Consider the following 55,574-nt stretch of genomic DNA (forward strand, 5'->3'; position numbering starts at 1 on the left):
GGACTGCATGGCAGTCCGCCCTTTTTTTTGCGCCCTGTTAATGGCCTAGGCCGGCGTCAGGCACTCAGGCGCATCGAGCTTGGGATCATTGATCAGGTTGGCCAACACCCGCTCGCGCAGCGCCAGCGGCGGACTCGCCAGTAAAGCCTGCAAGTCGGCCGCAGGGGTGTCGGCAGCTAACCAGGCGGCCTGCCCGGCTTCATCGAGGATCAGTGGCCGACGCTGACTGGCCGCCGCCTGAGTCACCACCGCCGCGCTCAGGTAGACGCAACCCTCAACCGGATAGGCTTCCCACAAAGCGGCGAAAAACAGCGGTGTGCTCTCGCCGGTGAGCCAGTACGGGCGCTTGCGCGCCGTGCCCCGCCACTCATAGAAACCGTTGGCGGGCAGCAGGCCGCGACGCAGGCGAAACGCCTCACGAAACATCGGCTGCTCGGCCAGGGTTTCCGCCCGCGCCTGGGCCGGGGTTTTGGTCAGATCAGTCAACCAAGGCGGGGTCAGCCCCCAACGCGCACGCGTCAACTGACGCTCGCCCTCGACGTTGCGCAGTAGCAACACCTGGCTATTGGGCGAAATGCTCCAGTGCGGTAACTGATCAGCAGGAAAACCGGGAATCGCCGCAAATGCAGGCGTCCAACGGAACAGGGCATAACGTCCACACATGGGAAACTCGATAACACTTGAAGTAAGGCAGCAGGGCCGACGCGCAGCAGACCGTAACAGGCTCTTAGCAGAGCAACGTACCTTGGAAATTATCCGGCTCATCGCCGGGCAGCGGTAGCGCGGCATTGTACGCGGCGATCAGCTGTTGTGCGCTGTGTGCCTGAGCATCCTCAACCATCACCCCGAGCAAACCGCAGGCCGGTAGCTCACCCACAGCGCCAGCCAGATGCCGCCCAGTGAGATAAGCCTCGATGCCCTCGCTGGCCAGCATAGCCAGCAGCAGCTCGCCCTCCATCAGGTCCTGCGGCTCGTAGATTCGCTGCATCAGTCATTCTCCCCGCGCACATCCAGGCTCCAGTCATCGCCATCGGTCTGCAGCGAAAACACGATGGGCCGGCAGCACACCGGACAGTCTTCGATGTACTGCTGATCGCCGGCCGAAAGATCAAGCAGCGCCTCAACCTGCTCGCCGCAATAAGGGCATTGGTAGTCCTGGCTTTCCAGCATCGCTGTCTCCTTGTGACTTGGGCGTATAATCGCCGGTCTATAGCTGGCCCTGCAGTCGCGCAACAAGCATTGTCGTGCGACGACCAGCGCAGTGAGCATCTCCACAGCCAACCACAACAAGAGAACATGATGGGCGAATTCGATGCCATCCGACCTTACGCCGACGCCGAAGTCCCTGCCGTGCTGGCGCGCCTGCTGGCCGACGATGCGTTTCTCGGCATCCTCACTCAGTTCCGCTTCCCGCGCCTGGCGTCTTCGCTAGGCTGGCTGCTTAAACCACTTATAGCCTATCGCCTGCGTCTTGAGTTTCGCGACGTGAGTTCGGTGGCGCAATTGCAGACGCGCATCGAGAGCTATGTCGACCGCACCATTGAGCAGGCAACCGATGGCGTGAGCTATTCCGGCATCGAACATCTGCAAGCCGGCAACGCCTATCTGTTTCTGGCCAACCACCGCGATATCGTCATGGACCCGGCGTTCGTCAATTACGCGGTGTACCACGCCGGCCTGCCGACGCCGCGTATCGCCATAGGCGACAACCTGCTGCAGAAGCCCTTCGTCAGCGACCTGATGCGCCTGAACAAGAGCTTTATCGTGCACCGCTCGATTAGCGGGCGGCGCGAGAAGCTGGCGGCCTATCAGCTGCTGTCAGCCTATATCAATCACTCGATCCGCAATGATGGCGAGTCGATCTGGATCGCCCAGGCCGAAGGCCGCGCCAAGGATGGTGATGACCGCACCGATTCGGCGATCCTCAAGATGTTCCATATGAGCCGCAAGGGCGAGCCGTTCGCCGAAGTGATCAACGCCCTGCGCCTGACCCCTGTATCGATCAGCTACGAGTACGACCCCTGCGACCAGGCCAAAGCCCGCGAGCTGTTTATCCGCGCCAGCACTGGCAGCTACACCAAGGCGGCGGGCGAGGATGACCAGAGCATAGCCCTGGGCATCACCGGCTACAAAGGCCGCGTGCATGTGCACTTCGGCGCGCCTGTCAGCCAAGGCCTGGAAGACAGCAAACTACTGGCGGCGGAGATGGACCGGCAGATTCTCAGCGGCTATCGGCTGTTTCCCGTGCATTACCTGGCCTATGCCATGTGGGCTGACCGCGACCCGGAACTGGCCGTGCCTAGCGCCGCCCAGTTATTCCCCGCAGCAGAGCTCAGCGCCGCCAAGAGCGAATGGCAGCGGCGCCTGGCCAACTGCCCGAGCGAGCAGCAGCCCTACCTGATCCTGCAATACGCCAACCCGGTGCGTAACCAGTACCGGATCAAGGCTGGCCTGCCGCTGTAGGCAAAGCGCAGCCAGAAAAAACGGCAGCCAATGGCTGCCGTTTTTATTGCCTGAGGAACCGAGTTACAGCTGGGTGCTAAGCCAGGACAGCAGCAAGGCCGCCGCCAGGCAGACATGGCCAAAGCGATAAAAGAAGCGGTTCAGGCGCAACGTCGGCTCATCAAAGGCATAGGCCTCGTCCGCCAGTTCATTCAACTGATTGCCGGCCAGCAACCGCGCCTGGGCACGCTGCTCGCGCATGCGAGTGGCCAGCAACAGCCAGGCGCCGGCCAGTGCAAAGAACAGCGCCAGCCCATTAAGCCACTGCCCAGGCTGACCTTCGATCAGCAACCAGAGCGCTTGCAACGACATGCTCGACCTCTACTTCTATAAGGCATGCGATCAACGTCGCGCCTGATTATCAGCACACCCGAAGCAGTATCGGGCAGTCCAAATACGGCCGCGGAGTCTACCGAAGGTTGCCGCACTCGCGGTTCGATTCCGACGAATCGCAGCCACTATGACCAAGCGGTCTAAACACTGTCATCTGCATGAGCTATGGTCTAACACTCGTCCCCACGCCTTGGCCATAAAGGCTTTGTGCAGAGAGACAGGCCTTAATATCCATGGAGGATCACACCATGCTGCATGCCCAACCCCAAGACCGCGACTACCTGATCGATTCGCTGGATGACGTGGAAGCCGTCATCGACGGGCTGTCTTTCAACGTGCAGGACGACCACTGGCTGGTGTACTGCGCCATGGGCGGCCATGAGCATTACGCCCTGCCTGATGTCGATACGCTGACCGGCATGAGCATGCCGGAGTTTTACAGCGAGGCGGCCTGAGGCCAGGGTTATCGTTTAAGGCGCACAAAGCGCAGATGTAAAAAAGCCCGGATCAATCCGGGCTTTTTCATTACAGCGATAAGGCTTACTGCCCGAGCATCTGGCCGATGGTCGGGTCCTTGAAGGCGCGGGTCAGGGCGTCGCTCAACACATCGCCAACCAGCTTGGTATTGGTCGCCTGATTCGGCGCCATGCCGAAACGCTGGTTCAGCGAGGCGCCGTAACGGCCGCTGTAGCGCCGGCTGCTGTTTTGCACATCAACGCGGAAGGTCGCGGTCATGTCAGCTTCGGTTACGTACATCCCTTCTTTCGGCGACTGGTACTTCAGTTCGGCCAGGGTCAGGGTCAGCTGTGGCGCGTTGTAGGCATTCGCGCTTGGGGTAAAGCCGAGCAGACGTACGGCAGCTTCAGCCTGGGCCTGCAGCTTGGGCAGGATGTCCTGGCCCGTCACGCTGATAGCGCTGGTTTCCGGGTAGAGACCACCACGGGTACCCAGCACGGGCGAAGGACGACCATCGGCCACCCGCACCACTACCGGCTGGCCCTGGCCAACGGCGGTCAGCGGGCTATTGAGTTTGGGTTGTGGGCTGAGTTGTTGCGGGCTGTGGGCGCAACCCACCAGAGTAAGGCTGGCAACAGCCACCAGACCAAACAGCAGACGATGCAGCATGCTCAACTCTCCATAAATAAGGGGGTAGAAGTGGCGCGCAGTATAACCAGCGCGGTAAATGCCTGACAGCGCTGCTTGCTAGGACGTTTATCGCGCCAACAGGTTCCCGTAACGCCCTTGTCATGCGCATCAGGCATAAGACTTTAGTCTTCTCTGTTCGTGAGTGATCCGCCATGTTCTCACTGCGCAACCTGCTCGCCCCACGTCGCCCGATGCGCTCATTTGCCCTGGTCGATGCGCAAGGCACCTGCCGCGCCCTGCGCCAGTCAGCCCAGGCGCCACAAGGCTCCGGCTGGATTGAGGTGCAACAAAGCTGCTTAAGCTGGCTCAATCGACCGCTGCCAGCCGGCGTCAGAACCGTGCAGGTCACGCCATGCCTGCGCATGCAGCAAACGCTGGCAGCCTGACCAGCGGAAGAAGAAAAGTCACGCCAGGCGATCAATTTTCCTGCTTTGCCCTTATAATCGCGCCCCGATTATAAGGACGCCTCCTGTTCGGGCCCTGCCGTCACGCTGATGCACCATTCATCGGCCGCGCCCCAGAGAGTCGCCCACTTCGCGCTGCCTTCCGGCTGCCGCTTTTTCCCACTGTGAAACGCCATGCAGTTGCTGCAATGGTCGCTTTACGTCGTGGAAAAGTCGGCCCAGGCAGACGTGTTTTGAGGTTCACGACTCCAAAAGAGCGTGAAAAAAACGGTTTGGAAAACTTCACAAGAGTGTGGCGAAAATGAACGATCTCGCGGTTGGCATCTGCACCCAGAAGCCTGCTTCCTTCAACCCTGAGCGTCTCGCCGACTGCTGATTGGCTGTGTGCATACACAAGCTGACTAACGTCTATTGAGTGCTGGTTTGCGGAGAAGTGGTAATGGCGCAAAACGATTACGAAACAATGGATGTGGTGCTGGTTGGTGCCGGCATCATGAGTGCGACCCTGTCCGTACTGCTGAAAGAGCTCGACCCGGCGATCAAGCTGGAAGTGCTCGAGATGATGGCCTCCGGAGCGATTGAAAGCTCCAACCCGTGGAACAACGCGGGCACCGGCCACGCTGGCCTGTGCGAGCTGAACTACACGCCGGAGTCGGCGGACGGTTCGATCGACATCAAGAAATCGGTGACCATCAACACCCAGTTCGAAGAGTCCAAGCAGTTCTGGGCCTACCTGGTTGAGAAAGGCCGCTTTGGTTCGCCCAAGTCGTTTATCAACCCGGTTCCGCACCTGAGTTTCGTCCGCGGCCAGAAAGGTATCGACTACCTGAAGAAGCGCTTCGACGCGCTGACCGCCCACCACGCCTTCGCGGAAATGGAATACACCGAAGACCGCGCCACCATGGCCGAGTGGATGCCACTGATGCTGCCGGGTCGTGACCCGAACGAGCCGATTGCCGCCACCCGCGTAATGGCCGGTACCGACGTCAACTTCGGCACCCTGACCAAGCACCTGCTCGACCACCTCGGCCAGCAGGCAGACGCCAAAGTCACCTGCAGTCAGAAGGTCGTCGGTCTCAAGCGTAATGCCGATGGCTGGCGCGTCAGCGTCAAGGATCAGCAGAACGGCAGCAGCCGTGAAATTCAGGCCAAGTTCGTCTTCCTCGGCGCCGGTGGCGCGGCCCTGCCGCTGCTGCAGATGTCCGGCATTCCGGAAGGCAAAGGCTTTGGCGGCTTCCCGGTCAGTGGCCAGTGGCTGCGTTGCGACAACCCGGAAGTGGTCAAGCAGCACCAGGCCAAGGTCTACAGCCAGGCAGCAGTCGGCTCGCCGCCGATGTCGGTACCGCACCTGGATACCCGCGTGGTGGATGGCAAAACCTCGCTGCTGTTCGGCCCTTACGCCGGCTTCTCGACCAAGTTCCTGCGTCACGGCTCGTTCCTCGACCTGCCGCTGTCGGTACGTCCAAACAACATCGGCCCGATGCTGGCGGTGGCGCGCGACAACTTCGACCTGACCCGCTACCTGGTCAAGGAAGTGCTGCAGTCCGAAGAGCAGCGTCTGGAAACCCTGCGCGGCTTCTACCCAGAAGCCAAAGCCGAAGACTGGCGCCTGGAGATGGCTGGTCAACGCGTGCAGATCATCAAGAAAGATGCAAAGAACGGCGGCATCCTGCAGTTCGGTACCGAACTGGTGGCTGCCGAGGATGGCTCCATCGCCGCCCTGCTCGGCGCCTCGCCAGGTGCTTCGGTTACCGTGTCGATCATGCTCGACCTGATCCAGCGCTGCTTCGGCGCCCAGGTTAAATCAGATCAGTGGAGCAGCAAGCTGAACGAGATCTTCCCAGCCATGGGCGCCGTTCTCGCCAACGATGCCGAGCGTTACCGCGAAGTGCAGTCGCGCTCCGACGCGTTGCTGCAGCTGGAACAGACCGTCAGCGCCTAAACCGCGCTGCAAATAAAAAACCGCCTCTCGGGGCGGTTTTTTATTGCCTGGCAAATCGATCAAAACGAGTCAGGCGGATGCAGCCATTGACCGGAAGCTGAAGTAATGACGCAGAGCATCGACCATTTCGACATAGTCGCCGGGCGGGGCGACCAGGGCGAAGCCGGAGTCATAGCAGCCAGGAGTGACATCCTCGCGGGACCATTGGCAGGTGGCGGAGAAATCGATGTAGTGCGGCGCATCGTGCCCAGGAATCTTCAGGCGCATGTCAAAACGCGCGCCCACCAGCAGCGGCAGCTGGCTGATCAGCATCAGACCGTCCAAGGAGACGTTACCGATATAGCCCATGGGCTTGTCGGTGATGCGATTGAACACCTTCAGGTAGTAGGGCAACTGATGGCGTTCGATGCTGCGCTGGATATGCTTGGGCATAGTGGCAAATCGCTATAGATGGCCATTGAGTATGGCCCCACTACTGCGCTTAAACCAGTTTCAGGAACAGCGTTCAGACACCCGGCTCTGGAGTTGCTGACGAGCGGTATCGACCTGCTCGTCGCTGTAAAAGCTACGCTGGCCATCCGCTTCGGTACGGTAATAGCTGCGCCCTTCAGGGATAGAGGCCAGTTGCTTGCGCAGCTCGCGACACTCCTCGGCACGCTTGGCCTGGTTTTCCGCAGCCACCGCCGATGCCTGCGCCTGCTCCTCGCGGCGTGCGTCATAGAAGCGATTGGTGCGTTCTTCGCGCTCACGGGTGAGCTGGTCACGCTCGACCACCTGCGGCTTGACCTCGACCTTCTCAGCCCCAGCTGCCGCGGGGCGCTGGCCGAAATGCAGCTGGCCATTGGCATCGGTCCAGCGATAGATTTCCGCAGCCGCCAGCCCCGGCAATAACAACAGGCACAACAAGACGCGCATGGATTCCCTCCCGTAAAACCTCAGCTTACTGCCGAGAATAGCCTTCTATGGCCTGTGACGACCAGCGGTCAGGGCTTGACCGGGGTGACCTTGACCGCCGCATCGACACCCTCATGCCCCAGTTGGCGCAGGGTATCCATGCGCGCGCGGGCACGGTATGCGTACTCGCTGGCGGGGTAATGGGTGGCAATGAACTGATAGGTCTGCATGGCATCGACAAATAGCGCCTGACGCTCCAGGCACTGGCCGCGCAGCAGCGAGATTTCCGGCTGCACATAGCTGCGCGAGCGACTGCTGCGCTCTGCCCTGGACAGCGAAAGGATCGCCGCCTCACATTCACCACGGTCATAAGCCTCGTAGGCATTGTTCAAATGTCTGTCCAGACTGTGCCGGCTACACCCTGCCACGCTCAGTGTCAGCAGTAAAAAAATAAGTACTCGCATAAGCCTCTCCTCCGATGAGCAGTGTATCGACTGCTGGGGAAAATTCTGCAGCAACATATCCTCTGATGGGTAATGCCGCCAGCCACTTGGCCGGCACCCGCACGCCTGACTAGACTGGCGCGCAACGGCCATTGCGCCCAGGAGCTGTCATGTCGTCTTCCTCTCGCCTGCTAGTGCTGCTGTGTACCGCCCTCTTGAGCGCCTGCTCGCCCACCACGCCACTGTTTATTGCGCAGATCACCACCAATGAAGTGGTCGAATACAAGACCCTGAAGAACAACCGCATGCTCGCGGCCATTGAGGATGAAGGCGACCTGCTGACCTACAGCGCCCAGGCCATCCGCGACGCCAAAAGCGAGCAGGCCGAGCAGCTGTACCTCACCGGTTACCGTGACGAGAAGCTCAGCGATGAGGTGCGTGCGATCTCGCTGTACCAGATCGGCCTGCTCTATATGAATCGCTTCAACGAGCAGCGCGATGACAACAAGGCACTCAACTACTTTTATCAGGTGCTCAACCAGTTCCCCGCCAGCCGCGCTGCCGAACGGGCCGAGGCGCGCATCGTGATGATCCGCGAACTGGCAGATGAGCCAGTACACAAGACCTCGCGCGAACTGCTCGCGCACTGGAAGCCCAATCAACAGCTCGATCTGTACAAGCCCAGCCTCGACCCGGACATGACCCTGCTGTCACGCCGCGCCGTGCTGAAAAACCGCGTCGGTGAGGCCGAAGAACTATACCTGCTGGCCTTGAGCGACCCCGGCATTACTGCCGATATCAAGGAAAAAGCTCTGTACCAGCTCGGCCTGATGTACCTGGCCCCGGACAACCCGCAGGCCAGCCGCGACAAGGCCATCACCTACCTGCGTCGCCTGCTGGTGCAATACCCCGGCAGCGAGCTGAACAACAAAGCCGCCCGCCATCTGGACCAGGCGCTCAATCGCTAGCAGGCCGGGCAAGGTAGTGCAGAGGAACAATGACTACAGAGTTGCGGCATAGTAGCCTCGTGCTCAGATGCAACTCAGGAGTCTGTGCATGACCTTTCGCCGCACCAAAATCGTCGCAACCCTCGGCCCATCCAGCAACAGCCCCGAAGTGCTTGAACAGCTGATCATCGCTGGCCTGGATGTCGCCCGCCTGAACTTCTCCCACGGCTCGCCGGACGAGCACAAAGCCCGCGCCAAGCTGGTGCGTGAGCTGGCCGCCAAGCATGGCCGCCACGTTGCCCTGCTCGGCGACCTGCAAGGCCCGAAAATCCGCATCGCCAAATTCGCCAACAAACGCATCGAACTCAAACTCGGTGACCGCTTTACCTTCTCCACCAGCCACCCGCTGACTGCCGGTACCCAGGATATCGTCGGCATCGACTACCCGGATCTGGTCAAGGATTGCGGCGTCGGTGACGAGCTGCTGCTCGACGACGGCCGCGTGGTGATGCGCGTCGTCAGCGCTACCAGCGATGCCCTGCACTGCGAAGTGATCATCGGCGGCCCGCTGTCCGACCATAAAGGTATCAACCGCCGTGGCGGCGGCCTGACCGCGCCAGCACTGACCGAGAAAGACAAAGCCGACATCAAACTGGCTGCCGAGATGGAGCTGGATTACCTGGCCGTGTCTTTCCCGCGCGATGCCGACGATATGCATTACGCGCGCAAGTTGCGCGACGAAGCCGGCGGCACTGCCTGGCTGGTGGCCAAGATCGAACGCGCCGAAGCCGTAGCCGACGACGAAACCCTCGACGGTCTGATCCGCGCCAGTGATGCGGTGATGGTTGCCCGTGGCGACCTGGGTGTGGAAATCGGCGATGCCGAGCTGTGCGGCATCCAGAAGAAAATCATTCTGCACGCCCGTCGCCACAACAAGGCGGTGATCACGGCCACGCAGATGATGGAGTCGATGATCCAGAACCCGATGCCGACCCGCGCGGAAGTATCCGACGTGGCCAACGCCGTGCTCGACTACACCGATGCGGTGATGCTCTCGGCGGAAAGCGCCGCCGGCGCCTACCCGCTGGAAGCGGTGCAGGCCATGGCACGCATCTGCCTGGGCGCGGAAAAGCACCCGACCAGCAAGACCTCCAGCCACCGCATGGGCACCGAGTTCGAGCGCTGCGACGAAAGCATCGCCCTGGCGGCCATGTACACGGCCAACCACTTCCCCGGTGTGAAAGCGATTATCGCGCTGACCGAAAGTGGCTACACCCCACTGATCATGTCGCGCATCCGTTCTTCGGTGCCGATCTTCGCATTCTCTCCGCACCGCGAAACCCAGGCCCGCGCGGCCATGTTCCGCGGCGTCTACACCGTGCCGTTCGATCCAGCCGCCTTGCAACCGGCGGAAGTCAGCCAGGCCGCGGTGGACGAACTGCTCAAGCGCGGCGTGGTGCAGACTGGTGATTGGGTAATCCTGACCAAGGGCGACAGCTACCACACCATCGGTGGCACCAACACCATGAAGCTGCTGCATGTAGGTGAAGCGCTGGTGTAACACCGCGCTGCAACGCAAACGGCCGCTCAATCGAGCGGCCTTTTTGTTTGCCTCAAGGCATCAGGCGAACTTGCTGAAGTCCGGCGTGCGCCGCTGCATAAAGGCAGTCAGCGCTTCGATAGCTTCTGGCGAGCGCAAACGCTGGCCGAACAAGGCGCCCTCCTCCTCGATAACCCTACGCAGTTGCTCGCGATCCGGTGCGCGCATCAGGCGTTTGCTGTCCGCCACTGCAGCCGGTGCCAACTGCTGAAAGCGCAGGGCCATTTCGCGAGCCTTGGCCAGGGTTGCCGCGCCGCTATCCAGCACCTGATTGGCGATGCCCCAGGTTGCAGCCTGCTCACCGGTAAAGCTCTGCCCGAGCAACAGCAGTTCGGCAGCGCGGGCGTGGCCGAGCAGGCGCGGCAGGATAAGGCTGGAGCCGTATTCGGGACAAAGGCCAAGGTTGACGAAGGGCATCTTCAGCGTGGCATCACGGCTGACATACACCAGGTCGCAGTGCAGCAGCATGGTCGTGCCGATGCCCACCGCCGGGCCGTTGACTGCGGCAACCACTGGTTTGCTGAACTCGAACAGCGCCTGCATAAACTGGAACACTTCGCTGTTCAGCCCGGTGGGCGGCGCCTTGATAAAGTCGGCGACATCATTGCCGCTGGTAAAACAGCTCTCGCCGCCGCTGATCAGCACGGCGCGCACGCTTTTATCCTGATCGGCCTGCACCAGCACTTCGGCCATGCCGCTGTACATGGCGCGGGTCAGGGCATTCTTCTTGTCGGGGCGGTGCATGCGCAGGGTCAGCAACCCTTGCTCACGCTCAACCAGCAGGTGCTCGCTCATCATCAATCCTCACGGCAGGCCACCCGCGAGCTGAGAACCTGAACGGCTAGCGCGCGTGGGGCAAAAAGACGTCAGCGAAAACCTGGCTACGCGGTAAACCCGCCAGATACAGGCGGCGCGCGAAGGTTTCGACGCTGTCGGGTTGGCCGCAGAGTAAGGCGATGGTTTGCCGTGAAACAAGGCGCAGTTCGGCCAAAGCAGCCGGCAACTCGGCCGCGACAAGCAGCTCGACCTGCAGCTGCGGATGGCTAGCCGCCAGCGTCCGCAAGGGCTCGGCCAGGTAATGCGCGGACGCATCATGGGCCAGGTGAATAACTCGGATAGCGCCCTGATGCTCCTGGCGTAGCGCTTCGCGCAGCACCCCATACAAGGGCGCAAGGCCGGTGCCGGCGGCCATCAGCCAGAGCGGCCGGGTTTGCCAGTCCGGGTCATAGTGCAGCGCCGCACCGCGCAATTCGCCCAGGCGTAGGCTATCGCCTGGCTGAAACGTCCGCGCCGCCGTGGCAAACGCACCGCCCTGGCGGCAATCGATATGAAACTCCAGCCAAGGATCATCGCCCGGCACGCTAGCCAAGGAATATGGCCGGGCAATGCCGCCCTCTGTCCAGAGTTGCAGGTGCTGGCCGGCGCTGTAACGCAGCGGCCGCTGTGGGGTCAGGCGCAGGCGCAGCACATCGCTGCTGAGCCAGTCGCAATTGTGAATAACGGCTGGAGACGCATCACGCAGCGGGTCGAATACCTCAATCTGCACGTCCTCGACCACCCGGCACTGGCAGGCCAAGCGCCAGCCCTGTTCGCGCCGCGTATCGTCCAGGGCTTCCGGTTTGCCATCGAGCAATTCACCGCCCACGCAACGCACCAGGCAGGCATGGCAGCTGCCGGCGCGGCAGCTGTAGGGCACGGCGATGCCGGCAGCCAGCAGGCTGTCCAGCAGATTACTGGCGGGGGCGACCTCAAGGCAGCGATCAGCGGCCCGTAACTCAGGCATCCACATCCTCCCAGGTCGCCGCGCAACGGTTACGCCCGTCGCGTTTGGCCTGGTACAGCGCCTGATCGGCACGTTGCAGGGCTTCGTCGAGATCATCGTGCACGGTCAGCAGCGTCATGCCGATGGACACGCTCAGGCTGGCCACTTTCACGCCCAGCGGCTCGGCGCGGCTGAAAGCCTCACGCAGGCGCTCGCAGCAGGCGGTGAACTGATCGGCTTCGGTATTGGGTAACAACAACACAAATTCCTCACCGCCGTAGCGGGCTACCACATCACCATCGCGCAAGCAGGCGCGGGCGACAGCGGCGAACGTCTGCAGAACCCGGTCCCCGGCGGCATGGCCGTGGATATCGTTGATCCGCTTGAAATGATCCAGATCGAGCAACGCCAGGCCATGCTGACGCCCGTTGCGCAGCCCTTCCAGCTCACGGCTGGCCAGGCGCAGGAAGTGCCGACGGTTGCACAGGCCGGTCAACTCATCGGTGGCGGCCAGATCTTCGAGCTGACGCATCATGCCACGCAGCGTGTCCTGATGCGCCTGCAGGGCAAAACGCCGTTGGCGCATACGCTGACGCATGGCCTGGGCGTAACTGGCAAACAGACACAGCCAGACCAGCACCACCGCCAGCACGCACGCCTGCATCAGCGCCACACGCGGCTCACTCAGCTGCAGGGTATAGGCTTCATACAGGTTCAGGCCGGCAAAGCCGAAGAAGGCAAACAGCGCGCAACGAGCGAAGACCCGCGGCGGCAACTGGAACACGCCGAACAGCAGAATCAGCATATAGATCACCAGCATGCTGCCGCGCCCTTCGCTGAACAGCGACAACAGCACCGTCAGCCAGGCCAACGCCACCAGCACCTGAGGTTCGGTCAGGCTGGGGTCGGCTAAACGCAGATTGAAGTGAGACAGAAACAGCCCGAGAAACACCAGCTGGCTCAGTGCGGCCAGGGCTGTAATGGTCAGAGCGGTCAAGGGCGATGCATGAAACAGCCCGGCAAATACGCCGATCCAGCACAACAGCCCGGTCAGCGCATAGGTTGCCACTGCCATGCCGAAACGCTTCAGCAGCAGGCTTTGCAGAGATCGCTGGGTTACCCGCTGGCTACTTAGGCTCATGGGTTTATGGGCTCCGTCCCATGCTGGCATCTAGCCGCCACTGTACCCCTGTGCTCAGACAATGCCTAGGCCGCGCCCAGGTCATTAGTCGGCTCAAATGGCCGATCAGCGACCATGGTCTGGGGCCGTACAGGTGTCCGCCTGACGGTGCGCGCGGTATACTGCCGCGCCTTTTTATCTTGTGCTTTGGCCTTGTCCTTTGACCTTGATAGCCCTGCGCCGGGACGTGACCCAGCGCTGTTCGAAGTTCCTGCCCTACTCCTACCTTTACAAAAAGGAGCGCCAAGCATGACCGTGATCAAGCAAGACGACCTGATCCAGAGCGTCGCCGACGCCCTGCAGTTCATCTCCTATTACCACCCCGTGGATTTTATCCAGGCCATGCATGAGGCCTATCTGCGCGAAGAGTCCCCCGCCGCGCGCGACTCCATGGCGCAGATCCTGATCAACTCGCGCATGTGCGCCACCGGTCACCGGCCGATCTGCCAGGACACCGGCATCGTCACCGTATTTATCCGCGTCGGCATGGACGTGCGCTGGACCGGCGCCACCATGAGCGTCGACGACATGATCAACGAAGGCGTACGCCGCGCTTACAACCTGCCGGAAAACGTCCTGCGCGCCTCGATCCTCGCCGACCCAGCTGGCGCGCGGAAGAACACCAAGGACAACACCCCGGCAGTGATCCACTACTCCATCGTCCCTGGCGACAAGGTGGAAGTGGACGTCGCCGCCAAAGGCGGCGGCTCCGAGAACAAATCGAAGATGGCCATGCTCAATCCGTCCGACTCGATCGTCGACTGGGTGCTGAAAACCGTCCCGGAAATGGGCGCCGGCTGGTGCCCGCCAGGCATGCTCGGCATCGGCATCGGCGGCACCGCCGAAAAAGCTGCGGTAATGGCCAAGGAAGTGCTGATGGAGCACATCGACATCCATGAGCTGAAAGCCCGCGGCCCGCAGAACAAGATCGAAGAGATGCGTCTGGAGCTGTTCGACAAGGTCAACCAGCTGGGCATCGGCGCCCAAGGCCTGGGCGGCCTGACCACCGTGCTCGACGTCAAGATCATGGATTACCCGACCCACGCAGCCAGCCTGCCGGTGTGCATGATCCCCAACTGCGCCGCCACCCGTCACGCCCACTTCGTGCTCGACGGCACTGGCCCGGCCGAGCTGGAAGCACCGGACCTGTCCGCCTATCCGGAAATCGTCTGGGAGGCCGGCCCGAGCGCCCGCCGCGTTGATCTCGACACCCTGACCCCGGAAGACGTGCAGAGCTGGAAACCGGGCGAAACCGTGCTGCTCAACGGCAAGATGCTCACCGGCCGCGACGCGGCGCACAAGCGCATGGTCGACATGCTGAACAAAGGCGAAGAGCTGCCGGTCGATCTGAAAGGCCGCTTTATCTATTACGTCGGCCCGGTCGATCCGGTGCGCGAAGAAGTCGTCGGCCCAGCTGGCCCAACCACTGCCACGCGGATGGATAAGTTCACCCGGCAGATCCTCGAAAGCACTGGCCTGCTGGGCATGATCGGCAAATCCGAGCGCGGCCCGATTGCCATCGAAGCGATCAAGGACAACAAGGCCGTGTACCTGATGGCCGTCGGCGGCGCCGCTTATCTGGTCGCCCAGGCGATCAAGAAATCGCGCGTGGTGGCCTTCGCCGAGCTGGGCATGGAAGCCATCTACGAGTTCGACGTGAAAGACATGCCCGTCACCGTGGCGGTCGACACCAAGGGCGAGTCGGTGCATATCACCGGTCCAGCGATCTGGAACAAAAAGATCCACGACAGCCTGGCCGTCGAGATCAAGTAAGTCCTGCTGCAACCCCCAACAAACCCGGCCACGTGCCGGGTTTGTTGTTTTTAGCGCTAGCCAATCCAGCGCCAGGTTAAGCAGCCCGCACGCCCAGAACGTTGGGCAAAATTGCCGACCATCCATCCCGCAACCCGCCGCCGAGTGAACTCCCCGTGCTCGCCGAGTGTCTGTCTGCTGTCGGCCCGCCGGGTGGATTGCATGGCCATTTGCCCAGCGAGCAGCTGCATAGCGCCACTCCATCCCGATCGCCTAACTGCTCACGGCAATGCGCCTGGCCGGCATTTATCGCGCCCGCCTGCAGGGTTTCGTTCAATCGCCATGTGAAGATTGCCCCATGTCCCTATCTCGCCATCTCCCCGCCAGTTTTAGCCCTTTGCACACCCTCGCCTTCACTACCTGCCTGCTGGCAAGTGTGAGCACACAAGCCGAAGAAAAGGCCAGCAGCAACCGCTGGGTCAGCGACAGCCTGAATACCTATGTACGCAGCGGCCCAACCGACGGCTACCGCATCGTCGGCACCCTGGTCTCCGGGCAAAAGGTCACCCTGCTGCGCACCGACGGCGATTACAGCCAGGTGCGCGGTGAAAGCGGCAGTGCGGTATGGATTGCCAACCGCGACCTGCAAGACGTGCCCGGCCAAGCCGAGCGCCTGCCGCAGCTGGAACAGAAAGTGGCCGAACTGAGCGCCGAACTGGAAGGCATCAACGACACCTGGAAAACCCGCGTGCAAGGCATGCAGGAAACCCTGGACTCACGCAAAACCCTGATCGACGAACTACAAACCGCGCGCTCGGCGCTGGACAGTGAGCTAAGCCAGGCCAACTCCGAACTACGCGCACTGCAAGCGCAACTGGGCGAGGAAAACCAGCAAGTGCTGATGCGCTATATGGCCTACGGCGGCGGCATCGCCGGTGGCGGGCTGCTCGCCGGGCTGATCCTGCCGACCATGCTGCGGGTAAGACGCAAGCGCAATGATCAGTGGGTTTGAGTATTGGCTAGATAAATGTCCCGGCCCTTGAGATCAAGTAAGCATCGATACAAACCCGGCCTAGTGCCGAGTTTGTAGCTTTTGGGAGATAGGGAAAGCTGCATACAGCTAGGGATAGTTTTAACCCCAAAGCTGCCATAGGGCTAAAAGACTTCTCGGTGGTCTCCATGCACCAGTGTGGGAAAGATCAGTCGTGGATTCGTCGCGGCGTGGTCGATACCGAATCCAAAACTGACACTCAAAAGATCAACGAAACTCGCGGTGATCCTATTGGTGGAATGGAGTACCTCTAATAAGCTGCACCGTAATTTCTACAAGGACGTATTGATGAACCAGACCTGTTTGAAGTGCGGACACATGCATCAATTTGACCAGATGCAGCCTGACACCGCCTGCCCCAGTTGCGGGGCCATCTATGCCAAGGTCGAACGAGCTGCGGAAAACGCCAGGCAGTTTCAGGCAAACATTCAACATGTAACCTCGCCTCAAGCGAAAATGCCTAGTCCAAATACAATGCCTCCCCTGCAACGGGTGCTTTTGGGCGGCTGCGTATTACTGGCACTTTCGACGGCGGCCCTTGCAGCTATGTACTACCAGGAGTTACGCCTTAACCGCGTTTTACTCAGTCAGCGAGACATTGAGCCGGAAGTACCCATCGTCAATCCGGCTCCAGCGATTGCTGCTGCGTCAGTGCTTACCAGCCCTAAATCTGAGCCCCCAAGCACTGCAAGGCCGCCGGTAAATCTGGCCGAAGGTGCCGAGGTTATAGTCGTCTCTGGATATGAGGCTGATAACCAAGCAACTAACGGCACTGTGGTGAAGGTTTTGATTGATCGGCCCGGTAAATCAGTGCTGCTGGTACTAACCAGCTACGACAAGATCGCCTGGCATGTGGACGCAAGTAGTGGCACCCAAATCAAAGGTATTGTTGTCTCAGCTTATGAGAGCCCCCGTGTGCATACCTCCGTCGCCACCCCGGTTTTCCAAAGTAAACTGCCTTACAGCTATGAAAAGAACAGCGGTAACTTCACTGGTCTGCTCAACGGCCTTAATCAGCTGTTTGATATAGAGCAGGTGGATGCTTTCCGTGGCAAATATGCGCTGCCCAACAGCATACTTATCGACGAACTCGATCCGCCTCAAAATGCACTTACATTGCAAAGCGACCAACCCCAGACGCCGCTCAAATCACTTAAATTCGAACTGACAACCAGTGACTATGGCAAAGCACCATGGTCGCTTGAAGGGCCTTCCAGTTCCGTATCGAAAAATGACCTTGTCGAAGGCAAGGCAGTAAAGGCCACGCAAGATCAGCGTATTTACGAGATAGTCGGCCATGACTTCCAGGTGACCACCCCCGCCACAGGTAAGAAAACTCTACTGGAAATGCCCGACAACTTTCCCAGCCTCTCCTGGCCTATGGGCGTGGCATACGACAGCAAACGTCACTATGTAGCGCTTGCCTCGCTGGGCGGCGAGGGCTTTTTTTATCGACTCGATACCAATACAGGCAAATGGTTGGATTTCCGCTCACTGAACAACGTCGATATCAGTTCTCTTGCCTATGACGAACTAGCTGATCGTTACGTAGCCTGGACAACTGAAGGTAGCTTGCTCTTTGTTGCCGGCGACGGAACGCCGCTCTACACCAAGCATTTGGCCGATCGTCTGCCGGGCTTTAATCGCCTTTACGACACAGGAAACTCACGACCGCCCAGTCTGATGGTTGTGCCGCGAGGCGACCAGATAGCTCTAATCAAACTACAGGGCAAGTCCGTTGGGCTCATCTGGTACTACGACGTACAGCTGGACATTGTTCAGCTCACTTACAAACAACCCAACGTCGTAGCTGGGCAGTGATTTCGACTACCTATGAGGGGCTGCTCGCAGTAGAAATGGTAATTGAGGGACTGCTATGTACAGCCCTTTAAAGCCCCTCGAATATTCTGACTAATCGCTTCGGGCCCAAAGCAGCCCCATCACTCAATCATCCCGCGTCAGCACTTCCAGCAACTCGATCTCAAAGATCAGATTGGAATTCGGCTTAATATGCGCGCCGAACTGGCGCTCGCCGTAGCCCAGATGCGACGGCACAAAGAGTTTGCGCTTGCCGCCGACTTTCATGCCCTTCAGGCCCTGGTCCCAGCCCTTGATCACGCGGCCGGTGCCGATCACGCACTGGAAGGCTTTGCCGCGATCATAGGAGGAATCGAACTTGCTGCCATCTTCGAGAAATCCGTTGTACTGGGTGGTGATCAGCGCACCTTTGATCACTTCTTTGCCTTCACCCAGTTGAATATCTTCGATCACCAATTCGTTGCTCATCACACACCTCGTCTAACAGGCCTGCTCACGGCCTGGTTTGCAGAAAATCACTCGCCAGCCGGCTCCAGCGCCGTCAGCAGCTGGGATAGCCGCGCTTCCAGTTGCGCCAGTTCTGCGGCGGCAATCGGCGCCAGCAGCCGCGCCTCGTTGGCCACATGCGCGGTTACCGCGCGGTCGATCAGTTCCAGCCCAGCCGGGGTCAACTGCACCAGCATGCTGCGCGCATCGCTGGGGTTGGCGATACGACAAACCAGACCGGAGGCTTCCAGCTGCTGCAGCTGCCGGGTCATGGTGCCGGAGGTGACCATCAGGGTCGAGAACAGCGTCGTCGGGGCCAGGCGGTAGGGCTCGCCGGAGCGGCGCAAGGTGGCCAGCACGTCGAACTCCCAGGCGGTCAGGCCAAAGCTGCTGAACAGTTTGTCCAGCTCTCGCCGCAACAGCGATGCGCAGCGGCCAAGGCGACCGATCACGCCCATCGGGCTGACATCCAGGTCCGGCCGCTCGCGATGCCACTGCTGGAGAATTGCATCGACCGCATCCATCTGTCGCTGGACTGCCATTGGCTTACCCCTGGAAATTTATCTTGAACTCAAGACAAGTTGCTAATAGCCTCGCATTTTATCTTGAATGCGAGACAAATGCATGGACCGCTCAGCATCGCGTAACACCTGGCTGGATGTGTTGATCACCGCCCTGGCGCCGGCCATCTGGGGCTCGACCTATATCGTCACCACCGAGATTTTGCCGCCGGACCGGCCGTTTACCGCCGCACTGCTGCGCGCCCTGCCCGCCGGCCTGCTGTTGGTGCTGTACAGCCGCTACCTGCCCCGGCGCAGTGAATGGCCGCGCTTGCTGGTGCTGGCGGCGCTGAATATTGGCTTCTTCCAGGCGTTGCTGTTTGTCGCGGCGTACCGCTTGCCTGGCGGACTGGCTGCAGTGGTGGGGGCGATTCAACCGCTGCTGGTGATGGGCCTGGTGTGGTCGATGGATCGCCAACGACCGGCGTCCGTGGCGGTCGCTGCCAGTGTGGTGGGTATCGCCGGCATGGCTGCACTGTTGCTCGCGCCGGGGGCCAGCTGGGACCCGATCGGGATTGCCGCCGCCTTTATCGGCACCGCCTGCATGGCCAGCGGCACCTACCTAACGCGGCGCTGGCGGCCGACTGTGCCGCTGCTGGCGTTTACCGGCTGGCAGTTGCTGATTGGCGGGCTGTTCCTGCTGCCAGTGGCCTGGCTGATCGACCCGCCGCTGCCGCGACTAAACCCGTTGCAGTGGCTGGGCTATGCCTATCTATCGCTGTTCGGCGCGCTGCTGGCTTATGTGTTGTGGTTTCGCGGCATCGCCCGACTGGCGCCGGTGGCGGTGTCGTCACTGGGTTTGCTCAGCCCGCTGGTGGCGGTGCTGCTTGGCTGGGCATTGCTCGGGCAGAGCATCACCGGCGTGGCGCTGCTGGGGTTGATTGCGGTTCTGAGCAGCATCCTGGCAGTGCAATGGGCCGCGGCGGCCAAGCCGGCTGTTGCCGCGCCCCATGTTAAAGTCGCGCGCTGCACAACCACGACGACCCAAGGCGACAACTAGCGATTATGCAAACCCCGGCATTTACTGGCGAACTGGAAGACTGGAACACCCTGAACAGCAGCATCGGCTTCCCCGAGCTGCTGATCGGCAACGGCGCAAGCCTGGCGGTATGGCGCAAGTTCGCCTACTTCTCGCTGTTCGACGAAGCGCAGACCACACGCAATCGCCCGCTTAGCGCGACCGAACTCAGCGTGTTCCGCGCCCTAGATACCAGCAACTTCGAGCAGGTGCTCAGCGCGCTGAAGAACAGCATCCGGGTCAATTCCGCGCTGACCATCAACTCCTCGTCGCCGCGCCATCGCTACTTCGCCATCAAGGAAGCGCTGATCCACGCCGTGCGCGCAGTGCATATCCCCTGGAGCCAGATGCAGGCCGCCAGCCTGGCGCGGATCAACAGCGCGCTTAGCCAATACCAGACGGTGTATTCCGGCAATTACGACCTGCTCAACTACTGGGCCGTGATGCAGGCCCCAGAGGCGTTTGAAGATATGTTCAGGGGGGCGGATTCAACCTTCGCCCCCAGCGACTCCCAGCGGCATGGCGGCGCCACGCGCATGCTCTACCTGCACGGCGGCATGCACCTGGTAAAGAATATCGACGGCAGCACGCGCATTCTCAATTCATCGGAAAGCACTCTGCTGGCTAGTTTCGCCATCAACCAGCTGGGCGATATTCCGCTGTTCGTCAATGAAGGCAGCAGCGCGGACAAGCTCAAGGCCATCCGCAGTTCTGACTACTTGTCGTTCTGCTACAGCCAGCTGGCGCAGCCCAAGGACAGGCTGTGCATCTTCGGCCACAGCCTGGCGGCGCAGGACCAGCATCTGATCCAGGCCTTGCAGCAGGCCGGATTGAAAACCCTGGCGATCTCGATCTACCCGCACAACCCGCTGTTTATCACGCAGCAGAAGCAGCACTACGCCAGCCTGTTCGCCGAGCAAAATGTGGAGCTGCGCTTCTTCGATGCGCTCAGCCACCCGTTGGGTGATCCTGCCTTACGCATTGCACCGCCACCGGCGCAGTAACCATTACTGGCCGATGGAGCGCACCAGGCTCAACTCAGTCGGCGCACGGCGCTGGCTCAGGTAGCGGGTACAGCTGACGCGCAGAAACGAGGCGAAATTCACCACTTCACCGCGATAGTCCATCACCTCGTCATACAGCTTGGTGATCAGCTGATTGGTGGTCATGCCATCGACTTCGGCGATTTCGCGCAGGATGTCCCAGAACTGGTTTTCCAGACGCAAGGTGGTGACCACGCCACGGATGCGCAGCGAGCGGGCACGGGATTCGTAAAGAATCGGATCGGCTTTGACATACAGCTCGCACATGGCGGCTTACCTCACTGAATGCGGGGCCTGACTGGCCCCAGCAGTTTACAGCGTGATCTGCGTACCCAGCAGGCCAAGGAACGCTGCCAGCCAGTTGGGATGCGCCGGCCAGGCCGGCGCGGTGACCAGATTGCCCTGCACATGGGCCTGGTCTACGGCGATATCGATATAGCGCCCACCCGCCAGGGTGACTTCCGGGCCACAGGCAGGGTAAGCGCTGCATTCGCGGCCTTTAAGCACGCCAGCAGCGGCGAGCAACTGCGCGCCATGACAGACCGCGGCGATGGGTTTGCCGGCCTGGTCGAAGGCCTGTACCAGCGCCAGCACCTGAGCGTTCAGGCGCAGGTATTCCGGGGCGCGACCACCGGGAATCAACAGGGCGTCGTAGTTTTCGGCTTTGACCTGGGCGAAGTCGAAGTTAAGGGCGAAGTTATGCCCCGGCTTCTCGCTGTAGGTCTGCTCACCTTCAAAATCGTGGATGGCGGTGCGTACGCTCTGCCCGGCGGTCTTGTCCGGGCACACGGCGTGCACCTGATGACCGACCATCAGCAGTGCCTGAAACGGCACCATCACTTCGTAGTCTTCGACGTAGTCGCCGACCAGCATGAGAATCTTCTTCGCTGCCATGTGCCTGCTCCCTTACTGAATTGAGAAGCACAGAGTGTTATCCCGATCCGCCCAGCGCGGGTAATAACCCGGTACTACAGGGCAAGCGATGGATAAACGGTCAGCGAGGAATGGAGAAAGAGAGCGAGTGGCTGGGCTTCAGCAAGAAGCCCAGCGCGATGGCTGGATTACTCCAGCACCTCTTCATCACGCAGCAGCACATAGGTGCAGCCACTGTCGTCTTCCAGGTAGTCGTGCACGTAGAACATCACGACTTCCCCCAGGCCAGGCTGGGCGGCTACGTAGTCGCCGATGTCCACGGTGAAATGGCCCTTGGAGCCCGGTTTGGCTTCGCATTCGATACGCGCATTGACGAACAGCTCAGGTGCGCTTTCGCCGAAATAGTCCTCGCGCTCTGCCGCATCCCAGTCGGCCGGAGCCTCGAACGGGCCGCAGAACAGCACCTTGGCATCACCCAGATCCACTTCCTCGGCTTCCGGGTCCTGATCATCGGCGCGGTATACCGTGCAGTCCTGCGCCTCAGGGTTTTCCAGGATGGCCAGACGGGCCGCCAGTTGTTGCTCAGTATCCATAGGGGGCATAACTATCTCCGAGCGTTTTGGCGTCTAAGTTCAGGGCAAATCAAACCTGCAGTTATCCTGCAAGTAGGGCTTCGCAGGCTATGGGCTGATGCGGTTGCAGCGCAAGCAATGAAATGCTTGAGGAACAACGCACAAAAGAATTTGCGACTTAATTTGCCGTTAAGCCTGGACACCGAAACTCGCACCCAAGTTCTCAGATGAGGTTCCTGTTATGGAGCTGCCTTGGGTGTATCACGACACTGCACTTGCACAAATTGGCCGCGAGCAGCCGCTCAGTCTCTATCTGGCCAACGCCGCCAGCCCTCGCCGCGCGGGGATTGAAGCCTTTATCGGCGAGCGCTTCGCCGCTCAGCATCAGGCGCGTATCCGTCATTTCATGCCCTGCCTGCTCAGCCTGGAGGACCGCGACGGGCAACTGCTCGGCGCGGTGGGCCTACGCAGCGCCGCCAGTGGCCCGCTGTTTCTTGAGCGCTACCTGCAACAACCGGCCGAACAGGTGATTGGCGCGCAGCAGGTCATCAATGCGCCGCAGCGCACACAACTGGTGGAGGTCGGCAACCTGGCGGCTGGCAGCCCAGGTGCAGCAAGGCTGCTGATTGTGGCTCTGACCGATCTGCTGGTGGCGCTGGGTTATCGCTGGGTGTGCTTCACCGGCACCCTGGCCCTGCTCAACAGCTTTCAACGTCTAGGCCTGACGCCTTTGCCGCTGGTGCCGGCCAGCCCCGACTGCATGGGCGATGAACAGGCGGACTGGGGCAGCTACTACGACAACCAGCCGCAGGTGATGGCCGGCGATATCTACGCCGGCCATCAGCGTCTGCTGCAGCTGGGTGCTTACCCACGCCTGGCCCACCAAGCCTTTTATGCCCTGGAGGACATGCCTGATGTGGCCTGCCGCTAAATCCCTGTTTAACCGCCTGGCCACCCTCGGCGATGCCACTGCCCTGCGCGAAGGCGAGCGAGAACTGAGCTACGCCCAACTGCTGAGCGAGGTCGCACAGCGCAGTAGCCAGCTGCAACAGCTCGGCGCCCAGCGGGTTGCCCTGGCCCTGGATAACGGCATCGACTGGGTACTCTGGGACCTGGCCGCGCTGCATGCTGGGCTGGTCTGCGTGCCCGTGCCAGGATTCTTTTCCAGCAGCCAGCAGACGCATGTACTGGACAGCGCCGGTATCGACTGCCTGATCAGCGCCCAGCCGCACGCCGGCTTCGCCCAGGCCGCGCCCGGCGTGAATCTGCGCCCTGTAACACAGGCGCCCACCGTACATGCCGACACCTGCAAGATCACCTACACCTCCGGCACCACGGGGCAGCCTAAAGGCGTGTGCCTGGATATCGCCACGCAACTGGCGGTGGCGCAAAGCCTGGTGCAGGCCAGCGCCAGCTGCAAGGTCGAGCGCCATCTGTGCGTACTGCCGCTGGCCACTCTGCTGGAGAATATCGCCGGTATTTACGCGCCCCTGCTGGCCGGCGCACAGATCGAGTTGATGCCTATGGCGCAAGTCGGCCTGCTCGGTGCCAGCCAGTTTGACCCGCCGCGCTTCCTCGGCGCCCTGGCCCAGGCGCAGCCACATAGCCTGATCCTGCTGCCGCAATTGCTGCTGGCGCTGGTCAGCGCAGCCGAACGCGGTCTGCCAGTGCCGAACAGCCTGCGCTTTATCGCCGTAGGAGGTGGCCGCGTGGCCAGCCAGTTGCTGCAGCGCGCCGATGCTCTGGGGTTGCCGGTATTCGAGGGCTACGGCCTGTCGGAGTGTGCGTCGGTGGTGTGCCTGAACACCCCTGAAAGCCGCCGCATCGGCAGCGCCGGCCAGCCACTGCCACACCTGCAGGTGCGCCTGGGTACGGACGGCGAAGTGCTGGTCAAAGGCCCGCGCTTGCTCGGCTATCTGGGCGAACCGTCCACCACCGAAGAATGGCTGGGCACAGGCGATCTGGGCCATTTCGACGGGCCGTTTCTGGTGCTGCACGGGCGCAAAAAGCACCAGTTCATCACCGCCTTTGGCCGCAACGTCAACCCGGAATGGGTCGAGGCCGAGTTGGTGCAGCAACTGCCGATTGCCCAGGCCTGGCTGCACGGCGACGCCCTGCCGGGCAACGTCGCCGTACTGGTGCCGCGTTTCGAGACGACCAGCGACAGCCAACTGGCCGAAGCCGTGGCTACCGCCAACCAGGCCCTGCCCGACTACGCCCGCGCACACCACTGGCTGCGCGCCGCACAGCCTTTCAGCAGCGCCAACCAGCTGGCCACCAGCAATGGCCGCCTGCGCCGTAACGCCCTGCTCAACCATTACCAAAGCGCCATCGAGCAGTTGATGGCCACCGAATCCTGCTACGGAGATGTCTGATGAGCTTCTATGAATCCCTGCTCGAACAAACCAGCACTGAACGTAACTACCTGCTCGGTGCACCGATCATTGCCCAAGCCATGGCCGGCACCGTCAGCCTGAACAGCTACGTGGCCTTTCTCACCGAGGCCTATCACCACGTTAAACATACCGTGCCGCTGCTGATGGCTTGTGGCGCACGCCTGCCGGAACGGCTGGAGTGGCTGCGCGAGGCCATCGCCGAATATATCGACGAGGAGAAGGGCCACCAGGAATGGGTACTCAATGACATCGCCGCCTGCGGCACGGACAAGGAGGCCGTGCGCAACGGCATGCCCAGGCTGCCCACCGAGCTGATGGTCAGCTACGTCTACGACCGCATCGCCCGGCACAACCCGGTGAGTTTCTTCGGCATGGTCAACGTACTGGAAGGCACCAGCATTGCCCTCGCCACCCAGGTCGCCGGGGTGATTCAGGACAAGCTGCAGCTGCCGAACAAGGCTTTCAGCTACCTCAGCTCCCACGGCAGCCTGGATCTGGAGCATATCGAGTTTTTCAAGCGCCTGATGAACCAGCTCGACAACGACGATGACAAGGCCGCCGTGGTGCACACCGCCAAGGTGGTCTATCGCCTGTACGGCGATATGTTCCGCAGCCTGCCCCTGAGCGCCTGAGGACTACCGATGAACATTGCTGAATGCCGCGCCGTAATCACCGGCGCCAGTGGCGGAATAGGCCAGGCACTGGTCGCCGCCCTACTGCTTGAAGGCGCACAGCTGCTGCTGGTCGGCCGCCAAGCCGAAGCGTTGCAGACACTGGCTGAGGCCAACCCCGGCAAGGTCACGGTGGTGGCCGCCGATATCTGCCAACGCAGCGGCCGTGAGGCGGTGGTCGCAGCGGCACAGCGTTTCGGCGGGATCAACACGCTGATCAATGCCGCTGGGGTCAATCACTTCGGCCTGCTGGAGCAGCATGACGAAAGCGCCATCGCCGAGCTGATCGAGCTGAACGTCACCGCCACCCTGCAACTGACCCATCGCCTGCTGCCGCTACTGCGCCAGCCAAAGCGCGCGCTACTGGTCAATCTCGGTTCGACCTTCGGCTCCATCGGCTACCCCGGTTTCAGCGCCTACTGCGCCAGCAAATTCGCCCTGCGCGGCTTCTCCGAGGCGCTGCGCCGCGAGCTGGCCGACACCCAGATCAAGGTTCTCTACTTCGCCCCGCGCGCCACCCGCACCAGCATGAACGCCGCCCAGGTGGTGGCCATGAATGATGAGCTGAACGTCGCCATGGACGAGCCGCACAGCGTCGCCCTGCAGCTGCTGGTAGCCATTCACCGCGAGGAGGAAGAGCGCTACCTGGGCTGGCCGGAACAGCTGTTTGTGCGCCTCAACAGCCTGCTGCCGCGCCTGGTCGATCAGGTCCTGCGCAAACAACTGCCGATCATTCAGCGCTTTGCCCGCAGCAAACCTTAAGAGGAAAACCCGATGAAACTTATCCGTAACGCCGCCGGCGCCCTGCTCTGCCTTGCCAGCCTGCCCAGCTTTGCCCTCAGCGAACAGGGCCAGGCCCAGCTGCAAAACCTGCAGGACCGTTGGGCCGAGATCAATTACCAGCTACCAAAGGAACAACACGAAAAAGCCTTCGCCAGCCTCAGCGCGCAAGCGCAAAAAGCCGTCGCCGCCGAACCGAACGCCGCCGAACTGCAGATCTGGAACGGCATCATCCTCAGCACCTACGCCGGCGCCAAGGGCGGCCTGGGGGCGCTGGGTTTGGTCAAGGAGGCCAAGGCCAGCCTGGAGCAGGGCCTGGCGCTGGACCCCAAGGCGCTGTCCGGTTCGGCCTACACCAGCCTCGGTAGCCTGTACTATCAGGTACCCGGCTGGCCGGTCGGCTTTGGCGATGACGAGAAAGCCGAGGCCATGCTTAAGCAGGCCCTGGCGATCAACCCGGACGGCATCGACCCCAACTACTTCTATGGCGACTACCTGGCTCGCGCCAAACGCTTCGCAGAAGCCAAGGCCGCACTGGAAAAAGCTCTGCAAGCTCCTGCGCGGCCTGATCGCCTATCTGCCGACGCCGGTCGCAAAGAGGAAATCCAGACGTTGCTAAGCACTGTCAAAGCCAAGCTGGACTAATCTCGCCTGCGCGAGCTTGAATAGAAAAAACCGGGAATTACTGCATGCGCATTCTGCTGGTCGAAGACGACAAAGCCCTTGGCGAAGGTATTCGCACCGCCCTCAAGCCCGAGGGTTACACCGTCGACTGGGTGCAGGATGGCAGCAGTGCGCTGCACGCCCTGAGCAGCGAAAGCTTCGAACTGGCGATCCTCGACCTCGGCCTGCCGCGCATGGACGGTCTAGAGGTGCTCAAGCACCTGCGCGCCGCCGCCAACCCGGTGCCGGTACTGGTGCTGACGGCCCGTGACTCCACCAGCGACCGCATCGCCGGGCTGGATGCCGGGGCCGATGATTACCTGGTCAAACCCTTCGATGTCGCCGAACTCAAGGCACGTCTGCGCGCCCTGCTGCGGCGCAGTTTCAACCGCCCGCAACCGGCGCTGGAATACCGCGGCATCAGCCTCGATCCGGTTAGCCAGTCCGTCAGCTATCAGGGCCAGGCAGTCAATCTGCCGCGCAAGGAATTCCTCCTGCTGCACGAACTGCTCGCCCAACCGGGCCGGGTAATGACCCGCGACAAGCTGCAGCAGGCGCTCTATGGCTGGGATGAGGAACCGGAAAGCAACGCCCTGGAGGTGCATGTGCACCACCTGCGCAAGAAGTTCTTTGCCGAGCTGATCCGCACCGTGCGCGGCGTCGGCTACCTGGTGGATAAATAACATGCCGAAGGTGCTGCGCTCGATCCGCGCGCGTTTGCTGGTGCTGCTGCTATCCCTGCTGAGCGTGACCCTGGGGCTGATCAGCCACAAGATTTACCTCGACGCCAGCCATGAGGTGGAAGAGCTGTTTGACGCCCAGCTGGCGCAGACCTCGCGCATGCTCATGGGCCTGGTGCGCCACGAGCTGTCCGCCGACTCGCGCCGCGATCTGCAGGCGGCGCTGGACGAAGCCCTGCTGCTGAAAAACAGCCCGCGCAACCTCGATGGCCTGCTCGGGCACGATTACGAGAGCAAGCTGGCCTTCCAGATGCTCGATGACAACGGCGAGCTGGTATTCCAGTCCGCCAGTGCACCCAAGGGCCTGCTGATGGAGATGATCACCCAGCTCGGTCTCAACCTGCCGGCCGGCGAGCAACCGCTGAGTGAACGCCTCAACCGCCTGGCCAAATACCTCAGCGGTTACCACACCCTGACCCTCGGCGAGCACCGCTGGCGGGTGTTTGTGCTGCACGACAACGTCGACCATCACTGGGTGCTGGTGGGCGAACGCGAAGACGTGCGCGGCGAGCTGTCTGGCAAGATTGCCCGGCGCACCCTGCAACCGCTGCTGATTGGCCTGCCGCTGCTCGCTCTGCTGCTCTGGCTGGCCGTGGGTTTTGGCCTGCGGCCGCTGCAGCGTATGGCCGAATCAATCAAGGCGCGCGCGCCGGACAACCTCGCACCACTGACCTTCGGCCCACTGCCGCAGGAGTTGGAGCCGATGGGCGCCTCGCTCAACCGCCTGCTGATGCAGGTCAACCAGCTGCTGGATCAGGAAAAGCGCTTTATCGCCGACGCCGCCCATGAGCTGCGCACGCCGCTGGCGGTGCTGCGCATCCACGCGCAGAACGCCTTGGAAGCCCCCGACCCGCAAGACCGCAACGATGCCCTGCGTCAGCTCGGTAGCGGCGTCGAACGCGCCACCCGCGTAGTGGCGCAACTGCTGACACTGGCGCGCCTGGAGCCCAACGTGGCGCAGCTGGCCATGGGCGAACTGGGCCTGCTCGGGTTTGTGCGCAACGAGTTGGCAGAACTGATTCCGCTAGCCCTGGAACGCCATCAGGAGCTCAATCTGGAAGCCGTTGAACCGGCCGACTATCAGCTACTCGCCGATGGCCCGAGCCTGGGCACGCTGCTGCAGAATCTGATCAGTAATGCCGTGCAATACACCCCCGACGGCGGACGTATTCAAGTGCAGCTGGAGGCTCAGGAGGATGCCATCGTGCTGCGTGTGCAGGACAGCGGCCCGGGCGTGGATGAAGCGCAGCGGGAAAAGCTCTTCGAACGCTTTTACCGGCTCGGCGCGGGCCAGGGTGCGGGGCTGGGTCTATCCATCGTGCTACGGGTAGTAGAGCTGCACCGCGCCAGCATCAGCCTCGGCAACTCGCCCCTCGGCGGCCTGGAAGTCACGGTGCGCCTGCCCAGACGTTAGCAGACCGCTAGCGCGTACTGCCCCGGCGCAGGGCGCGCTCTTCGCGGCGCGCCTGTTGCTGCACTTCGGCGAGCACTTCCTGCACATAGTCGATATGCCGGTTGGACAGCGCGCGGGCGTCCTCGGCGCGGCCTTCGATAATCGCCTGGTACAGCGCGCGGTGCTGCTCGATCAGCATGTCGCGGGTTTCATCGCGCTGGGCGTACATGCCGCCGATGTTGGTCACCACGTTGCGCTTGAGCAGGTCGAACAGCCCGCGAATGGTGTGCAGCAGCACGGCGTTGTGGCTGGCTTCGGCAATCGCCAGGTGGAAGTTGGCATCGGCGGTGCCCTCCTCGGAGCGGGTCGCCTTGCCGCTGCGGCTATAGCAATCTTGCAGTACGGCAAAGGCGTCGGTCAGGCGCTGGCGATCCAGCTCGGTGGCACGCTGCGCGGCATAGAAGGCGCAAGAGCCTTCCAGGGTGTGGCGAAACTCCAGCAGGTCGCGCTGGGCTTCAGGGTTGCTTTCCAGCAGGTGCAGCAGCGGGTCGCTAAAGGTTGAGCCGAGGGTTTCCGCCACATAGTTGCCGCCGCCATGGCGGCTGACCAGCAGGCCCTTGGCCGCCAGCTTCTGGATCGCTTCACGCAGCGAGGGCCGGGAGACGCCGAACTGTTCGGCCAATACCCGCTCCGCCGGCAAGCGTTCACCGGCCTTGAGCGTGCCTTCGAGGATCATGGTTTCCAGTTGGCTGACGATATCGTCCGACAAACGGCGCTGCCGCACCGAACCTACTTCCATTATCCGCACTCCATTGGTTTGACCACCTGCCATGGGCCTTTGCGGCCCGCTGTCGGCAAGCCTATCGCCGCCCCCCTCGCCTCGCAAGGTGAAGCCTTACTACCAAAGTCGTAAGGCAGCTAATTGACAGGCTAGAGGCCGCACTTCTACCCTGACGACGCAATCTTGTAAATTGGTATTACCAGTTATCCAAACTAAAACAATTCCAAGAATCCAACGAGGTCTCCCCATGCCGGCTCTATTGCTTACCCCCGCCGCAGCGCTGCATTCCGATGCGCCCCCGCATTCACCCATGCGCATCGCGCAGCGTTAAGGAGAGACCACCATGTCGACAGGTCTTCTTGCTCTACTGGCCTTTTCCCCGATCCTGCTGGCCGCCGTTTTGCTGATCGGCCTGCGCTGGCCGGCCAAACATGCCATGCCCCTGGTCTACCTGCTCACCGCTGGTGTGGCGCTGTTTGCCTGGGACATGAGCTTCAACCGCGTGCTGGCTTCCACCGTGCAGGGACTGCTGATCACCCTCGGGTTACTGTGGATCATCTTCGGCGCGATTCTGCTGCTCAACACGCTCAAACACTCCGGCGGCATCACCGCGATTCGCGCCGGCTTTGCCACCATCAGCCCGGACCGGCGCATTCAGGCGATCATCATCGCCTGGCTGTTCGGCTGCTTTATCGAGGGCGCGTCCGGCTTCGGCACCCCAGCCGCCATCGCCGCGCCACTGCTGGTAGCCATCGGTTTCCCGGCCATGGCTGCGGTCATGCTCGGCATGCTGGTACAAAGCACGCCGGTGTCCTTCGGCGCGGTGGGCACGCCGATCATCGTCGGCATCAACACCGGATTGGATAGCGCCACCATCGGCGCGCAACTGGTTGAACAGGGTTCGTCCTGGGCGCAGTTTCTGCAGTTGATCACCAGCGAAGTGGCGATCATCCACGCCATTGTCGGCACCGTGATGCCGCTGGTGATGGTGCTGATGTTGACCCGCTTCTTCGGCACCGAGAAAAGCTGGAAGGCTGGTTTTGAAGTGCTGCCGTTTGCCATCTTCGCCGGCCTGGCTTTCACCATTCCTTACGCGTTGACCGGTGTATTCCTCGGCCCTGAGTTTCCGTCGCTGGGCGGTGGCTTGATTGGCCTGGCGATTGTCACCAGCGCCGCGCGCATGGGCTTTCTGCTGCCAAAAACCACCTGGGATTTCGCCCCGGCGGACAAATGGCCAGCCGAGTGGCTGGGCACCATCGAGATGAAACTCGACCAACTGACTGCCAAGCCAATGAGCGCCCTGCGCGCCTGGTTGCCCTACGTGCTGGTCGGCGTGCTGCTGGTGATCAGCCGGGTATTCCCCGAGGTCAGCACTGCATTGAAGGCAGTAATGCTGAACTTCCCTGACCTGCTCGGTGAAACCGGTATCGGTGCCAACTTCCAGCCGCTGTACCTGCCAGGCGGGATTCTGGTGGCCGTGGTCATCGCCACCTTCTTCTTCCATGGCATGAAGCTGCGTGAGCTGGGCAGCGCGGTGAAGGAGTCGTCCAGCGTGCTACTGAGCGCCGGCTTTGTGCTGCTGTTTACCGTGCCGATGGTGCGCATCCTGATCAACTCCGGGGTTAACGCCGCCGAGCTGTCGAGCATGCCGATCCTGATGGCGCGCTGGGTGGCTGACAGCGTGGGCGGTATCTACCCGCTGCTGGCGCCGAGCGTGGGTGCCCTGGGCGCCTTTATTGCCGGCTCCAACACCGTCAGCAACATGATGTTCAGCCAGTTCCAGTTCGGCGTGGCCAGCAGCCTGGGCATTTCCAGCGCCCTAGTAGTCGCGGTGCAGGCCATTGGTGCCGCAGCCGGCAATATGGTGGCGATCCACAACGTGGTAGCGGCTTCGGCCACGGTTGGCTTGCTGGGCCGCGAGGGCAGCATCCTGCGCAAAACCATCTGGCCTACCCTGTACTACGTGCTGTTTACCGGCCTGATCGCGCTGTTCGCCGTGTATGTGCTGGGCGTTAGCGACCCGCTGATGGCGAGCTGATACACGCCACACTGCGCGCCGCCCGAACGGCGCGCATTGGCGTTTTGCTGCAAACCCTTTTTCCTGCTTGGGTGACTCCATGATCATTTCTGCCTCCACCGACTACCGCGCCGCCGCCCAACGCCGGCTGCCGCCGTTTCTGTTCCACTACATCGACGGCGGTGCCTATGCCGAGCACACACTCAAGCGCAACGTCGCTGACCTGGCGGATATCGCCCTGCGCCAGCGCGTGCTGCGCAATATGTCGGAACTGAGCCTGGAAACCCGCCTGTTCAACGAAACCCTGAGCATGCCGGTGGCCCTGGCTCCGGTCGGCCTGACCGGCATGTACGCCCGTCGTGGTGAAGTGCAGGCCGCCAAGGCCGCCGCTGCCAAGGGCATCCCCTTTACCCTGTCTACCGTTTCGGTGTGCCCGATTGAAGAAGTCGCGCCAGCCATCGACCGGCCGATGTGGTTTCAGCTGTATGTGCTGAAAGACCGTGGCTTTATGAAAAATGCCCTGGAACGCGCCAAGGCCGCCGGCGTCACCACCCTGGTATTTACCGTGGACATGCCGGTACCAGGCGCACGCTACCGCGATGCCCATTCCGGTATGAGCGGGCCGAACGCCCCGCTGCGACGCATGCTGCAAGCCATGACCCACCCACGCTGGGCCTGGGATGTCGGCCTGCTCGGCAAGCCCCACGACCTGGGCAATATCTCTGCCTACCGGGGTAATCCAACAGGGTTAGCCGACTATATCGGCTGGCTGGGCAACAATTTCGACCCTTCGATTTGCTGGAAGGACCTGGAGTGGATTCGTGAATTCTGGGACGGCCCGATGGTGATCAAGGGCATCCTCGACCCGCAGGATGCCAAGGACGCGGTGAGCTTCGGCGCCGACGGCATCGTCGTGTCCAACCACGGCGGCCGCCAACTCGATGGCGTAATGTCCAGCGCCCGCGCCCTGCCGGCGATTGCCGACGCGGTGAAAGGCCAGCTGGCGATTCTCGCCGACTCCGGCATCCGCACCGGCCTGGATGTGGTGCGCATGATCGCCCTCGGCGCCGACACGGTGATGCTCGGCCGCGCCTTTATCTACGCCCTGGCCGCCGACGGTGGTGCGGGGGTAAGCAACCTACTGGATCTGATCGAGAAGGAAATGCGCGTGGCCATGGTGCTGACCGGCGCCAAATCGATCAGCGAGATCAATGCTGATTCGCTGGTGCGCGAACTGCACCACGCCGCGTCCTGACGTTGCACCTGACTTTCGGAGCCTGCATGAGCCTGCCCAGCGCCTTTCTCACCGCCGTAGAGCGCCTGATCCCTGCCGAGCGGCGTTTCGACGATCCGCTGTCGACCCTAGCCTTCGGCACCGATGCCAGCTTCTACCGGCTGATCCCCAAGCTGGTGGTGCGCGTCGAGGCGGAGCTGGAAGTGGTCGACCTGCTCAAGCTGGCCAGCGCGCATCAGGTGTCAGTAACCTTCCGCGCCGCCGGCACCAGCTTGTCCGGCCAGGCTATCAGCGACTCGGTATTGATCGTGCTGGGCGATAACTGGAACGGCCGCGAAGTCCGTGGTCAGGGCAGCCAAATCCGCCTGCAACCGGGCGTAATTGGCGCCCAGGCAAATGCCGTGCTGGCCCCCTTCCAACGCAAGATCGGTCCAGATCCGGCGTCGATCAACGCCTGCAAAATCGGCGGCATCGTCGCCAATAACGCCAGCGGCATGTGCTGCGGCACCGCGCAAAACAGCTACCACACCCTGGCCGGCATCCGTTTGGTGCTGGCCGATGGCACGGTGCTGGACACCGAAGACCCGCTCAGCGTCACGCGTTTTTTCTCCACGCACGCCGACCTGCTCGCGCAGCTGAGCGAGCTGGCTAAACAGACCCGCGCCAATAGCGCGCTGGCAGACAAGATTCGCCACAAATACCGCCTGAAAAACACCACCGGGCTGTCGCTCAACGCCCTGGTGGATTTCGATCAGCCGCTGGATATCCTCAGTCACCTATTGGTCGGCTCCGAAGGCACATTGGGTTTTATCAGCGCGGTGACCTACAACACCGTGCCGGATCATCCGCACAAGGCCAGCGCCCTGCTGGTATTCCCCGATGTCGAGAGCTGCTGCCGCGCCGTCACCCTGCTCAAGCAGCAGCCGGTGTCCGCCGTGGAGCTGCTCGATCGCCGCAGCCTGCGCTCGGTGCAAGACAAACCCGGCATGCCGGAATGGGTCAAGGGTTTGTCCAATAGCGCCTGCGCCCTGCTGATCGAATCCCGCGCCGCCAGCCAGAGCCTGCTGCATGAACAGTTGCAACTGATCATGACCTCTATCGCAGACTTCCCCCTGGAAAAGCAGGTGGATTTCAGCGAAGACCCGACCGTCTACAACCTGCTGTGGAAGATCCGCAAGGACACCTTCCCGGCCGTCGGTGCGGTGCGCCAGACCGGCACCACGGTAATCATCGAAGACGTGACCTTCCCCATCGAGCAACTGGCTGAAGGCGTCAACCGTCTGCTCGGGCTGTTCGACAAACACGGCTACGACGAGGCGATCATTTTCGGCCATGCCCTGGAAGGCAACCTGCACTTCGTGTTTACCCAGGCCTTCGAAACACCCGAACAGATCGCCCGCTACTCGGCCTTTATGGACGACGTGGCGCAACTGGTGGCCGTTGAGTTTGGCGGTTCACTGAAGGCCGAGCACGGCACCGGACGCAATATGGCGCCCTTCGTCGAGCTGGAATGGGGCTCTGACGCCTACCAGCTGATGTGGCAGATCAAGCGCCTGCTCGACCCCCAGGGCATTCTCAATCCGGATGTGATCCTCTCCGACGATCGCGACATCCACCTGAAAAACCTCAAACCGCTGCCGGCCGCCGACGAGATCGTCGACAAGTGCATCGAGTGCGGCTTCTGCGAGCCGGTGTGCCCCTCCAAAGGCCTGACTCTAAGCCCGCGCCAGCGCATCGTGATCTGGCGCGATATCCAGGCAAAAAAGCGCGCCGGCATCGACACCCGCGAGCTGGAAGCGGCCTATCAGTACCAGGGCATCGACACCTGCGCCGCCACTGGCCTGTGTGCCCAGCGCTGCCCGGTGGGCATCAATACCGGCGATCTGGTGCGCCAGCTGCGCGGCCGCGACGCCAACAGCCAGCGCAGCGCCGACTGGCTGGCCAACAACTTCCACCGCGCCATGCAGGCCGCACGAGTGATGCTGCATGTGGCCAACGGCGCGCGCATGATCATGGGCGCACCGCTGCTTAGCCGCACCTCGGCGGCGCTAAGCAAGGCAAGCCAGGGCCGCGTGCCGCAGTGGACCCCGGCCATGCCGCAACCGCTGCAGCGTTTGCAATTGCCAACGGCCAATGACGATACGCGGCCACGGGTGGTGTATCTGGCGGCATGCGTGTCGCGCGCCATGGGCCCGGCGGCAACCGATGGCGAGCAAATGCCGCTACTCGACAAGACCCGCGCATTGTTGGAAAAAGGCGGCTTCCAGGTGGTGTTCCCGGCGGATCTGAATAACCTCTGCTGCGGCCAGCCCTTTGCGTCCAAGGGCTATGCCGAACAAGCCGAACGCAAGAAGCAGGAGCTGATAGATACCCTGCTCAAGGCCAGCCGTGGCGGCCTCGACCCGATCTACTGCGACACCAGCCCCTGCACCCTGCGGCTAGTGCAGGACGGCCTGGACGCCCGGCTGAAGCTGCATGACCCGGTGAAATTTATCCGTGAGCACTTGCTCGACCGCCTGCAGATCACCCCACAGGACAAACCGGTGGCGGTACATGTCACCTGCAGCACCCAGCATCTGGGCGAGGCCCAGGGGCTGATCGATATCGTCCGCCGCTGCACCTCGGATGTGGTGATTCCCGAAGGCATCCACTGCTGCGGCTTTGCCGGCGACAAGGGCTTTACCACCCCGGAGCTGAACGGCCACGCCCTGCGCAGTCTGAAATCCGCCGTGCAATATTGCGAAGAAGGCATCAGCACCAGCCGCACCTGCGAAATCGGCCTTAGCCAGCATGGCGGCATTGATTATCACGGGCTGGTCTATCTGGTGGACCGGGTCAGCAGCGCCCGCACCTAAATACTCTCTCTAATCAGCACGCCCCCGCCCACCACGGGGGCTCGGCCATGGCCGCACAGGATGTTGCGCAGCTCTGGTTCCATGCATCGCCCAGCGATAGCACCGGCTTTCTGCCCCTCACCTGGCTAGCAGTACAGGTGGTAAGGCTAAAAAAACCTGAACTCGGCTCAACCCCTTCGGGTCATCTACTGTGAGCCCAGTAAATGGGCTCAGTACCTTTCTCGGTGGCTCTGCTTGTGCTCATCACAAACGTGCCCCGAACACTAAAAAACAGCTAATAACCGAAGGACATTCCAATGAAAGGATTTTCCCTGTGTAGCATTGTCGCCATCGCCGTGCTGGCTTCACCGGCTTTTGCCGAAGACACCTGCACCCTCGGCCTGCAGCAACTCTCGGACAACAAGGCAGCACTCACAACCATGGCCTCGCCCCTCAAGGAGCAAGTCGAAGAGCATATGAAGTCCGCTGAAGAGGCCCAACGTATAGGCGACAGCGAAACCTGCGGCACTCATGCAGAAAAGGCCTTGCAGCTGCTACAAGGCCCTAACAAGGATGGCGGTGCCGAAGCGGATTGAATAGGGGCTGAAACAGGGGCTGACCGAGCCGACTTCCACGCTTGTCGGTAAACAGCCCCGCCATCCATAGCTTTTCTGCACATTAGCCCCACGCCTTCTAGAGTTAACTCTTCACCCTAGAAAGGAGATTGCCATGCATCGTTTCGCTGCTTTCCTCACCGCTGCGCTGTTCAGCACCTCGCTCTGGGCCATGCACTGCCCGGCGGATATGGCCAAGATCGATGGACTGCTAAAAACCGACCCTCCAAGCGATGCCACAGTACTCGCGCAAGTACAAAAGCTACGCGCCGAAGGCGAAACCCTGCACAAGGCAGGCAATCACGGCGAGTCGGTCAAGGTGCTGGGTGAGGCCTTGCAATTGCTCGAAGCCAGCGAATAGTCCGTGCAGCTGAACGCCTTCGACAGAGCTGCCGAAGGCGCTGCTTAAAGCGCCTGCCCCAGCAGGCTAAGCGCCACGCGGCGCACCTGGGCCAGGTCAATCGGTTTGGCCAGGCAAGCCTGGGCGCCACGCCGACGTGCTTCGGCAAACACCGCATCATCCGCCGCCGCACTGATCACCAACACCGGCACGGCCTGCAAACGTGGGTTGAGGCGCATCGCATCGAGCACCTGCATACCGTCACCATCGGGTAGATCCAGATCGAGCAACAGCAACGTCGGCGTACATTGTTCCAGCTCAGCCAGCGCCCGCTGTACCGAGCCGGCGCCACGCACCTCGGCAAATTCACGCAGGGCTTCCTGAACCACCTTCAGGCAGGCCGGGTGATCCTCCACGCACAACACCTCGGCCAGCTGCTTGGGTTGCGCCGATACCAGCTCGACATTCGGTGCATCCTGCGCTGCCGGTGCAGCAGCGCCGGGCAGGTCAATCCAGAAACGGCTGCCCGTGCCGGCGCTGCTGCTAAAGCCCATCTCACCGGCCATCAAGGTGGCCAGCTCACGGCACAACACCAAACCGATCCCCGTGCCGGGAATGCTGGAATTCTCCCGTCCCAGACGCTGGAATGGCTGGAATAGATTGGCCTGCTGCTCGGCAGTCAGCCCCGCGCCATTGTCTTCGACCCACAGCCGCACGCAGTTCGAGCGCACCTCATAGCCCATACGAATCAGGCCCTGCGGGCTGTTGTACTTAATCGCGTTGGACAGCAGGTTGAGCACCACCTGGCGCACCCGGCGCATATCCGCCTGCACATACAGGCCGGCATCGGCTTCAGCCAGCACTTGCAGCTGCAACTGGCGTTGCTGCACTTCGGGTTGCACCAGCTCGGCGCAGCCATGCAGCAACGCGCCGACTTCCACCGGCTGCAATTTGAGTTGCTGACGGCGGCTCTCGATGCTCGAAAGATCGAGAATGTCGTCCACCAGTGAGGTCAGATGGCGGCTGGCATTGACGATCTCGCGGGCGTAATCGGCTTCCAGCTTGGCCTCGGGCTTGTCCTGCGCCTCCATCTCGATCAACTGGCCAAAGCCGTAAATCGCATTAAGCGGCGTGCGCAACTCGTGGCTCATACTCGATAGAAAGCGGCTCTTGGCCTGGCTTGCAGCCTGAGCGTCCAGACTGGCGCGGCGCAGGTCTTCCTGCACCTGCTTAAGCCGGGTGATATCCACATGGGTGCCGGCCACGCGCAAAGCGCGGCCCGCGCTATCGCGCTCCAGCACCTTGCCGCGACTGAGCAGCCAAACGTATTGGCCATGGGCATCGGCGTAGCGGTATTCGGCCTCGAAACGGTCCTCGCCACTGCTGGCGAACAGCTGCCGCAGATGACGAATGCGCTCCAGATCATTGGGGTGCACGCGCTGGTTGAACTCGCTGAAACTCATATTCGCGTGAGGCAGGCCGAAGCGTTTCAGGAAGCGCTCGCTGAGGGTGATGCTCATGCTCTCCGCCTCGACCTCCCAGAGGCTTTCCGTGGTGCTTTCCAGCACCAGCTGGAGAATCCGCTGCGCCTCCACACGCTGCACTTCACTGGCCTGCAACTGCTCGCCGGTGTGCTGCACCGCCTCCGCCATGCTCACTAGTTCGCGGATCTGGCTGTCCGGCGCGGTGGGCTGATAGTTGCCCTGCCCCAGCTCGCGCATCATTCCGACAATCCCATCAATCGGCCGCACCAACTGCTCACTCAAACGCCGCGAGCGCAGCCACATCAGGGCAAAGAACAGCAGGTAGAACAGCGCCAGGCCGACGATCAGCAGGTAGCCGATATGCAGGTAGCGCTCGGCCAGGCGATTGGTCTCGCTGAAGATGTGCTCCTCATCCACCACCAGCAGCAGTTGCCAGCCGGTCTGCGGAATCTCACTCCAGGCGATCAGCTGCTTGCGCCCGCCCAGCACCACTTCCTGCACATTGCCCTGCCCGGCCGCCATGGCCTGCAACAGCGGCTGCATCTCGGCGCGCTTGGCCAGGCTGAAGTCTTCGGGCTTGAGCACTTCGCGGCGCACCGCTTCGGCATAGGAATATTCGGTCAGCTCGCGCAGGCCGAAATCCTCTTCGCCGGCACTCGGCAAGGCCATGATGTTGTGATCGCGGCTTACCAGCATGGCATACCCCTGCCAGGGCACATCCAGCTCGCCAATCTCACCAAGCATCTGCCCAACCGTGATATCCAGGCCCACCACTCCTTCGAGAAAGTCACCGCGATACACCGGCGCCACCGCCGACATCATCCAACCCATACCTGCCGGGTCGAGGTAGACATCGGTCCAGGCCACCTTGCGCTCGGGGTTATGTTTGGCGTCCGCCAGATAATAGAAGTTGTAATCGGGTATCACCATGTCATGGGGATACTGCTCGGGGGTCATAAAGAAAGGATAGATGCGGTTGTAACTGTCCCAGGTATTGAAATAGGCCGCCGCTACACGAGGGTTGGCCGCCTGAATCGAACGCATCAACGGGTCGAGCTGCGACAGGCGCAGAGCCTTGGCGTGATCCTGCTGGGCCAGCGGCGTGCTGTTGGCATAAAAGGACGCCGCGCGGCCATCATCGCTACGGCTGTAGAACACGCCGTTTTCAGTCAGCGCATGGCGCTGGCGCTCCAGCGCATCGGGCTCAAACGTGCGGTTATCCAGAGCATTGAGCGCCGCATCACGAAAGATCTGCACCTGGGCTTCCACCGAACGCAGGCGACCATCGATCACCTGGCCTTCACGCGCCACTGCCGCAGACAGGTCATCCAGCGCGCTTTGCTGCAAATGCTCGATCTGCGCATCGCGAATCGCCGCGTTGCTCAGCAGGTACACAGTGATCAACACCGACTCGACCAGAATCAGCGGAATCAGAGCACTCTGCACAAAAGCGCGCCAGATCCACTGGCGCAAAGGGTAACGCGACGCGCGCGGCATACGAGGGTCTCATCCAAAAGACATAGCGAATGTGCAGGATGCAATCATAGCCGGCAAGCCCCATTAGCGTCCGCAGGGCAATTGCCGGGTCGACGCTGTGGAACCTTTGGCGTAAACTCGCGTCCCAGTACCAGCAACAAAAGTTTCGGGGCCGATTAGGATTCGACGCCGGTAGCGAAGCTCTAGGTGCATGCCGACTTGGTAACAGAAGTCGTAAATCCACTGTTGCAACTTTCTATAGTTGCCAATGACGAAAACTACGAGGGCTACGCTCTCGCTGCGTAAGCAGCGCGACTAGTCCTTCTGGTAGCTTCGGCTCCAGCGATCACTAGGGGATGCCTGTAAACCTGAAGTGATTGTCATGCAGAACAGGATCGCCGCGTAGTACGTTGTGGACAAAGTGGCTAAAACTTACACAACTCGTCCAAAGTACCCTGCCCGTCGGGCGGCTGCGGATTAACTCAATAGACACGGCTAAGCATGTAGTACCGAAAGTGGAGAACTGGCGGACGGGGGTTCAAATCCCCCCGGCTCCACCATTACAACATCTAAAGACGTCCACGGACGTCTTTTTTTTTGCCTGAAATCCAGTAATTACGGGGCTTTCAGCACCACCAGCGTCCGCGAACATCCAGCAGCAGCCACACCTTTTGGCATTCCAAATGGCATTCCAAGCACACAGGTGCTAATTTTTGGAATGCCAAAACCCATTCTGGAATGCCAATGTGCGCTCAAGCTACCCGCCTCTCTGAACTCAAAATCAAATCTGCCAAGCCGACTGAGAAGGACTACGTCCTATTTGACGGCGGCGGACTTCAAATGCGAGTGAGAAGCAATGGCTCTAAGCTGTGGAACTTCAACTATCGACACCCTGTGACGAAGAAGCGGATCAACATGGGTCTAGGGACATTCCCTGAAGTCTCTTTAGCGCAGGCGCGTAAGGGGTCCGTTGCAGCAAGGGAAATACTTGCCCAAGGCCTCGACCCCAAAGAGCAACGAGATGAAGTCCTTCAAGCCAAACAAGCTGAAACTGAGCACACATTTCAGAACGTAGCGACGGCTTGGTACGAGCTCAAAAAAGACTCAGTGACTCCAGCCTATGCTGAGGACATCTGGCGTTCACTCACGCTGCACGTTTTCCCGGATTTGGGCACCACACCGATCTCAGCCATCAGCGCGCCGCAAGTTATTAACCTGCTTCGGCCACTCGAAACCAAAGGCAGCCTTGAAACCGTTAAGCGGCTGTCACAGCGACTCAACGAGATCATGACCTACGGGGTCAACTCGGGACTCATTCATGCAAACCCGCTCAGCGGGATTCGCTCCGTCTTCAAGAAGCCGAAAAAGAAGAACATGGCGGCACTTGCACCCGATGAGCTGAAAGAACTCATGGTGGCAATTGCCAATGCCAGCATCAAAAGGACGACCCGTTGCCTCATCGAGTGGCAGCTCAACACCATGACCCGTCCAGCAGAAGCAGCTACCACCCGCTGGAACGACATCGACTTCGAAAAGCGTATCTGGACGATCCCAGCTGAACGCATGAAAAAGCGCCGCATACACATTGTGCCGCTCACGGATCAAGCACTGGCGCTTCTGGAGGCAATCAAACCCTACAGCGGGCACCGGGAGTACGTGTTTCCTGCGGATCGGAACCCTCGCACCCATTGCAACAGCCAGACCGCCAACATGGCGCTAAAACGCATGGGTTTCGAAGGTCGCCTGGTAAGCCACGGCATGCGCTCAATGGCCAGCACAATTCTCAACGAGGAGGGCTTCGATCCAGAGCTGATTGAGGTAGCCCTTGCCCACGTCGACAAGGACGAAGTGCGAAGCGCCTATAACCGGGCGGACTACATCGAGCGCAGGCGGCCAATGATGGCCTGGTGGAGTAAGCACATCCAAGAAGCAGCTACTGGGAATTTGTCGGTATCAGCTATCAAGGAAAATCGAGACAGAAAAGTCGTCTCGATTCGCTGATCGATGGACGGTTATGCCGTAGAACCGAAACCGAACAATTGCATCTATTGAATTTGAGTAGTCACGGCCTCGTAGCTGCTACCTGCTCACGCCGTTGGATTACAGCCTTCCGCCAGGTGTCCAACTTCTCGATGTCGCCACTGAGCTCATCAGGATCAGGAACAGGCAACCTTCCAACACGCATAGGAGCATCGTGCTCAAACTTAGAGCTCTTGGTCATGCCAGCATCGATTTCACGATAATCGTCGTCAGTGACAACTACCCGCTTAAGCCGCTGGGTCAAGACTCCCTCGCCGAATCTCTGAATTGACTCATTGAATAGGACTTCCTCAATGCATCGCTCCCAAGCAAGGCGCAGATCCCCATAAACTTCTGCCGTCAGTTTGCGATGGCTATCCTCGTCGCCTGCTCTATGTGCCTTTCGGACATCATCAAGCATGAGTCGCAGCCGCCCAATCCGCTCCTTCGTGCCTAGCACATCAAACGGCAGATCCTGCGAGTGAACACCGTATCCTTGCGCGGTTCGGCGAATGTAGTTCTTGGTCAGCATGGCCCCAAGCTCCGCAACCTTTTGTTCCAGAATGCAAAGGAAGTAAATGTCGTGGGTGAAGACGATCACCTGCCGGGTGAGCGACTCAAGTGCCAAACGCTCCGCTACCTCCCAACGGCGACGGTGATCTAGCGATGAAACTGGGTCATCCAACACAATTCCACCACGCCCTTTGCCAAGCTTGATCTCCGCCAGGAAGGATGCGATTGCAATAGCACGCTGCTCCCCCTCACTCAGGATGGCTGCAGGAGTCCCCCCACCTGGTAACTGCAGGACCAGCTTGAATTGGGTCTTGCCCCCGGGAGACTCTGGCTTCATCACCACCTGGAGCTGGTGCACCTTGAGGCGCTTTAGTTCTTCGTTGAGAGCGTCCGCCAGTTCTTGGCTGGCCGTCGTCCGCGAAAGTTCGGTGGATTTTCTGGAAATGGCTCGCGTATCCAAACCGTCAATGCATGCCTGAAGCTTGCTACAGACCTCATGCTTGGAAATTGCCTCCAAGACAGCGGCCTTGACCTCGTCCAGACGCACCCGCGCATCAAGCTCCCGCTTCTCCGCCGTCATTTCAGCCCGGACCTTCTCATCAGCAGTTGCCTCCAACGCCGTGGCTTGATCCTGCAGGCCATCAATGACACGCGCTAAACCCGGCCGTGGATCGGCCGGTAACGCCGGTATCCCCTCCCACTGGAGTTCGGCCGCCGCTGCCTGCAACACCGAACTCTGGCGGAGTTTCAGGCATTCCTGCATCGACGAACAGTCGGCCGTAAGCACCGGATCAATCTCCGTCAATTCCTCCACCAGACCATCGCGAAACATTACATCCAGGGCAGCGTTCTGAACTGCCCTGTAGACAGCGGCTGCCGTTTCGCGAGCTTCTCTCGCAGCAGTCTCGGCAGCCTGCCTGATGAAAGTGTCAAACTGAATCAAGCGCGCAGTACCTTCTTGGCCAAGTCGGTTCTGGCAGAGGGGGCATGCAGCGTCTTCAGGAAGCTCCGGGAATTCATGGTCAAGGTGGCTCAACTTGGCGAAAGCTCGGGCCGCTTCAAACAGCGCCTTCCATTCTTCACCCCCGGTGCCAGCAAGTTGACCTGGAGTCTGTTTGAACTCGGTAGCGGACAACTCTGCTGCGGCTTTGGCCGCTTTCGACTTATCAATAAGCTGTCTGAGCCGATTAACCATCTCATCGTCGATCAGCGCAATCGCAGCTGCAATACGATCCTTCAGACCTGAGAGACGCGTTGCCTTCTGGCGCAATGCCTGGGCTTTTTGCTTCGGATCAGCTTCGGCAAGGGTTGTGGTCAACAGTGTACGTCGATCCTGCTCTATCTGACTGAGCTTGGCCAAGGTCTCGATGTGCTCAGGTTTGGTCTTGGCAGGAATGCCAAGTAGTGCAACGGCGACCGCTGTCTGCTCTTTCGCAAGTGTGGCGTAAGCTGCGTCACTCGGAGCATTCGCTACCTTCTCTTGCGTGGCGCGTGTCTTCAGTTTGTTACACGCACCGGCCAATCCCTCCAAGATATCCAGCCCGTATGGAGCGTAAGCGAAGTCACCATGGTTATCGATATAAGCACGGGCGCAATGGGTATCGAAGATGGAGATGTCCGAAAGCGGCTCAGGTGCCACAACACCGTATTGCCAAGCAAGGTCGGTAGCTACACCGTCGATTACAGTCTCGAACACAGCTTGGGCGACGCCGGCAATCTTGGGATCCAAGTTTGCATTGGGAAGTATGGGCTCGCGCCGATCTCGCGCGCGGCACGCATGCTTGAATACCCTGGAGTAACCCGACTTCCCAGCCCCGTTCTCACCGTAGATGACGGTCAGGCCCGCCAACGATATCGGGACGCTTCCGCCGTTCGCTAAGGCATTGACGTTCGCAAGCTCCTTAATCGCAGCCAACTGAACAATTCTGGCTGGATCGGCAGGCGGAGCAATTTGTGCATCCTCGAGCTTCTTGGGCTTCCGGCCATCTGGATCTAGGATCCCTGCCTCGGCTTTGGCCAATGCATAGAGGTCGTCAAGATCAGCAGCATTAAACGTACGATCTTGATAGAGCCGGGCAATTGCATCTTGCTGCCAGACAGGAAGCCCCTTAGACCAAGCGTGAATTTCTTGAATAATCGTCACCTGCATCCTCCTTGGCGCAGTGCCAGCGCAAATAAAAAACCAGATCAGGGCCGACTCTTTTCGACACGTCTAGCAGGCTCACATCTGTTCATGCAGCGATAGAACCATACCGAGTTCCATCAGGAAAGCTCTTCACTGGCAGAAACCAGACGGCTCAGGTCAAGGAGATGTACCGGAGCGGGGTAGCGCACTGCTGGCGGCCCGTTGCTAGCTAACGCGATAGTCGTCTGAAGCCGACTGCAGCCGGTAGCGGTCTTGGTTCAGGAGCTCAACAGAACCATTCAATTCAAAAAAATCTCAGCCACACATAACTGCAATGACATCACCACCAAGAAGGTTCGACCCATGTCATTGCACTGCCCTCGCTGTCACTCACTCAAAGTTGCCTCATTCCATCAAGCAATGAAAATCGGCGCAGCCATCGGCACCGTAGGCGGTGTAGCGCGTGGCGTCAGCGCTGCACTGGCCGGCGGCCAAGCAGGTGCGCTAGTTGGCACCATCGCAGGACCTTTCGGCATCACGCTCGGCTACGTTTCAGGTGCCATCCTCGGTGGCCTGGCCGGCGGGGTTGGTGGTTGCGCGCTCGGCGCACAGCTGGGCGATACGCTCGACCGCCACGTATTGGCCCACAACCTCTGCTTGCTCTGCGGTCATCGCTTCAACCTGCCGGCCTGATCTGGCCGCACCACACCTTTTCTATCCATATCGTCCGGACGGTGCTGCGCTGGGCGCGGCGCTTTATGCCGGCCGGCACCTAAAGGAATCTCAACCATGGCTCATCTCATCGAAACTATGGCCTACGCTGGCGCTGCTCCGTGGCACGGCCTGGGTAATCAGCTCACGCAAAAACAACCCATCGACGTCTGGCAACGCGAAGCCGGCATGGACTGGCAGATTCAGGAAAGCCCCGTGCATTTCAAATCGGACGCCATCGGGCACCTGGGTGCTATCCATTCGTTCCCGGAACAGAAGGTGCTCTTCCGCTCGGACACCAAGGCACCGCTGTCAGTGGTCTCCAACCGCTATCACACCGTGCAACCGCGCGAGGTGCTGGAGTTCTACCGGGATCTCACCGAGGTCTCTGGCTATGAGCTGGAAACGGCTGGCGTACTCAAAGGTGGTCGCAAGTTCTGGGCGCTGGCGCGTACCGGTCAGGGCGCAGCCATAAAGGGCAATGACCAGGTGAACGGCTACTTGCTACTGGCCACATCCTGCGACGGCACCCTCGCGACCACGGCAACCCCCACTACCGTTCGTGTGGTGTGCAACAACACCCTGACTATTGCACTGGATGGCACCAGCCGCGCGATCAAGGTGCCGCACAACACGCGCTTCGATTCAACGGTGGTGAAGAAGCAGCTCGGCATCGCCGTCTCGCAATGGGACGACTTTATGTACCGCATGCGTGCGCTGGCCGAGCGCAAGGTGCAGTGGCATGAGGCACTGGGCTTCTTTATGAACGTGCTGTGCGAGACCAATCCGACCGGTGCTCTGCCCGAGGTTCTTCCCAACGAACGTGCACTGCGCAAAGTCCAGGAGCTGTATGAGGGTCGTGGTCGTGGCAGTCAGCTCGACTCGGCACGTGGAACCGCCTGGGGCCTGCTCAACTCCGTGACCGAGTTTGTCGATCACGAGCGGCGTGCACGCAGCAATGAGTACCGCATGGACTCGGCCTGGTTCGGCCAGGGCGCGCAGATCAAGCAACGTGCCCTGGACACCGCCCTGCAACTGGTCGCCTGACCGCTTACTTACCCACCCCATAAAGCCCGATCAGCCTAGTTGCTGATCGGGCGTTTCTATTTCCGTAAGGTGAACGCTATGACAGCTACTCCGTTGAGCAGCACCAGCAAGCCGCGCCCGGCGCTGCGCTTGATCAGTACCAAGGAACTACCGCGTGAAGATTGGTTGGCGGTGCGCAAGCAGGGCATTGGCAGTTCTGATGCTGGCGCGGCCGTTGGCCTCAATCCCTATAAATCGCAGCTCGAACTATGGATGGAGAAAACCGGGCGTGACACCACATTGCCCAAAGCAGATCCCCACGACGAAGAAAGCCCGATGTACTGGGGCAATGTGCTGGAACCAGTAGTGGCTTGGCATTACAGCAAACGCACAAAGAACAAAGTGCGGCGCATCAACGCTGTGCTGCAGCACCCTGACCCTGAGCTGCCCTGGATGCTGGCCAACATCGACCGTGAGGTGATCGGTGCTGACGATGTGCAGATTCTTGAATGCAAGACAGCCGGCATAAACGGCGCACGCCTCTGGAAAGAGGGCGTGCCCGAGTATGTGCAGCTGCAGGTGATGCACCAGCTCGCCGTCACCGGCAAGCAGGCGGCAGATGTCGCGGTACTGCTGGGTGGCCAGACGCTGGAGATCCACCGCATCGAACGGGACGAGCAGATGATTGCTCGCCTGATCGAGCTGGAGCGTAAGTTCTGGCACTACGTCGAGACCGACACGCCACCGCCTGCTGATGGCTCAGCATCTGCTGAAATCGCACTGCGCGCACTCTATCCGGAGGACAACGGCCAGACCGTCGATTTCAGTGGCCGAGCCGGTTTGGCTGCAGCCTACCTGGAGCTCAAGGCTGTGCGCCAATCCATCAGCGAGAAGGAAACGCGCGAGGCCCAGCTCAAGCAGATGCTGCAACAGGCCATGGGCGATGCCACCCGCGCAGAGTTCAGCCACGGCTTTATCAGCTGGAAGAAATCCCAAGACAGCAACGTGCTCGATGTTCAAACCATGCTGAAGGACAAGCCCTACCTGCAGGTTCGTTACGCCAAGCTCAAACAAGGCAGCCGACGCTTCCTGGTCGGCTAATCCCACCCCGTTCAACCATTCCCTCTACTTGGCCAGCCCATGCAGTTAGCGCTGTATGGCCGGCCTTTTTTCGTTTGCAGGAGAACCACCATGCTCAAAGGTCTCGCTATCACCCCGCCGGTACTCGGACGGATTTCTATCGGCAAAATCATCGAGAAAAACGGCAAACGCCTGCCGGAGAAAGATGACCAGTTCACCATCACCTCCCAAGTGCAAGGCAAGGACGGCTGGCTGCTGCACCCACTCAATGACGAGCTGCGCAAAAGCCATGAAGACAAATTGCGCAGCATCCCGGTACGCCTGCTGTTCAATGCGCCGGAGCTGAATTTCCGCGCCGACTACACGCTGTTCGACCGCCAATCTGGGCGACCGCTGTGCGTGGGTAATGGCGAGACCTGCAAGCGCGTCACTCAGGACGGCATGCAATCACTGCCATGCCCGTCGCCGGATGCCTGCCCACTGGCCAAGGGCGGTGCCTGCAAACCTTATGGCCGGCTGAATGTGCTGATCGGTGATGACGATCCGCTGGGTAGCTTTGTGTTCCGCACCACCGGCTTCAACAGCATCCGCACCCTGGCTGCTCGCCTGCATTACTTCCAGGCTATTTCCGGCAATCGCCTGGCATGCCTGCCGCTGGAGTTACGACTGCGCGGCAAATCGACTCGGCTGAGCCATGGCACACCGATCTTCTACGTCGACCTGACCGTACGCGGCGGCATGGATATGGCCGAGGCGCTGCGTGGTGCCAACGATCTTGATGCACAACGGCAAGGGGCGGGCTTCGATCAGGTTGCGCTGGATGAGGCGGCACGACGTGGTTTTGGCAATGGAGCATTCGAGGACAGCGAGGAAGACGTCGGCGCAATCGTCGAAGAGTTCTTTGGCACCGAAAACAGTGAGCAACCTCCCCATAGACCAACACAGCAGCCATCAGCCAAACCCAGCCTGACTGAGAAGCTGTAAAGCCAATGCCAGCACCAATCCCTTAACACCTGAAACCGGCCAGCCGGCCATGGAGCACGAGATGAAACTGCACAAGCTAAAAGCCGGTGAAGCCACTGGTACCTATCTGGTTGAGTCACCTGTGAGTGAAGCCGACATCCTGCTGATGGCCCAGCAACTGGCCAGCAAACGCCTTCGTCGGGGGCGATCACTCACGTCCCCCACGGCGGTATTCAGCCACTTACAGACGCTACTGGGGAGCTACGAGCACGAGGTGTTCGCCCTCCTCATGCTGGACAGCAAACACCGTACGCTGAGATTTCAGGAGTTGTTTCGCGGCACTCTAGATGGGGCGAGCGTCTACCCAAGAGAGGTCGTCAAAATCTGCCTTGAGCATAACGCTGCCGCAGTGATCCTGGTTCATAACCACCCTTCAGGTGATCCGGAGCCTAGCCAGGCTGACCGCATCCTGACGCGTAAGCTTCAGGATGCGCTGAATCTGGTTGATATCCGAACGCTCGACCACATCGTGGTGGGGAGTGAGGGCTGCGTGTCGCTGGCCGAGCTGGGGTACTTATGAAAACGATTGCGCTGACAGTGCTAAAGCTACTGGGTGCGCTGTTTGTGTTCGTCGGCATCCTGGCCGGCTGCGTGACGGCGCTAGCATTGGTGATCCTGATGCTGCGCTTTCCAGTGCTGCTGGTTGCCGTGCTACTGACCTGCTGGATCTTCAGCCGAATACAGAGCAAGAGCCAAACCAGGGCTGGCGAATAGTGAGCTGCACTCAGCGTGGACAGCCTATGGGCCGCTCACGCTGAGTGTTAGATCCACTTTCTTTTTTATCAAAAACTTGCCACACAGTAGGCAGTGGTTTCTCTAAACCTACTCAACAATCGCCTTCAACAGCGCATCCCGCGCATCCTGATAGAACTGGATGTCGATCTTGGTTGCCATGTCATCAGACAGGTCATACAGCAGACGCCTAGCAGTTACCGGCATTAGCAGTGCGCTGGCACCTTTTTCTACCGCCAGCTCAGCGATATTTACAGCGCTGCTGATCGGCTCAATGGAACCACCGAGGTTGATCTCGCCGACTACGATCAGGCCGCCTTTAACGGACTTCTTCAGCAGGCTGCTGCACATGGCAATCAGCGCTGCCATGCCTAGCTTTGAGCCACGTTTAGCGGCATCGAAGGCTCTGAGCTGCACCGAGAACTCGTGCGCACGTGGGTCACGATCACCAATGAGTTGAGTGGCCCTGGAATAAAGGTTTTGCTCTGCGTAACGCAATGACTCTTTGAAGGCTGCAGGTGCCGGATTATTAAGAATGCGCACACCAGAGCCTGGCCCCTCATTCACCTCGATGCGATAGAGACCGGCGTTGTCGTCGATGTCGGAACCGCCTTCGCTGATCGTCCAGATCTGACCTGGCTCCAGCGGGTCTTCACCTATGGCATTGTCGGCACGCAGCTCCGGCGTTGCGACAAACTTTTCCACACCGTCATCGCCGATGAGGTAACTGAAATGGGTATTTCGGAATTCTGCAGCACCAACACGCTTTTGTTGCTCTTTGACTCGACGGCGGACTTCCAGGCCCAGGCGAGTTGCCCACTCCAGGTCTTCGTCGGATACAGCCATTTCCTGATCCGGATACATCAGCTTGAGCAATCCAGATACTGTTTTATTGACCGCATTGGTATCCCGGCCACTTAAAGCCCCACCCAAGTGAACGCGATTCTGCATAGCAGACACGCGACTCTGAAAACGCAGGCGACTCATGCACTCGGAGAAGAAGTCGCTGACCAGACCGAAGTGATCAGTGGTCAGATCCTTGTTCATTTTGGGCACATCCCAGCCAGGGAGGTAGCAGTGGATACGATCCATCCAGGCGGTGTCGTCACGCATCTCGGCAGGCAGAGGGCCGAACAGATGGCCTACGCGCTGCTGGTGCTCCACATCGACATCAAAGTTGCCGACAAACACCATAGAGCCATCGGCACGAATGCTCTCCTTGCCACGGCTAAACTCGCCCGACTCCATGTAGCCCTTCATGATGTTGATCCCTTCCTTGGTGTCGAAAGAGATACCACTGACCTCGTCAAAGCAGACCACGTCGTACTGACACACCAAGCCGCGTTGCCCACTGGCATTGTTCACAAACATCTTGGCGATGGTGGCTTTGCCGCCGGAAATCAGGTGGGAATAAGGTGACACTTGCTGGAAAAGGTGACTCTTACCTGTACCACGCGGCCCAAGCTCAACCATGTTGTAGTTACGCTCAACGAACGGAACCATGCGCAACAGAATGGCGTCTTTGGCACGCTGTGAGAGCGAACTTGGCTCCAAACCGATCGAGCGAACCAGAAAATCCCGCCACTCTTCGCTGCTGAATTGGGTCCGGGCTTGGGCCATGACATCCAGCACATTGCGATTGGACATCTGGATGGGGCGTAGCTCGGCAATACCGAAAGCGTTGCCCTTTTCTTCCGCAATGACGCTGTCGTATGTCAGCGTTACCTCAGCATAAAAGCCCCCGGTAAGCAGCCGCTCATTATCATCGACAACCTTGTCAGGGATGCGCACCCGACTGAGGTTCAAGCTGGGTAGCGAGGCAAGGTATCCACCTTCTTTCTCAACAAAGCGCACGCTGACAATATCGATCAGTTTGGCAGATCCGGTTTTATAGGCCCGCGCTTTAAACAGTTCTTCCTCGCCAGCACGCACAGTGCGATCAGACAGCTGGCGCTGAACAATCTCCAACCCCTCTTCGATTTCAACGGGGTCGGTGGAGGCGCAGTATCTGCCCAGCATAAACTCGACGACATAGGTCGGAACCGGGAATTGGCGGGCAAAGGTCCGAACCAGGTCTTTGCGCACGATATAGCCTTCAAAGGTCGAGGCCGCCTTGTTGTCCAACAGATCCAATTCCACCTATTCGCCTCCTACCAGCGTCGGTTGCTTAGCCAGCACGTTACCTTGCTCATCCAGCAACACCAGCACGGCGGACGCATGTTCATATTGGTCATCCACCATCAGGCTGCACTTGCCATCTTTAAGAGGCTTGCGCTTGGTGATTTCAGACCCCGCATCACCCGCATGGGTTCTGAGCACAGCCAGCACGGACTCAGATGCGGTCTGTGCCTGAATCTTGCAGGTGAGCCCAAGCCAACGCAGATCAGAGAGCGTGGCGGCGCTTGCCGGACTCGTTACAGGGCTCTGCGTGCTGAGAACTTCAATCACTGGCGTCAGGCATTCCTGCAAGCTCAGGCCGCCATGGTCGTAATGCTGACCGGCTTTGAAGCTACAAGCACCAGGGGCCATGGCGATGCTGACGGCGCTGTTCCAATACCAACCGACCTGCTGATAACCACTGTCCACTGAATCCTTGATGACAGCACAGCGGCCCCATCGCGTTTCAGTCAAATGCTTAGCCAATTCGACCTTGGCCATCGGTGATGGGGTCAGCATCCAGCCGTGGTCAGTAACAATACGGATTTTGCGCCACCCTACAGCCAATAACTCTTCAACCCGTTCCACGACCTCAGCCAGCAAGGTATCAATCCGGGCCGCCAGTTTCAGGCCCTTAACGTGGCCCTCTTTATCGATATCGCCGCTCTGCACCCAGGCATTAGAAGCTGGGTCGCCTGAGTCACCCTCATCCAAATACTGCCAGCCTTTTTCCTGCAGAAACTTTTTCAGGTAGTAGGCAGAGAAGTCCTTGTCATCGTCCAGCAAGCTGGGCTCAAAGTCGCGATCCGTAGTTCTTCCTGTAAGGCGGTCATGTACCGGGGTAACAGCTGCTTTAGCCGTTGCCGTTACCGAGGGCAAAGCCGCCCAATTGGCTGATAACCGAACGTTTCCCACCGCTTGCAAAGCCTGGCTTAAGCGCTGGGCTATGTCGTAGCGCAGGCCATCTACAAAAAATACCAGCTCACCCTTAACTGCATATTCAGCTGTGGCTTCATTGACTTCATTGCTGCCCGGATAGCCCTTCAACTTGACCAAACTCTGAAAATTACGCGTCACCTCATCCAACCAGGGCGTGTAAACCAACGCCAAAATCTGTTGCACCAGCAATTGCTGGCTCGCGGGTAACGGAAAAGCCAACGCTTTAAGTACCTGATCGTCAGCCTGCCAGTAGTGCTCCCGATACAACGCGGCCATTTCACCGGCATCAGCGCCGGCAAAAACCTTGGATGTTTTTTCGGCCACTTGGCTTAAGTGTTCGAGAACGCCTGCCAACGGGGCTAGGCCGAGTTCAGACCATATCCAATTACGCCGTTTGGCATGCTGTTGCTCAAGGGTCTGCAGGCTATGACGGGCTTGGGTAGTCCCTTGCTCCAGCAGCTGCAGGAACGCTTTCTCGAGGTATTGCTCCTCACTGACATTGATGGCTGGATAGCTTTCACCGCTGGCGGCCAAATCAGGCTGAACCTTCAGTAAGAGTTTTGGCAAAAACGGGTAATGCTGGCAGGACTCGGCGTAACGCTGCCATACACTGCTCCAGATCCCCTGCCCCTGGCACAGCAGCTCAGCGGCTGTTAGCTCGCCATCTTGCTCAGGGCTGAAGTGGTACTCGGTCTCACAGATACCCGTCAGGGCCTGCCAACGGGATACATCCCAACGCTCACGGCAACTCTTACTGTCATTCATCCAGCTGAGCAGGTCGCGCACTGGGTCACTGCTTACCAGCTTATTAAAGTCCGCGGCTTCAAGACGCCGGTTGCTCAGCTCTTCTCGCTCACTTTCCAGGATCTCGTTCAATACCCTCAGCATGGCCTGCTGGGTCTTTTCGTCTTTAGCTACATCCAACCCGGCACCACCGTTGCTGGAAACCAGAAAGGCATTTACCGCCCAGTCCCGACCAGAGTTGTTGTAGATCCACCAACAGCCTCGATATTGCAGCTCAGCGAGCGGCTTGAGAGCATCCGGACAAGTGCCAATAGCTCGCAGATCACGACGTTCCACGCCTGGCAAATACAAGATCGGTATGCGATCCGATGGCAGTTCGATTTCAGGCAGTGCGTTGTCGACCACGCACTTGATCCAGATAGCCGGCCCGGTTTTCTTCTCGGGGGCGTAGTCGCCCAGCACGATTAATTCCGGCAGAGCAGCCTGCAGCAGAGAAAGTGCTGGCTCCCACTGGCGCAGCTTGTCCGTCCAAAGGATCACGCTGGGCGCAACTTGTACATTGGAGTTATAAGCTGCGCTGGCACGGATTTCCGCTGCCAGCAAATCGATCAATTTCATGTCAATCCTTGGAATTCGTGTAAGGCCTGGATCATGTGGCAGTGATATCCAATGGGTACTTCTCGAGCACCTCATGCACCAGCTGCTCCGTCCTAGCCTTCAGCTTCTCCAACGTCCAACTGCTCTCAGTGGCCAGCGCTTGGTTTAGATAGAGGCCGTTGTTGTAGCCCACCTTGCGGCCTTGGCTATCAGTCCGGCTCTTCTTCTCTTCGAAGCTCTTGTTGCCTAGCGCGCTGTTGTAGCCGGATATGGTCAGGTTGCCGAGGCAATGAGCGTAGGTCTGCCGGTGCTGCTCAGCCAAACTAGCATCGCCATCGGCAATCATCTGCACCCAACTGCTTGGGATGTTTTCGCCCTGGGGGAAGATATGCTCGATGGTCCAGACATACTGCTTGCCTTTCAGTGCCCAAAGATCGACCTGGGTTTCACGGGTCATGCGGCTTTCTTCAAGAGCGCAGAGCACAAAGCGGCAGACAGCCTTATTGTCTTCGTAGACAGGGCCTTTGAGGCTCCCCTCAAACTGCTCATCACTGGCGCTATCGGCTTTGAGCCGTTGCTGAATATGACTGACCACATCGCCAGCACGCAGCACCAAGATCGTTTCAGCGACATCCATGAAAATACGCGTCAGATCACGGGTAGGTGGCAGATCAGTCGTGTTGCGGCGCACAAAAAAGGCGATCAGAAAGTTGACGATCTGCTCCAGGTGTTCATGTGTGAGTTCCAGCTCAGTTTGGCGCTCCATCAGCACCATCAGCAACAAATAAGCGGCTGCACCCTGAATTCGATCCAGCGATAGCAATAGGTTGGAGAGTCTGGGCTGCTCAGGCACCGTACGGTAGCCAACAATCTGCGCATAGCTGCTGGACAACCTAATCATGGTGTTTAGAAAGTCCTCGGCATCATGGGCGATCAGCTTTTCGTACACCTGCATCAGATTCGACTTGGTAGCTACCGGTACCGAAACGATGTCCTTCAAGTCGGGCTTGAACGCGTTGTAATACTGCCGGAAGAAACGCTCCTGCACGGCATAGTCATCACCCAGGGCGTCAATCACCTTCTTCCAGCGGTTGTACTGCTTATCGATACTGCCAGGGTCTTTTGACTCCAGAACTGCCAGTAACTTGTTTTTGATCAGGTCAATGGCCGTCAGCGGTACACCACGATTGTTAAGCGACTCAAACAAGGTATATGCATCTGAATGCCCGGCGACTTCGATCTTCACCAGGGTCGCGGTGTTCACTTTTTCCAACAGAGCCATCAAGCCGCCGACCGCATCAGCACATTGCTCGAGGTATTGCTCAATCCGCCATAGAAAATGCCGGTAGGCTTTCAGTACCCGACGGTTGCCGGCATTCGGTACAGGATCCACATCGTCCAAAATACTGGTCTGGCCGAGCACCGCGAAGTAATCCTGTTGATTGTTGTTCTGCACCTGAGGAATCAGGCGAGGCTGATCAGGCTTTTTCTTCAGAACCAGCTTGTGCTTGAGGTTATACAGCTCGATCTGCTGCTCCATGTTCAGTTCCGGCAGCACGCGAAAGCTCTGATAAATAGCCGCCAGCAGTAGTGACAGTGTGGTCATGCGTTGCTGCCCGTCTACCAGCTCCAGGCTTTGCACCGTCAGAGCATCTTGCGACTGGTTGATGCAGATGATCGAGCCCAGGAAGTAATGCAGCTCGTTGTCCAGCAAATCTTCGAACAGCGCATCCCACTGCGCCCGGCTCCAGGTGTATTCACGCTGATAACGGGGGATGGCATAGACCACTCCACTCTCGATATCGAGCAGGGTGGAAACCGGGTAGTTGTAAACGGACTTGATCATGGGCTAGCTCCTTGCCGCCTGCTTTTCAGTCAAGGACAGATGGTGATCGTTGATTCGTGCACCTTCGCCTTCGTCATATTGCAGACCGAGGGTGTACCAGGGGGCGGACTCGGCATCTTTGCCGCGGTCTTTGGCCCATTTGATGTTGGGCACCCAACGCAGGATGCCAGCTCCTTTTTTGCCGACGTCACGGGCATAAAGGAAAGGGCGGATGTTGAGGCGCACGCCATCGTTGAGATCAGGGGTCCAGCCGACGGGCTGTTCGGCAAGGGGTTTCCAGCGCACGAAGATGTCGTAAGGTGCTTCACCTTCG

General features: G+C 60.1%; 53 protein-coding genes and 1 other RNA gene (1 of these 54 running past the window's edge). 31 read left to right on the forward strand and 23 right to left on the reverse strand.

Features of this window, described 5'->3' with window-relative positions:
• Nucleotides 1-45 precede the first annotated feature (45 nt).
• The 3 genes from ACQ4LH_RS16515 to ACQ4LH_RS16525 all read right to left on the reverse strand — a co-directional run bounded on the left by ACQ4LH_RS16515 (nt 46) and on the right by ACQ4LH_RS16525 (nt 1,170).
• Complete coding sequence (locus ACQ4LH_RS16515) at nt 46-663, reverse strand: SOS response-associated peptidase (protein WP_430698163.1); 618 nt, start codon at nt 661-663, stop codon at nt 46-48.
• A gap of 64 nt (nt 664-727) precedes the next feature.
• Complete coding sequence (locus ACQ4LH_RS16520; RefSeq protein WP_430698164.1) at nt 728-988, reverse strand: putative signal transducing protein; 261 nt, start codon at nt 986-988, stop codon at nt 728-730.
• Nucleotides 988-1,170, reverse strand: coding sequence for a CPXCG motif-containing cysteine-rich protein (locus ACQ4LH_RS16525; protein WP_430698166.1), 183 nt, complete (start codon nt 1,168-1,170; stop codon nt 988-990). Before ACQ4LH_RS16525 ends, ACQ4LH_RS16520 begins: the two co-directional genes overlap by 1 nt.
• A gap of 126 nt (nt 1,171-1,296) precedes the next feature.
• On the opposite strand from ACQ4LH_RS16525, the gene ACQ4LH_RS16530 reads away from it, so the two are divergent.
• The gene (locus tag ACQ4LH_RS16530; RefSeq protein ID WP_430698168.1) at nt 1,297-2,463 is read left to right on the forward strand and encodes a 1-acyl-sn-glycerol-3-phosphate acyltransferase; all 1,167 of its coding nucleotides are present in this window, start codon (nt 1,297-1,299) and stop codon (nt 2,461-2,463) included.
• 63 nt (nt 2,464-2,526) lie between these two features.
• Here ACQ4LH_RS16530 and ACQ4LH_RS16535 read toward each other — a convergent pair whose 3' ends face one another.
• On the reverse strand, nt 2,527-2,814 hold the full coding sequence (locus ACQ4LH_RS16535; RefSeq protein WP_430698169.1) for a hypothetical protein: 288 nt from the start codon (nt 2,812-2,814) through the stop codon (nt 2,527-2,529).
• A 269-nt stretch (nt 2,815-3,083) separates the two neighbouring features.
• On the opposite strand from ACQ4LH_RS16535, the gene ACQ4LH_RS16540 reads away from it, so the two are divergent.
• A complete protein-coding gene (locus ACQ4LH_RS16540; protein ID WP_275961715.1) occupies nt 3,084-3,290 on the forward strand; it encodes a hypothetical protein in 207 nt (68 codons plus the stop codon).
• 85 nt (nt 3,291-3,375) lie between these two features.
• Here the strand turns inward: ACQ4LH_RS16540 and ACQ4LH_RS16545 are convergent, their stop codons facing one another.
• Nucleotides 3,376-3,960, reverse strand: coding sequence for a YajG family lipoprotein (locus ACQ4LH_RS16545; RefSeq protein ID WP_167147688.1), 585 nt, complete (start codon nt 3,958-3,960; stop codon nt 3,376-3,378).
• Between the two features lie 173 nt (nt 3,961-4,133).
• On the opposite strand from ACQ4LH_RS16545, the gene ACQ4LH_RS16550 reads away from it, so the two are divergent.
• Entirely contained in the window at nt 4,134-4,367 is a 234-nt protein-coding gene (locus tag ACQ4LH_RS16550; protein WP_430698171.1) for a hypothetical protein, read from the forward strand.
• Between the two features lie 457 nt (nt 4,368-4,824).
• The gene (gene mqo, locus ACQ4LH_RS16555) at nt 4,825-6,327 is read left to right on the forward strand and encodes a malate dehydrogenase (quinone) (protein WP_430698173.1); all 1,503 of its coding nucleotides are present in this window, start codon (nt 4,825-4,827) and stop codon (nt 6,325-6,327) included.
• 69 nt (nt 6,328-6,396) lie between these two features.
• Here mqo and ACQ4LH_RS16560 read toward each other — a convergent pair whose 3' ends face one another.
• The 3 genes from ACQ4LH_RS16560 to ACQ4LH_RS16570 form a co-directional block, all read right to left on the reverse strand.
• A complete protein-coding gene (locus ACQ4LH_RS16560; protein WP_160015962.1) occupies nt 6,397-6,759 on the reverse strand; it encodes a PilZ domain-containing protein in 363 nt (120 codons plus the stop codon).
• A gap of 60 nt (nt 6,760-6,819) precedes the next feature.
• Nucleotides 6,820-7,242 carry a DUF4124 domain-containing protein gene (locus ACQ4LH_RS16565; RefSeq protein WP_430698174.1) on the reverse strand — a complete coding sequence of 141 codons (423 nt, stop codon included), beginning with the start codon at nt 7,240-7,242 and terminating at the stop codon, nt 6,820-6,822.
• Nucleotides 7,243-7,310: 68 nt separating this feature from the next.
• Entirely contained in the window at nt 7,311-7,685 is a 375-nt protein-coding gene (locus tag ACQ4LH_RS16570; RefSeq protein WP_430698175.1) for a tetratricopeptide repeat protein, read from the reverse strand.
• Nucleotides 7,686-7,834: 149 nt separating this feature from the next.
• On the opposite strand from ACQ4LH_RS16570, the gene ACQ4LH_RS16575 reads away from it, so the two are divergent.
• Together ACQ4LH_RS16575 and pyk are read left to right on the forward strand one after the other, a co-directional pair.
• Nucleotides 7,835-8,632 (forward strand): tetratricopeptide repeat protein, encoded by a 798-nt coding sequence (locus ACQ4LH_RS16575; protein WP_430698176.1) that lies wholly within the window; start codon nt 7,835-7,837, stop codon nt 8,630-8,632.
• Between the two features lie 88 nt (nt 8,633-8,720).
• Nucleotides 8,721-10,172 (forward strand): pyruvate kinase, encoded by a 1,452-nt coding sequence (gene pyk / locus ACQ4LH_RS16580; RefSeq protein WP_430698177.1) that lies wholly within the window; start codon nt 8,721-8,723, stop codon nt 10,170-10,172.
• A gap of 60 nt (nt 10,173-10,232) precedes the next feature.
• Here pyk and ACQ4LH_RS16585 read toward each other — a convergent pair whose 3' ends face one another.
• Genes ACQ4LH_RS16585 through ACQ4LH_RS16595 form a run of 3 tightly spaced genes read right to left on the reverse strand, consistent with a single transcriptional unit; the run spans nt 10,233 to nt 13,114 of the window.
• A complete protein-coding gene (locus tag ACQ4LH_RS16585) occupies nt 10,233-11,006 on the reverse strand; it encodes an enoyl-CoA hydratase (protein ID WP_430698179.1) in 774 nt (257 codons plus the stop codon).
• A gap of 46 nt (nt 11,007-11,052) precedes the next feature.
• Nucleotides 11,053-11,994, reverse strand: a complete 942-nt coding sequence (locus ACQ4LH_RS16590; RefSeq protein ID WP_430698180.1) for an iron-sulfur-binding ferredoxin reductase — start codon at nt 11,992-11,994, stop codon at nt 11,053-11,055.
• Complete coding sequence (locus ACQ4LH_RS16595; protein ID WP_430698182.1) at nt 11,987-13,114, reverse strand: diguanylate cyclase; 1,128 nt, start codon at nt 13,112-13,114, stop codon at nt 11,987-11,989. Before ACQ4LH_RS16595 ends, ACQ4LH_RS16590 begins: the two co-directional genes overlap by 8 nt.
• 288 nt (nt 13,115-13,402) lie before the next feature.
• Between ACQ4LH_RS16595 and ACQ4LH_RS16600 the strand changes: the two genes are divergently transcribed.
• From ACQ4LH_RS16600 to ACQ4LH_RS16610, 3 genes are all read left to right on the forward strand, one after another.
• Nucleotides 13,403-14,926: a fumarate hydratase gene (locus ACQ4LH_RS16600; RefSeq protein WP_397495265.1), complete on the forward strand. Its 1,524-nt coding sequence runs from the start codon at nt 13,403-13,405 to the stop codon at nt 14,924-14,926.
• A gap of 337 nt (nt 14,927-15,263) precedes the next feature.
• Nucleotides 15,264-15,917, forward strand: coding sequence for a TIGR04211 family SH3 domain-containing protein (locus ACQ4LH_RS16605; RefSeq protein WP_430698183.1), 654 nt, complete (start codon nt 15,264-15,266; stop codon nt 15,915-15,917).
• A gap of 327 nt (nt 15,918-16,244) precedes the next feature.
• Nucleotides 16,245-17,777, forward strand: a complete 1,533-nt coding sequence (locus ACQ4LH_RS16610; RefSeq protein WP_430698184.1) for an FmdB family zinc ribbon protein — start codon at nt 16,245-16,247, stop codon at nt 17,775-17,777.
• 123 nt (nt 17,778-17,900) lie between these two features.
• Here ACQ4LH_RS16610 and ACQ4LH_RS16615 read toward each other — a convergent pair whose 3' ends face one another.
• On the reverse strand, nt 17,901-18,242 hold the full coding sequence (locus ACQ4LH_RS16615) for an FKBP-type peptidyl-prolyl cis-trans isomerase (protein ID WP_430698185.1): 342 nt from the start codon (nt 18,240-18,242) through the stop codon (nt 17,901-17,903).
• A gap of 47 nt (nt 18,243-18,289) precedes the next feature.
• Nucleotides 18,290-18,802: a MarR family winged helix-turn-helix transcriptional regulator gene (locus tag ACQ4LH_RS16620; RefSeq protein ID WP_430698187.1), complete on the reverse strand. Its 513-nt coding sequence runs from the start codon at nt 18,800-18,802 to the stop codon at nt 18,290-18,292.
• Nucleotides 18,803-18,884: 82 nt separating this feature from the next.
• Between ACQ4LH_RS16620 and ACQ4LH_RS16625 the strand changes: the two genes are divergently transcribed.
• Both ACQ4LH_RS16625 and ACQ4LH_RS16630 read left to right on the forward strand, forming a co-directional pair.
• Nucleotides 18,885-19,820: a DMT family transporter gene (locus ACQ4LH_RS16625; RefSeq protein WP_430698189.1), complete on the forward strand. Its 936-nt coding sequence runs from the start codon at nt 18,885-18,887 to the stop codon at nt 19,818-19,820.
• A 5-nt stretch (nt 19,821-19,825) separates the two neighbouring features.
• Nucleotides 19,826-20,842, forward strand: coding sequence for a DUF4917 family protein (locus ACQ4LH_RS16630; protein WP_430698191.1), 1,017 nt, complete (start codon nt 19,826-19,828; stop codon nt 20,840-20,842).
• A gap of 3 nt (nt 20,843-20,845) precedes the next feature.
• Here ACQ4LH_RS16630 and ACQ4LH_RS16635 read toward each other — a convergent pair whose 3' ends face one another.
• The 3 genes from ACQ4LH_RS16635 to ACQ4LH_RS16645 all read right to left on the reverse strand — a co-directional run bounded on the left by ACQ4LH_RS16635 (nt 20,846) and on the right by ACQ4LH_RS16645 (nt 22,356).
• Nucleotides 20,846-21,148: a ribbon-helix-helix domain-containing protein gene (locus ACQ4LH_RS16635; RefSeq protein WP_430698193.1), complete on the reverse strand. Its 303-nt coding sequence runs from the start codon at nt 21,146-21,148 to the stop codon at nt 20,846-20,848.
• Between the two features lie 45 nt (nt 21,149-21,193).
• Nucleotides 21,194-21,775 carry a DJ-1/PfpI family protein gene (locus ACQ4LH_RS16640; RefSeq protein ID WP_430698194.1) on the reverse strand — a complete coding sequence of 194 codons (582 nt, stop codon included), beginning with the start codon at nt 21,773-21,775 and terminating at the stop codon, nt 21,194-21,196.
• 167 nt (nt 21,776-21,942) lie between these two features.
• Entirely contained in the window at nt 21,943-22,356 is a 414-nt protein-coding gene (locus tag ACQ4LH_RS16645; protein ID WP_430698195.1) for a hypothetical protein, read from the reverse strand.
• A gap of 211 nt (nt 22,357-22,567) precedes the next feature.
• Here ACQ4LH_RS16645 and ACQ4LH_RS16650 point away from each other — a divergent pair, with 211 nt between their 5' ends.
• From ACQ4LH_RS16650 to ACQ4LH_RS16680, 7 genes are read left to right on the forward strand one after another with little or no spacing between them, the layout of a single operon-like run.
• Nucleotides 22,568-23,257 carry a thermostable hemolysin gene (locus tag ACQ4LH_RS16650; RefSeq protein WP_430698197.1) on the forward strand — a complete coding sequence of 230 codons (690 nt, stop codon included), beginning with the start codon at nt 22,568-22,570 and terminating at the stop codon, nt 23,255-23,257.
• A complete protein-coding gene (locus ACQ4LH_RS16655) occupies nt 23,241-24,701 on the forward strand; it encodes an AMP-binding protein (RefSeq protein WP_430698198.1) in 1,461 nt (486 codons plus the stop codon). Before ACQ4LH_RS16650 ends, ACQ4LH_RS16655 begins: the two co-directional genes overlap by 17 nt.
• Nucleotides 24,701-25,354: a TenA family transcriptional regulator gene (locus tag ACQ4LH_RS16660; RefSeq protein WP_430698200.1), complete on the forward strand. Its 654-nt coding sequence runs from the start codon at nt 24,701-24,703 to the stop codon at nt 25,352-25,354. Before ACQ4LH_RS16655 ends, ACQ4LH_RS16660 begins: the two co-directional genes overlap by 1 nt.
• Nucleotides 25,355-25,363: 9 nt before the next feature.
• Nucleotides 25,364-26,155 (forward strand): SDR family oxidoreductase, encoded by a 792-nt coding sequence (locus ACQ4LH_RS16665; protein ID WP_430698202.1) that lies wholly within the window; start codon nt 25,364-25,366, stop codon nt 26,153-26,155.
• 12 nt (nt 26,156-26,167) lie between these two features.
• Nucleotides 26,168-26,818: a tetratricopeptide repeat protein gene (locus ACQ4LH_RS16670; RefSeq protein WP_430698204.1), complete on the forward strand. Its 651-nt coding sequence runs from the start codon at nt 26,168-26,170 to the stop codon at nt 26,816-26,818.
• Nucleotides 26,819-26,862: 44 nt separating this feature from the next.
• Entirely contained in the window at nt 26,863-27,519 is a 657-nt protein-coding gene (locus ACQ4LH_RS16675; protein WP_430698206.1) for a response regulator, read from the forward strand.
• Between the two features lies 1 nt (nt 27,520).
• Nucleotides 27,521-28,990, forward strand: a complete 1,470-nt coding sequence (locus tag ACQ4LH_RS16680) for an ATP-binding protein (RefSeq protein ID WP_430698207.1) — start codon at nt 27,521-27,523, stop codon at nt 28,988-28,990.
• Between the two features lie 7 nt (nt 28,991-28,997).
• On the opposite strand, the gene ACQ4LH_RS16685 is transcribed toward ACQ4LH_RS16680, so the two are convergent.
• Nucleotides 28,998-29,768: an FCD domain-containing protein gene (locus tag ACQ4LH_RS16685; RefSeq protein WP_430698208.1), complete on the reverse strand. Its 771-nt coding sequence runs from the start codon at nt 29,766-29,768 to the stop codon at nt 28,998-29,000.
• Between the two features lie 325 nt (nt 29,769-30,093).
• On the opposite strand from ACQ4LH_RS16685, the gene ACQ4LH_RS16690 reads away from it, so the two are divergent.
• The 5 genes from ACQ4LH_RS16690 to ACQ4LH_RS16710 all read left to right on the forward strand — a co-directional run bounded on the left by ACQ4LH_RS16690 (nt 30,094) and on the right by ACQ4LH_RS16710 (nt 36,810).
• On the forward strand, nt 30,094-31,788 hold the full coding sequence (locus tag ACQ4LH_RS16690; RefSeq protein ID WP_430698209.1) for an L-lactate permease: 1,695 nt from the start codon (nt 30,094-30,096) through the stop codon (nt 31,786-31,788).
• A 79-nt stretch (nt 31,789-31,867) separates the two neighbouring features.
• The gene (lldD, locus tag ACQ4LH_RS16695; RefSeq protein WP_430698211.1) at nt 31,868-33,022 is read left to right on the forward strand and encodes an FMN-dependent L-lactate dehydrogenase LldD; all 1,155 of its coding nucleotides are present in this window, start codon (nt 31,868-31,870) and stop codon (nt 33,020-33,022) included.
• Nucleotides 33,023-33,048: 26 nt separating this feature from the next.
• Nucleotides 33,049-35,856 (forward strand): FAD-binding and (Fe-S)-binding domain-containing protein, encoded by a 2,808-nt coding sequence (locus ACQ4LH_RS16700; protein WP_430698213.1) that lies wholly within the window; start codon nt 33,049-33,051, stop codon nt 35,854-35,856.
• 296 nt (nt 35,857-36,152) lie between these two features.
• Nucleotides 36,153-36,431: a hypothetical protein gene (locus ACQ4LH_RS16705; protein ID WP_430698214.1), complete on the forward strand. Its 279-nt coding sequence runs from the start codon at nt 36,153-36,155 to the stop codon at nt 36,429-36,431.
• A gap of 133 nt (nt 36,432-36,564) precedes the next feature.
• A complete protein-coding gene (locus tag ACQ4LH_RS16710) occupies nt 36,565-36,810 on the forward strand; it encodes a hypothetical protein (RefSeq protein ID WP_430698215.1) in 246 nt (81 codons plus the stop codon).
• Nucleotides 36,811-36,854: 44 nt separating this feature from the next.
• Here ACQ4LH_RS16710 and ACQ4LH_RS16715 read toward each other — a convergent pair whose 3' ends face one another.
• On the reverse strand, nt 36,855-39,770 hold the full coding sequence (locus tag ACQ4LH_RS16715; RefSeq protein WP_430698216.1) for a hybrid sensor histidine kinase/response regulator: 2,916 nt from the start codon (nt 39,768-39,770) through the stop codon (nt 36,855-36,857).
• Between the two features lie 147 nt (nt 39,771-39,917).
• Between ACQ4LH_RS16715 and ssrA the strand changes: the two genes are divergently transcribed.
• Nucleotides 39,918-40,309: a transfer-messenger RNA gene (gene ssrA / locus ACQ4LH_RS16720) on the forward strand.
• A gap of 184 nt (nt 40,310-40,493) precedes the next feature.
• Nucleotides 40,494-41,750, forward strand: a complete 1,257-nt coding sequence (locus ACQ4LH_RS16725) for an integrase domain-containing protein (protein WP_430698217.1) — start codon at nt 40,494-40,496, stop codon at nt 41,748-41,750.
• Between the two features lie 61 nt (nt 41,751-41,811).
• On the opposite strand, the gene ACQ4LH_RS16730 is transcribed toward ACQ4LH_RS16725, so the two are convergent.
• Nucleotides 41,812-44,424, reverse strand: coding sequence for an AAA family ATPase (locus ACQ4LH_RS16730; protein WP_430698219.1), 2,613 nt, complete (start codon nt 44,422-44,424; stop codon nt 41,812-41,814).
• A 402-nt stretch (nt 44,425-44,826) separates the two neighbouring features.
• Here ACQ4LH_RS16730 and ACQ4LH_RS16735 point away from each other — a divergent pair, with 402 nt between their 5' ends.
• The 6 genes from ACQ4LH_RS16735 to ACQ4LH_RS16760 all read left to right on the forward strand — a co-directional run bounded on the left by ACQ4LH_RS16735 (nt 44,827) and on the right by ACQ4LH_RS16760 (nt 48,960).
• Complete coding sequence (locus ACQ4LH_RS16735) at nt 44,827-45,099, forward strand: hypothetical protein (RefSeq protein ID WP_430698220.1); 273 nt, start codon at nt 44,827-44,829, stop codon at nt 45,097-45,099.
• Nucleotides 45,100-45,195: 96 nt separating this feature from the next.
• Nucleotides 45,196-46,164, forward strand: coding sequence for a DUF932 domain-containing protein (locus ACQ4LH_RS16740; protein ID WP_430698221.1), 969 nt, complete (start codon nt 45,196-45,198; stop codon nt 46,162-46,164).
• A gap of 78 nt (nt 46,165-46,242) precedes the next feature.
• Nucleotides 46,243-47,244: a YqaJ viral recombinase family protein gene (locus ACQ4LH_RS16745; protein ID WP_430698222.1), complete on the forward strand. Its 1,002-nt coding sequence runs from the start codon at nt 46,243-46,245 to the stop codon at nt 47,242-47,244.
• Between the two features lie 90 nt (nt 47,245-47,334).
• Nucleotides 47,335-48,207, forward strand: a complete 873-nt coding sequence (locus ACQ4LH_RS16750) for a hydrolase or metal-binding protein (RefSeq protein WP_430698224.1) — start codon at nt 47,335-47,337, stop codon at nt 48,205-48,207.
• Nucleotides 48,208-48,268: 61 nt separating this feature from the next.
• Complete coding sequence (gene radC, locus ACQ4LH_RS16755; protein WP_430698225.1) at nt 48,269-48,766, forward strand: RadC family protein; 498 nt, start codon at nt 48,269-48,271, stop codon at nt 48,764-48,766.
• Nucleotides 48,763-48,960 carry a hypothetical protein gene (locus ACQ4LH_RS16760; protein ID WP_430698226.1) on the forward strand — a complete coding sequence of 66 codons (198 nt, stop codon included), beginning with the start codon at nt 48,763-48,765 and terminating at the stop codon, nt 48,958-48,960. The genes radC and ACQ4LH_RS16760 overlap by 4 nt, the downstream gene beginning before the upstream one ends.
• Before the next feature lie 108 nt (nt 48,961-49,068).
• Here ACQ4LH_RS16760 and brxL read toward each other — a convergent pair whose 3' ends face one another.
• The 4 genes in view from brxL to ACQ4LH_RS16780 are tightly spaced (at most 60 nt apart) and all read right to left on the reverse strand, a layout consistent with a single transcriptional unit that may run on beyond the window.
• Nucleotides 49,069-51,117: a protease Lon-related BREX system protein BrxL gene (gene brxL, locus ACQ4LH_RS16765; protein WP_430698228.1), complete on the reverse strand. Its 2,049-nt coding sequence runs from the start codon at nt 51,115-51,117 to the stop codon at nt 49,069-49,071.
• Nucleotides 51,118-53,436, reverse strand: a complete 2,319-nt coding sequence (gene pglZ / locus ACQ4LH_RS16770; RefSeq protein WP_430698230.1) for a BREX-1 system phosphatase PglZ type B — start codon at nt 53,434-53,436, stop codon at nt 51,118-51,120.
• 31 nt (nt 53,437-53,467) lie between these two features.
• Nucleotides 53,468-55,204, reverse strand: a complete 1,737-nt coding sequence (locus tag ACQ4LH_RS16775; protein WP_430698232.1) for a DUF262 domain-containing protein — start codon at nt 55,202-55,204, stop codon at nt 53,468-53,470.
• Nucleotides 55,205-55,264: 60 nt separating this feature from the next.
• Nucleotides 55,265-55,574 carry the 3' end of an Eco57I restriction-modification methylase domain-containing protein gene (locus tag ACQ4LH_RS16780; protein WP_430698234.1) on the reverse strand. The gene runs 3,191 nt beyond the window's last position, so the window shows 310 of its 3,501 coding nt (coding positions 3,192-3,501); the start codon falls outside the window, past its right edge; it ends in the stop codon at nt 55,265-55,267.

This window comes from Pseudomonas peli (assembly GCF_050563605.1).
GTDB lineage: Bacteria > Pseudomonadota > Gammaproteobacteria > Pseudomonadales > Pseudomonadaceae > Aquipseudomonas > Aquipseudomonas peli_A.

What these genes read in the sequence shown, in the direction of transcription:
- ACQ4LH_RS16515 (WP_430698163.1), bottom strand. Translation starts at nt 663, where the DNA reads ATGTGTGGACGTTATGCCCTGTTCCGTTGGACGCCTGCATTTGCGGCG.
- ACQ4LH_RS16520 (WP_430698164.1), bottom strand. Translation starts at nt 988, where the DNA reads ATGCAGCGAATCTACGAGCCGCAGGACCTGATGGAGGGCGAGCTGCTG.
- ACQ4LH_RS16525 (WP_430698166.1), bottom strand. Translation starts at nt 1,170, where the DNA reads ATGCTGGAAAGCCAGGACTACCAATGCCCTTATTGCGGCGAGCAGGTT.
- ACQ4LH_RS16530 (WP_430698168.1), top strand. Translation starts at nt 1,297, where the DNA reads ATGATGGGCGAATTCGATGCCATCCGACCTTACGCCGACGCCGAAGTC.
- ACQ4LH_RS16535 (WP_430698169.1), bottom strand. Translation starts at nt 2,814, where the DNA reads ATGTCGTTGCAAGCGCTCTGGTTGCTGATCGAAGGTCAGCCTGGGCAG.
- ACQ4LH_RS16540 (WP_275961715.1), top strand. Translation starts at nt 3,084, where the DNA reads ATGCTGCATGCCCAACCCCAAGACCGCGACTACCTGATCGATTCGCTG.
- ACQ4LH_RS16545 (WP_167147688.1), bottom strand. Translation starts at nt 3,960, where the DNA reads ATGCTGCATCGTCTGCTGTTTGGTCTGGTGGCTGTTGCCAGCCTTACT.
- ACQ4LH_RS16550 (WP_430698171.1), top strand. Translation starts at nt 4,134, where the DNA reads ATGTTCTCACTGCGCAACCTGCTCGCCCCACGTCGCCCGATGCGCTCA.
- mqo (WP_430698173.1), top strand. Translation starts at nt 4,825, where the DNA reads ATGGCGCAAAACGATTACGAAACAATGGATGTGGTGCTGGTTGGTGCC.
- ACQ4LH_RS16560 (WP_160015962.1), bottom strand. Translation starts at nt 6,759, where the DNA reads ATGCCCAAGCATATCCAGCGCAGCATCGAACGCCATCAGTTGCCCTAC.
- ACQ4LH_RS16565 (WP_430698174.1), bottom strand. Translation starts at nt 7,242, where the DNA reads ATGCGCGTCTTGTTGTGCCTGTTGTTATTGCCGGGGCTGGCGGCTGCG.
- ACQ4LH_RS16570 (WP_430698175.1), bottom strand. Translation starts at nt 7,685, where the DNA reads ATGCGAGTACTTATTTTTTTACTGCTGACACTGAGCGTGGCAGGGTGT.
- ACQ4LH_RS16575 (WP_430698176.1), top strand. Translation starts at nt 7,835, where the DNA reads ATGTCGTCTTCCTCTCGCCTGCTAGTGCTGCTGTGTACCGCCCTCTTG.
- pyk (WP_430698177.1), top strand. Translation starts at nt 8,721, where the DNA reads ATGACCTTTCGCCGCACCAAAATCGTCGCAACCCTCGGCCCATCCAGC.
- ACQ4LH_RS16585 (WP_430698179.1), bottom strand. Translation starts at nt 11,006, where the DNA reads ATGAGCGAGCACCTGCTGGTTGAGCGTGAGCAAGGGTTGCTGACCCTG.
- ACQ4LH_RS16590 (WP_430698180.1), bottom strand. Translation starts at nt 11,994, where the DNA reads ATGCCTGAGTTACGGGCCGCTGATCGCTGCCTTGAGGTCGCCCCCGCC.
- ACQ4LH_RS16595 (WP_430698182.1), bottom strand. Translation starts at nt 13,114, where the DNA reads ATGAGCCTAAGTAGCCAGCGGGTAACCCAGCGATCTCTGCAAAGCCTG.
- ACQ4LH_RS16600 (WP_397495265.1), top strand. Translation starts at nt 13,403, where the DNA reads ATGACCGTGATCAAGCAAGACGACCTGATCCAGAGCGTCGCCGACGCC.
- ACQ4LH_RS16605 (WP_430698183.1), top strand. Translation starts at nt 15,264, where the DNA reads ATGTCCCTATCTCGCCATCTCCCCGCCAGTTTTAGCCCTTTGCACACC.
- ACQ4LH_RS16610 (WP_430698184.1), top strand. Translation starts at nt 16,245, where the DNA reads ATGAACCAGACCTGTTTGAAGTGCGGACACATGCATCAATTTGACCAG.
- ACQ4LH_RS16615 (WP_430698185.1), bottom strand. Translation starts at nt 18,242, where the DNA reads ATGAGCAACGAATTGGTGATCGAAGATATTCAACTGGGTGAAGGCAAA.
- ACQ4LH_RS16620 (WP_430698187.1), bottom strand. Translation starts at nt 18,802, where the DNA reads ATGGCAGTCCAGCGACAGATGGATGCGGTCGATGCAATTCTCCAGCAG.
- ACQ4LH_RS16625 (WP_430698189.1), top strand. Translation starts at nt 18,885, where the DNA reads ATGGACCGCTCAGCATCGCGTAACACCTGGCTGGATGTGTTGATCACC.
- ACQ4LH_RS16630 (WP_430698191.1), top strand. Translation starts at nt 19,826, where the DNA reads ATGCAAACCCCGGCATTTACTGGCGAACTGGAAGACTGGAACACCCTG.
- ACQ4LH_RS16635 (WP_430698193.1), bottom strand. Translation starts at nt 21,148, where the DNA reads ATGTGCGAGCTGTATGTCAAAGCCGATCCGATTCTTTACGAATCCCGT.
- ACQ4LH_RS16640 (WP_430698194.1), bottom strand. Translation starts at nt 21,775, where the DNA reads ATGGCAGCGAAGAAGATTCTCATGCTGGTCGGCGACTACGTCGAAGAC.
- ACQ4LH_RS16645 (WP_430698195.1), bottom strand. Translation starts at nt 22,356, where the DNA reads ATGCCCCCTATGGATACTGAGCAACAACTGGCGGCCCGTCTGGCCATC.
- ACQ4LH_RS16650 (WP_430698197.1), top strand. Translation starts at nt 22,568, where the DNA reads ATGGAGCTGCCTTGGGTGTATCACGACACTGCACTTGCACAAATTGGC.
- ACQ4LH_RS16655 (WP_430698198.1), top strand. Translation starts at nt 23,241, where the DNA reads ATGTGGCCTGCCGCTAAATCCCTGTTTAACCGCCTGGCCACCCTCGGC.
- ACQ4LH_RS16660 (WP_430698200.1), top strand. Translation starts at nt 24,701, where the DNA reads ATGAGCTTCTATGAATCCCTGCTCGAACAAACCAGCACTGAACGTAAC.
- ACQ4LH_RS16665 (WP_430698202.1), top strand. Translation starts at nt 25,364, where the DNA reads ATGAACATTGCTGAATGCCGCGCCGTAATCACCGGCGCCAGTGGCGGA.
- ACQ4LH_RS16670 (WP_430698204.1), top strand. Translation starts at nt 26,168, where the DNA reads ATGAAACTTATCCGTAACGCCGCCGGCGCCCTGCTCTGCCTTGCCAGC.
- ACQ4LH_RS16675 (WP_430698206.1), top strand. Translation starts at nt 26,863, where the DNA reads ATGCGCATTCTGCTGGTCGAAGACGACAAAGCCCTTGGCGAAGGTATT.
- ACQ4LH_RS16680 (WP_430698207.1), top strand. Translation starts at nt 27,521, where the DNA reads ATGCCGAAGGTGCTGCGCTCGATCCGCGCGCGTTTGCTGGTGCTGCTG.
- ACQ4LH_RS16685 (WP_430698208.1), bottom strand. Translation starts at nt 29,768, where the DNA reads ATGGAAGTAGGTTCGGTGCGGCAGCGCCGTTTGTCGGACGATATCGTC.
- ACQ4LH_RS16690 (WP_430698209.1), top strand. Translation starts at nt 30,094, where the DNA reads ATGTCGACAGGTCTTCTTGCTCTACTGGCCTTTTCCCCGATCCTGCTG.
- lldD (WP_430698211.1), top strand. Translation starts at nt 31,868, where the DNA reads ATGATCATTTCTGCCTCCACCGACTACCGCGCCGCCGCCCAACGCCGG.
- ACQ4LH_RS16700 (WP_430698213.1), top strand. Translation starts at nt 33,049, where the DNA reads ATGAGCCTGCCCAGCGCCTTTCTCACCGCCGTAGAGCGCCTGATCCCT.
- ACQ4LH_RS16705 (WP_430698214.1), top strand. Translation starts at nt 36,153, where the DNA reads ATGAAAGGATTTTCCCTGTGTAGCATTGTCGCCATCGCCGTGCTGGCT.
- ACQ4LH_RS16710 (WP_430698215.1), top strand. Translation starts at nt 36,565, where the DNA reads ATGCATCGTTTCGCTGCTTTCCTCACCGCTGCGCTGTTCAGCACCTCG.
- ACQ4LH_RS16715 (WP_430698216.1), bottom strand. Translation starts at nt 39,770, where the DNA reads ATGCCGCGCGCGTCGCGTTACCCTTTGCGCCAGTGGATCTGGCGCGCT.
- ACQ4LH_RS16725 (WP_430698217.1), top strand. Translation starts at nt 40,494, where the DNA reads ATGTGCGCTCAAGCTACCCGCCTCTCTGAACTCAAAATCAAATCTGCC.
- ACQ4LH_RS16735 (WP_430698220.1), top strand. Translation starts at nt 44,827, where the DNA reads ATGAAAATCGGCGCAGCCATCGGCACCGTAGGCGGTGTAGCGCGTGGC.
- ACQ4LH_RS16740 (WP_430698221.1), top strand. Translation starts at nt 45,196, where the DNA reads ATGGCTCATCTCATCGAAACTATGGCCTACGCTGGCGCTGCTCCGTGG.
- ACQ4LH_RS16745 (WP_430698222.1), top strand. Translation starts at nt 46,243, where the DNA reads ATGACAGCTACTCCGTTGAGCAGCACCAGCAAGCCGCGCCCGGCGCTG.
- ACQ4LH_RS16750 (WP_430698224.1), top strand. Translation starts at nt 47,335, where the DNA reads ATGCTCAAAGGTCTCGCTATCACCCCGCCGGTACTCGGACGGATTTCT.
- radC (WP_430698225.1), top strand. Translation starts at nt 48,269, where the DNA reads ATGAAACTGCACAAGCTAAAAGCCGGTGAAGCCACTGGTACCTATCTG.
- ACQ4LH_RS16760 (WP_430698226.1), top strand. Translation starts at nt 48,763, where the DNA reads ATGAAAACGATTGCGCTGACAGTGCTAAAGCTACTGGGTGCGCTGTTT.
- pglZ (WP_430698230.1), bottom strand. Translation starts at nt 53,436, where the DNA reads ATGAAATTGATCGATTTGCTGGCAGCGGAAATCCGTGCCAGCGCAGCT.